The organism is Rothia sp. HMSC072B04 (assembly GCF_001813725.1).
Taxonomy (GTDB): Bacteria; Actinomycetota; Actinomycetes; order Actinomycetales; family Micrococcaceae; genus Rothia; species Rothia mucilaginosa.
This window is the reverse complement of sequence record NZ_KV813794.1, coordinates 1-41,303: the sequence shown is the minus strand read 5'-3', so window position 1 is coordinate 41,303 and position 41,303 is coordinate 1. Positions and strand designations below refer to the sequence as shown.

29 protein-coding genes are annotated in these 41,303 nt (G+C 59.7%); 16 read left to right on the top strand and 13 right to left on the bottom strand.

Translation table 11 applies throughout. The features are described from left to right. A partial coding sequence (locus HMPREF2928_RS01855) for a hypothetical protein (RefSeq protein WP_070687207.1) occupies positions 1–682 on the bottom strand: 682 nt, incomplete at its 3' end. A gap of 311 nt (positions 683–993) precedes the next feature. Between HMPREF2928_RS01855 and HMPREF2928_RS01850 the strand changes: the two genes are divergently transcribed. Both HMPREF2928_RS01850 and HMPREF2928_RS01845 read left to right on the top strand, forming a co-directional pair. After that, complete coding sequence (locus HMPREF2928_RS01850) at positions 994–1,563, top strand: hypothetical protein (protein WP_044143532.1); 570 nt, start codon at positions 994–996, stop codon at positions 1,561–1,563. 326 nt (positions 1,564–1,889) lie between these two features. Further along, positions 1,890–2,555, top strand: coding sequence for a hypothetical protein (locus HMPREF2928_RS01845; protein WP_070687205.1), 666 nt, complete (start codon positions 1,890–1,892; stop codon positions 2,553–2,555). 107 nt (positions 2,556–2,662) lie between these two features. On the opposite strand, the gene pdxT is transcribed toward HMPREF2928_RS01845, so the two are convergent. Next, positions 2,663–3,301: a pyridoxal 5'-phosphate synthase glutaminase subunit PdxT gene (pdxT, locus tag HMPREF2928_RS01840; protein WP_070687203.1), complete on the bottom strand. Its 639-nt coding sequence runs from the start codon at positions 3,299–3,301 to the stop codon at positions 2,663–2,665. A 115-nt stretch (positions 3,302–3,416) separates the two neighbouring features. Continuing rightward, positions 3,417–4,322 (bottom strand): pyridoxal 5'-phosphate synthase lyase subunit PdxS, encoded by a 906-nt coding sequence (gene pdxS / locus HMPREF2928_RS01835; RefSeq protein WP_005507298.1) that lies wholly within the window; start codon positions 4,320–4,322, stop codon positions 3,417–3,419. A gap of 435 nt (positions 4,323–4,757) precedes the next feature. Here pdxS and HMPREF2928_RS01830 point away from each other — a divergent pair, with 435 nt between their 5' ends. Together HMPREF2928_RS01830 and HMPREF2928_RS01825 are read left to right on the top strand one after the other, a co-directional pair. Further along, complete coding sequence (locus tag HMPREF2928_RS01830; RefSeq protein WP_070687201.1) at positions 4,758–6,398, top strand: Na+/H+ antiporter; 1,641 nt, start codon at positions 4,758–4,760, stop codon at positions 6,396–6,398. A 198-nt stretch (positions 6,399–6,596) separates the two neighbouring features. After that, entirely contained in the window at positions 6,597–8,075 is a 1,479-nt protein-coding gene (locus tag HMPREF2928_RS01825; protein ID WP_070687199.1) for an MATE family efflux transporter, read from the top strand. A gap of 122 nt (positions 8,076–8,197) precedes the next feature. Here the strand turns inward: HMPREF2928_RS01825 and nadE are convergent, their stop codons facing one another. The 6 genes from nadE to HMPREF2928_RS01800 all read right to left on the bottom strand — a co-directional run bounded on the left by nadE (position 8,198) and on the right by HMPREF2928_RS01800 (position 22,718). After that, positions 8,198–9,031, bottom strand: a complete 834-nt coding sequence (gene nadE / locus HMPREF2928_RS01820; RefSeq protein ID WP_049340139.1) for an ammonia-dependent NAD(+) synthetase — start codon at positions 9,029–9,031, stop codon at positions 8,198–8,200. Positions 9,032–9,247: 216 nt separating this feature from the next. Next, the gene (locus HMPREF2928_RS08920; protein WP_080974499.1) at positions 9,248–9,643 is read right to left on the bottom strand and encodes a type II toxin-antitoxin system death-on-curing family toxin; all 396 of its coding nucleotides are present in this window, start codon (positions 9,641–9,643) and stop codon (positions 9,248–9,250) included. After that, positions 9,643–9,906, bottom strand: a complete 264-nt coding sequence (locus HMPREF2928_RS01815) for a type II toxin-antitoxin system Phd/YefM family antitoxin (RefSeq protein ID WP_049340141.1) — start codon at positions 9,904–9,906, stop codon at positions 9,643–9,645. Before HMPREF2928_RS01815 ends, HMPREF2928_RS08920 begins: the two co-directional genes overlap by 1 nt. A 129-nt stretch (positions 9,907–10,035) precedes the next feature. Next, on the bottom strand, positions 10,036–14,073 hold the full coding sequence (locus HMPREF2928_RS01810) for a S8 family serine peptidase (RefSeq protein ID WP_070687197.1): 4,038 nt from the start codon (positions 14,071–14,073) through the stop codon (positions 10,036–10,038). Between the two features lie 448 nt (positions 14,074–14,521). After that, the gene (locus HMPREF2928_RS01805; protein ID WP_070687195.1) at positions 14,522–18,508 is read right to left on the bottom strand and encodes a S8 family serine peptidase; all 3,987 of its coding nucleotides are present in this window, start codon (positions 18,506–18,508) and stop codon (positions 14,522–14,524) included. A 262-nt stretch (positions 18,509–18,770) separates the two neighbouring features. Continuing rightward, positions 18,771–22,718, bottom strand: a complete 3,948-nt coding sequence (locus tag HMPREF2928_RS01800; RefSeq protein ID WP_371440515.1) for a S8 family serine peptidase — start codon at positions 22,716–22,718, stop codon at positions 18,771–18,773. Between the two features lie 364 nt (positions 22,719–23,082). Between HMPREF2928_RS01800 and HMPREF2928_RS01795 the strand changes: the two genes are divergently transcribed. The 7 genes from HMPREF2928_RS01795 (at position 23,083) to HMPREF2928_RS01765 (ending at position 30,533) form a co-directional block, all read left to right on the top strand. Further along, positions 23,083–23,721 (top strand): hypothetical protein, encoded by a 639-nt coding sequence (locus tag HMPREF2928_RS01795; RefSeq protein WP_070687191.1) that lies wholly within the window; start codon positions 23,083–23,085, stop codon positions 23,719–23,721. Beyond that, a complete protein-coding gene (locus tag HMPREF2928_RS01790; protein WP_049353468.1) occupies positions 23,718–24,533 on the top strand; it encodes a hypothetical protein in 816 nt (271 codons plus the stop codon). The genes HMPREF2928_RS01795 and HMPREF2928_RS01790 overlap by 4 nt, the downstream gene beginning before the upstream one ends. Before the next feature lie 116 nt (positions 24,534–24,649). Continuing rightward, positions 24,650–25,600, top strand: a complete 951-nt coding sequence (locus tag HMPREF2928_RS01785; protein ID WP_070687189.1) for a hypothetical protein — start codon at positions 24,650–24,652, stop codon at positions 25,598–25,600. A gap of 183 nt (positions 25,601–25,783) precedes the next feature. Beyond that, the gene (locus HMPREF2928_RS01780; protein ID WP_070687187.1) at positions 25,784–27,031 is read left to right on the top strand and encodes a pyruvate ferredoxin oxidoreductase; all 1,248 of its coding nucleotides are present in this window, start codon (positions 25,784–25,786) and stop codon (positions 27,029–27,031) included. A 294-nt stretch (positions 27,032–27,325) separates the two neighbouring features. Next, a complete protein-coding gene (locus tag HMPREF2928_RS01775; protein WP_070687186.1) occupies positions 27,326–27,796 on the top strand; it encodes a DUF4870 domain-containing protein in 471 nt (156 codons plus the stop codon). Between the two features lie 235 nt (positions 27,797–28,031). After that, positions 28,032–29,324, top strand: a complete 1,293-nt coding sequence (locus HMPREF2928_RS01770) for an adenylosuccinate synthase (RefSeq protein ID WP_049338292.1) — start codon at positions 28,032–28,034, stop codon at positions 29,322–29,324. A gap of 171 nt (positions 29,325–29,495) precedes the next feature. Continuing rightward, positions 29,496–30,533, top strand: a complete 1,038-nt coding sequence (locus HMPREF2928_RS01765) for a magnesium and cobalt transport protein CorA (protein ID WP_049354414.1) — start codon at positions 29,496–29,498, stop codon at positions 30,531–30,533. A gap of 37 nt (positions 30,534–30,570) precedes the next feature. Here HMPREF2928_RS01765 and HMPREF2928_RS01760 read toward each other — a convergent pair whose 3' ends face one another. From HMPREF2928_RS01760 to HMPREF2928_RS01750, 3 genes are all read right to left on the bottom strand, one after another. Next, positions 30,571–31,254, bottom strand: a complete 684-nt coding sequence (locus HMPREF2928_RS01760) for an integrase (protein WP_070687185.1) — start codon at positions 31,252–31,254, stop codon at positions 30,571–30,573. 296 nt (positions 31,255–31,550) lie between these two features. After that, on the bottom strand, positions 31,551–32,603 hold the full coding sequence (locus HMPREF2928_RS01755; protein WP_070687182.1) for a FecCD family ABC transporter permease: 1,053 nt from the start codon (positions 32,601–32,603) through the stop codon (positions 31,551–31,553). Positions 32,604–32,628: 25 nt separating this feature from the next. Further along, on the bottom strand, positions 32,629–33,900 hold the full coding sequence (locus tag HMPREF2928_RS01750; RefSeq protein WP_070687180.1) for a FecCD family ABC transporter permease: 1,272 nt from the start codon (positions 33,898–33,900) through the stop codon (positions 32,629–32,631). Positions 33,901–34,023: 123 nt separating this feature from the next. Between HMPREF2928_RS01750 and HMPREF2928_RS01745 the strand changes: the two genes are divergently transcribed. The 3 genes from HMPREF2928_RS01745 (at position 34,024) to HMPREF2928_RS01735 (ending at position 37,232) form a co-directional block, all read left to right on the top strand. Continuing rightward, positions 34,024–35,046: an ABC transporter substrate-binding protein gene (locus HMPREF2928_RS01745; RefSeq protein ID WP_070687209.1), complete on the top strand. Its 1,023-nt coding sequence runs from the start codon at positions 34,024–34,026 to the stop codon at positions 35,044–35,046. Between the two features lie 312 nt (positions 35,047–35,358). Continuing rightward, a complete protein-coding gene (locus HMPREF2928_RS01740; protein ID WP_070687177.1) occupies positions 35,359–36,270 on the top strand; it encodes a YwqG family protein in 912 nt (303 codons plus the stop codon). Positions 36,271–36,311: 41 nt separating this feature from the next. Next, positions 36,312–37,232: a YwqG family protein gene (locus HMPREF2928_RS01735; protein ID WP_070687175.1), complete on the top strand. Its 921-nt coding sequence runs from the start codon at positions 36,312–36,314 to the stop codon at positions 37,230–37,232. Positions 37,233–37,328: 96 nt separating this feature from the next. Here the strand turns inward: HMPREF2928_RS01735 and HMPREF2928_RS01730 are convergent, their stop codons facing one another. Next, positions 37,329–38,930 carry an ATP-binding protein gene (locus HMPREF2928_RS01730; protein ID WP_070687173.1) on the bottom strand — a complete coding sequence of 534 codons (1,602 nt, stop codon included), beginning with the start codon at positions 38,928–38,930 and terminating at the stop codon, positions 37,329–37,331. A gap of 418 nt (positions 38,931–39,348) precedes the next feature. Between HMPREF2928_RS01730 and HMPREF2928_RS01725 the strand changes: the two genes are divergently transcribed. Both HMPREF2928_RS01725 and HMPREF2928_RS01720 read left to right on the top strand, forming a co-directional pair. Next, the gene (locus HMPREF2928_RS01725; RefSeq protein WP_070687171.1) at positions 39,349–40,809 is read left to right on the top strand and encodes an O-acetylhomoserine aminocarboxypropyltransferase/cysteine synthase family protein; all 1,461 of its coding nucleotides are present in this window, start codon (positions 39,349–39,351) and stop codon (positions 40,807–40,809) included. After that, on the top strand, positions 40,809–41,303 hold a 495-nt coding region (locus tag HMPREF2928_RS01720; RefSeq protein ID WP_070687169.1), incomplete at its 3' end, for a CoA-binding protein. The genes HMPREF2928_RS01725 and HMPREF2928_RS01720, both read left to right, overlap by 1 nt.

Below are 41,303 nucleotides of genomic sequence, written 5' to 3'. Positions count from 1 at the left end.
CACGGTTCGCGTCGCTCTTCTGCTTCACATCGGCGGGTGCCTGCTGCGCCCACGCCTCAAAAGCAACAATGTAGTTCTCGGGGTAGTTTGCCGCGAGCAGCTCCTGTCGGGTCGGGAAGTACTCCTTGCCCTCTCGAATATCGACATAGTTGCTTGCCTTGTAGGGGTCGGCGCTCTGGATGTCAGTGCGCGGGCCGGAGGCTACCTTTCCGCTTGCCACGTTATTGTCATCGATAGCGCGTACCCATGCCGCAGCGTAGGTGTGATCGGCCTTGTTCTTCTCGTACAGTGCCAGGCACTCGGATCCTGCTGATTCAGCTTCGGCGCGGGTGGGGAAGTTCGCCTGGTTGCGCACAACATGCCGTGCAGATACATAGGAAGGGAGCGCAGTACCGCGGTCGGCGCTGATGGCTTCCTGCTGCTTGAGGGTTTGAGCTTTCGCGGTTTCGTCAGGTTCAAGACAGGGGGTGGAGCTCTTCTTCGCCGCGGAAGAGGAGGCGGACCCGGTGGAGCTTGCTGCTGACGGGGAGGAAGCCACGGTCGTATTCGAGGGTGCCGGAGTGCTGGATGCCGTGCTGGTGGAGCTGCCGCAGGAAGCAAGAAGCATGGGAAGAATCGCCAACGCGGCACCGCGTCGTAGACCGCTGGAACGGAGCGAAAGAAAAACAGGGGTGTGGGTCATGAGACCACCTCACAAGAGGGATGGAACGATATATTGCGTCTAAACATACCCAAATATTTGATACATGGTCAATGGAAAATACCATCTTAGTTTAAAACCAACACTCTAGACGCAAGATGTGCAACCCAGTAGTCTTAAAGTTCTGACCTGCTTAAACATGAGGTAGACGGGGTAAGAGTGCGGAGGGTTTGCAGGTCGCCTACTTGTCTTAGCATTGGCTTCGGGGCTTAGTGGATAAGAAAAACAATATTGAGGCTATGCGTTCGGTGTTCCGCTACTAGCTTTTTATGCTACTGAAAGGAAATGGCATCATGAATTCTACTTATAAAATGTTCGCCGTAAATGAGAAAATAATTTTGTATATCTTATTTCTCATTGTATTGCAATTTTTCTATATTTTCCCAACTGCCCTGTATGCAGATTTCTATAGATTTGTATCGCCATGTGATAGGTGGCAAAGTGCATATTTCGACTATATACCCTTCTTTGTGGTGGGAGTTGTATCAGCTAGCTTATGGCAGACTTTTAGTATGTGGCTGGGTGTAAAGCTTCGTATAGGAATTTTTTGGATCGCATCGCTATATTTAGTTTTTAAAATGTATGGGACTTATGAAATTTTAAAAGGCAATATCTTAAGTTCATGTAAAGTCCCTACAGAATATATGCATGGAATATTGTGGCCATATGATCTACAGGCATTCATTCTCTGGGGTCCCGATATTATCTCATGCGTTATTTTTATAGCAGTTTTTATTGCATGTTCTAAGCGTAGCTACTGGGTGCCAACCCTCGCAGCTATAGCCGCATTTGTTGTGCAGTGCGTCATCTTGGTACTGCTCTGGGAATACGTTAGGGGACTTATCTATTTCCTCCTGCAGTAGCGTTGGGCCGTTGAGGTGCAGGCTTTTACGGAGTTCGAGGTTGCATAAAGGGCGCTCCAACCGTGCTCCTCCGGGCATGTTGGCTTCTGCTGATTATCGGGCAAATAGCAATACCTGACGCTGGTGTTTTAGTGACATGTTTACTTCAAGAGCCCGGTGGCTTCCGTATTTACGCAAGTCAAGGCGCTGAATAAACTTGTTTGTCGATTTTCCTCCGAGGTGTTGGATTTTAAAAAATAAACATATTTTTCTCTTGACCATGTATCAAAACCGCCCGTATAGTGAGGGTCAAATCGATATGTTCCAGCCCACAATGAGGTGACATTATGGCCCTGAAATCCAGGACCCCCAACCCCCGCTATAACGCACTGCGATACGGTGCCGCTCTCTCAATCCTGCCCCTGTTCCTTGCCGCCTGCGGTGGTGCAAACACCGCGGCAAGCAGCACCTCCTCACCCTCCACGGCGAGCACCTCAGCAACGGCAAGCACCACGCCCACCGTCAGCTGCTCCTCATACTCCGCCGAAGCTACCGCCTCAGCAGAAGCCGCCAAGCCCGTCCCGCGCACCGATGAACAGTACCCCGCGTACATCCAGTACCGGAACATCCTCGCAGACGGCGCCCACATCATTGAGCCCAGCGAAATCGACAGCAAATGCCACGCCGCACTCAAAGCAGGGCGCAGCACCCTCCCCGAATACGTTCAAAACATCGATGCCTACAACGCTCACCCCAGCGTCGGAGTCACCGACCCCTTCGCCGGTAGCGAGTACCGAGACATCAAGAACCGCAACGAATTCATCCCCCACCGCGCAGACCTGGAAGAAGCCGCCTACCCCGAGATGATTATTCGTCTCTACGAAAAGTGGTACGAGGCAGCCCCCGCAGACATCAAGACGATCAGCGACGCGAACCGTGCACGATTCCTCGCCACGAGCGCCTACCAGCAATGGAAGGCCCAGCCCCAAATCCCCAGCAGCTCCCGCCCATAAACCCACTCACGCATAAGCCCGCGCAAAAAGAGTTGTGGCGGTGACCGAACAACGGTCACCGCCACAACTCTTTAAAGGCTCATTACCGGGCTTATTTTTTTTGGGGGCTACTTGCCCTTCACCTCGCATGCCAGAGCCAGCAGCTCCTCATGCACCGTCGTATCGCCCGTAACCTCCGGGTGGAAAGAAATACCGATTAGGTTGCCCGAACGCACACCCACAATCTTCCCCTCATGACGAGCCGTCACCTGCACACCCTCACCAGTGCCAGTCACAATCGGCGCACGAATAAATGCCGTATCAATAACCACCTCATCACCGGCAGGGGTCAGCCACGGCAGGCGCACCTCCGCAGAATCAACCTGCGAACCAAACGCGTTACGACCCACCGAAACATCCAGGACACCCAGCGACTGCTGACCCGGCGCCGGATCATCAATACGCTTCGACAGCATAATCAGGCCCGCGCACGTACCCAGGGTCGGCAGGCCCGAAGAAATCGCCTCAATCAGCGGCTCCCGCACACCAAAAATACGGGTCAGGCGGTCAATTGTTGACGACTCACCACCCGGCAAAACCAGCGCATCCAGACCCTCAAGCTGCTCCGCGGTACGCACCCAACGCACCTGCGCACCCAAAGACTCCAGCATCTCCGCATGCTCACTCACGCCGCCCTGCAACGCCAAAACACCAACCGTCAAACCCTCACCCGGCAAAATACCGGTAGGCTGAACCTTCTCAACCATCACCGCTCCCTTCACAAAACAACAAACACAACAAACACAAGGAGGGTGGGACCCGCCTCAGCGAACCCCACCCCCTCATCAAACACTCACCCCGAATGCGGGGTGCGCGCACGAATTACCAGCCGCGCTCCGCCAGGCGGTGCGGTGCCGGAATGTCAGCAACGTTAATGCCGACCATAGCCTCACCCAGGCCGCGAGAAGCCTCAGCAACCTTCTCCGGGTCATTGTAGAAAGCAGTAGCCTTCACAATAGCCTTCGCACGAGCAACCGGGTCGCCCGACTTGAAAATACCGGAACCAACGAACACGCCGTCAGCACCCAGCTGCATCATCATTGCAGCGTCAGCGGGGGTAGCCACGCCACCAGCGGTGAACATCACCACGGGCAGCTTACCGGTCTGAGCAACCTCACGAACCAGCTCGTACGGTGCAGCCAGTTCCTTAGCCTTCACGTACAGCTCGTCGGGCATGGTGTTGTACAGGCCCTGCAGCTCAGCAATCTGACGCTTAATGGTGCGGATGTGCTTAGTCGCCTCAGAGACGTCACCGGTGCCAGCCTCGCCCTTCGAACGGATCATAGCGGCACCCTCGGTGATACGGCGCAGAGCCTCACCCAGGTTGGTAGCACCGCACACGAAAGGCACCTTGAACTGGTGCTTATCAATGTGGTTCACGTAGTCAGCGGGAGAAAGAACCTCAGACTCGTCAATGTAGTCGACCTTCAGGGTCTCCAGAATCTGAGCCTCAACGAAGTGGCCGATGCGTGCCTTCGCCATGACCGGGATCGAAACAGCATCAATGATGCCCTCAATCATGTCCGGGTCAGACATACGAGCCACGCCGCCCTGCGCACGAATATCCGCGGGAACGCGCTCGAGAGCCATGACGGCAACAGCGCCAGCATCTTCAGCGATCTTAGCCTGTTCGGGGGTGACGACGTCCATGATGACGCCGCCCTTGAGCATGTCGGCCAGGCCGCGCTTAACAAGCGGGCTGCCGGTTACGGTGTTGTTATCAGTCATGACCTTATCTTCTCACGTTCTGAGTTCTCACGCGCACTCACAGGGGCGGATTTTCTGTTCTCTGACACAGTACGACCCCAAGTTCACGTCAGAACGACACAAAACGTCATGAAAAGCGGTTAGAGTAGGGCGGTTCATGGGCTGAGCAGGCCCGGCTGAGCAGACCCGCCGGATGCACGCAGGTCGCCTCCCATAAACTCACATCCCGAGCGGCCATAAGGCAAGGTTTTGCTCAGGGTAAACATCCACCCACCCGCACTGAACAACGGTAAAATACAGAAGCTACGCCCGCACTCGTCCCCACGCGGAAGCCTCACGGCCCAGGGAACGAGCAAAACATTTTGGGCACCCTGGCACCCGCACACTCGCGGACATCAGCCGTCTATCAGACGCACACCATGAACCAGCCGCCACATCCAAAAGGAACACACCAAATTGCTTGAAGTCATCATTGCCCTATCGCTGGCAATTCTTCTGGGTAATATCCTCGCCCATAAAATACGGATAACCCCCGCCATTCTGCTCATTTTCCTGGGGCTTGTGCTGGCGCTCATCCCCGTTCACGCCATGCACGAGGTGCGCGAGGTCGGGCTGCCACCGCACGTGATTCTCGAAATCTTCCTGCCCGTGATGCTGTTCTGGGAGACCCGAAACACCTCCTGGCGTGAGGCGCGCGCTCGTCTGCGCGGCATTCTGCTCTCGGGCACGGTGCTCGTAATTTTCACGGCGTTCGTTATCGCCTGGGTGCTTCACACATTTATGGGCGTCTACCTGTGGCATGTGGCGCTGATTATCGGTGTGGCGCTCGCCCCCACCGATGCTGTGGCCGTGGCAACGCTCAACGGCAAACTCCCCAAATCTTCCATTACCACCCTTAAAGCGGAAGCACTCATTAACGACGGCACCACCCTAGTTCTTTTCGCACTCGCCCTGCAGCTTGCGGGTGGTCATGAACTTACCCTGGGGACTGCATCCGGAATGTTCTTCTTCTCGTTCCTGATTGGAACTCTCGTTGGCCTGGCCGTCGGATGGGGTGTAGATAAGCTGCGTGCGCACATCGGCAACCCCATGAACTTCAGCGTGTTCATGTTTACCGTGCCGTTTATTGCTTTCTTCCTGGCTGAAGAGATCGAGCCTTTTGAGGGCATGAAAGGTTCCGGAGTGGTGGCTGTGGTGGTCGCCGCTTTCTACCTGACCTATCGCGGACCGGATACCATCAAACCCCAAAACCGTTTCTACGGTCTGCCCATCTGGTCGTTTGTCTCCTATGTCATGAACGGTGCGCTCTTCGTGCTCGTGGGTGTTCAGCTGCCCAGCGCCACAGCGCCTGTGGATGATGTTCTTCGTGAATACAACTATGCGTGGGCTTTGACGTTCGCCGTGATTGTGGTGGCATGGCTTGTTTCCATTGCGGCGCGTTTTATTTTCCTGCACGTCTCGATCGGTATTATTCGTGCCCTTGACCGTTCAGAAAAGCAGAAGCAGCTGCGCACAACTTTCCGTGGCCGTGTAGTGAGTACCTTTGCGGGACTGCGCGGCGGTGTTTCCCTCGCGGTGGCTCTCTCCGTGCCGACTGATGTTCCCGCGCGTGACTTTATTATCTTTGTTGTTGCGGGCGTGGTTCTGCTGTCGATGGTGGTTCAGGGGATGCTCCTGCCGCTCGTTATTAGGTGGGCGAAAATTCCGGTTGATACCACCGAAGAAGATGAGATTAATGAAGCAATCCGCACGATCATTGCCGAGTCCTTCGACTCTGTGGCTGAGATCGGCCAGGAAATTGGTGCACCACAGTGGATTATCGACCGCATTGCCGACGAACAGATGTACAACGCGAGTATACACCACAACCTGCACGCCGTTCGTAAAGACGGTGCGAATGCGCCGGAAGAAGCCCGCCGCATTATTGAAGCGGGCGACCTTGAGAAAGAGCTGCGCCTGCGGCATTTGGAGAAGCAACGCAGCGTGCTCAAGCGCCTGCGTAATGAGCGCATAATCGACACGAATGTGCTCCACGCGATTCAGGAAATCCTGGATATTGAGGAGGTTCGCGTGCTTGGTCCGGTTGAGCTCGAATAGCTCACACTCCTACATGCGATACGTATGAGGCGAGGCGCCCCACCCCTAAACGGGGAGGGGCGCCTCGTTGCTTTTTATGTCTAAACCTCTAGACCCACCACTACGTGGAGACGGTACAATACACTAGCCCGTTTTTTCGCGCGGACCTCGCTTCTTGCCGCGCACCGGACACAACACAGACTAGAACCACAGGAACCTATGACGTCCCACCAGACTGAAAACAACGCACCCAAAAATAGCGCACCCGCCCCAGGACACGGCGGACACGGCCCGCACGGCGCAAGCGAAGACCCGCAGAACATCTACCTGCTTAAAGACGCCCCCATCCTCAAGGCGCTCCTCTCCCTCGGCGTGCCCATGGCACTCGGCCTCGCCATCACCAGCATCTACAACGTGGTGAACTCCTACTTCGTCGGCCACTACGGCGGCACCGAAGACCTCGCCGCCACCAGCTACGGCGTGCCCGTCTTCGGCGTCATCATGGCGATCGCAGGACTGTTCGGCCTGGGCTCCTCAACCCTCGCCTCCCGCAAGCTCGGTGAAGGCCAGCCCGCCCACGAAATTCACCGCGTCACCTCCTTCGCCCTCTACTCGGCGCTCGGTGCCGGTATCGTCGCGGCGGCTATCGGCTTCATCCTCGCCGACCCGATCACCAGCATCATGGGTGCATCCGGCGGCTCCTACGAACCGACCCGCATCTACGTGCACCTCATGTTCCTCGGCGCGCCCCTGGCTATCGGCATGTTCACCCTCGAACAGCTCGTCCGATCCGAAGGCTACGCCAAGCAGTCCATGTACGGCATCATCGTCGGCACCGTCGTCACCTGCATCTTCGACGTGCTGTTCATCGCCATCATGGGCATGGGCGTCGCCGGTGCCGGTTGGGCGATGCTGCTGGCGAACGGCGCATCCATGCTGTACTACCTGCTGTTCCTGATGCGTCAGAGCGAGAACTTCTCCGCAAACATCCGCGACTTCTCCCTCGACCCCGCCATTATCAAGCCCGTGGTCGCGGTCGGTGCCGCCGAGCTCATTCAGAGCCTCAACCTGATCTTCGCCGCCCTGCTGCTGAACAACCTCGCCGCCTCCTACGGTGACGACACCGTCGCGGCGTTCGGCCTGGCAATGCGCCTGAACATGGTGCCCGAAATGCTCTGCATGGGCCTGTGCATGGGCGGTATCCCGCTGTACGCCTACGCGTACGGTGCCCGCAACGGCGCTCGCGTGAAGGAGGCGCTGCGCACCGCAACGATCCTGTCCGTGGCGACCTCCGCGATCATCACCATTCCGGTGCTGATTTTCCGCCGTGAACTGCTCGCCGTGGTTGGCGATGCAAGCCTCATCGACACCGGTGAAGAGGTCATGATCGCACTCATGCTCGCCGCCGTGTTCAACGCGGTCAGCATCGTGTTCGTCTCCTGGTTCCAGGCGTCCGGTAAGGGTCGCCCGGCAATGCTGATGACCATCGGTATTGCGCTGCTGTTCTTCCCAGCCGTGTACTTCGGCAACATGTGGTTCGGATTTAAGGGCCTGACCTGGGCGTTCCCCTTCACCCAGGTGCTCGCCTGCGCGCTGGGTCTGGTGCTGTTCCTCGCCACCGGTGGCGCGAAGGTACCGCCCGCTGAAGCTGAGGTTGAGACTGGAGGTTCTGAGGATTCGGAGGTTCAGGCTGCCTAGGTTTCTGGCGCACAGCCCGAACAGAAGGCATAGTCCTCGGTCTGCAAAAGCATAGTAAAAGCCCTGGACTCCCACCAAGGGAGTTCAGGGCTTTTACGTTAGTTCTTACGCCGGTTGAGGCGCTAGTTCTTCCACCAGGAATCAAAAATCGTCACCGGAGTAGTGCGCTTATGGCGGCTACGCAGGTAAATCTGCTCCAGCTTCGTAGCGGCCGCCTCGTCGATTTCCTTACCCTCCAGGTAGTCATCAATCTGCGGGTAGGTCAGACCCAGCTCATCCTCATCGGTACGGCCGGGTACGCCGTCCAGCAGGTCAGCCGTCGGCGGCTTAGCCCACAGACGCTCAGACGCACCCAGCACCCGCAGCAGCAGCTGGTTCTGGCGCTTATTCAGGCCGTACAGCGGTAGCAGGTCCGCGCCGCCGTCACCGAACTTCGTGAAGAAACCCGTAATGGACTCCGCCGCATGGTCGGTACCCACCACCAGGTAGCCGGGGCCGCCAGCAATCGCGTACTGGGCGATCATGCGGGCGCGCGCCTTCACATTACCCTTGTTGAAGTCGCTGATCTGCTCGCCGGTCGCGGCAGCGTAGGCGGTGTCGAAGCCGTCGACAGCCTCCGCAATGTTGAAGGTCAGGGAGCGGGTGGGCTGGATGAAACGCAGCGCCTCCTGCGCGTCCTCTTCGTCGTGCTGCACACGGTAGGGCAGGCGCACTGCCACGAACTCGGTGGTGCGGCCGCGCTCGTTGAGGCGGTCGACCGCCAGCTGGCAGAGGCGACCCGCCAGGGTGGAGTCAATGCCGCCGCTGATGCCCAGTACCAGGCCGCGACTTCCGGTGGCTTCCAGGTAGTCGCAGATGAACTGGATGCGGCGCTCCACTTCTTCGCGTGCCTGCTCTTCGGTCATGTTGGGCTTGACGCCCATTTCACGGATGATCTGTGCCTGTAATTCACGCATGACTTAAGTGTACGCTCCACCTTATAGCCCGTGCGGTGAACCGCCGAGGGAAGCAAGGTAGTGTTCCACACGGTGCGTTCAGACCCGCCCGCGCTAACTAGCCCGCCTCGGGCAGGGCGAGGCAAGCAAATACCCCCGGCAGATGCGTACAGCATCCACCGGGGGTATTTCTTTTAAAAAGGTAGTTTTTTCATGCTCCTGGAAGCGGCAATGCGCTCACTCGAGACTGGAAGTGAGATGCGAATGAACGTATTGAGTAAACTCTTCAATACTGCAGACATGAGTGACTAATCCGATGACTTTGTTATAGAGATGAGTAGAGTCATCTACTAAATAGAGACCGTGACACTCTAGAAGGCCACCAAGGAGCGCAACCGCTACACGCTTATTGCCATCAACAAAAGGATGTTGACGAATAACCTCTACACAGAGATGAACAGCCTTATCTACAATGTGCGGATATAGCTCTTCTCCACCAAAAGTTTGGTAAGGGCTCTGAAGAATTCCTTCGAGAATATCAAGGTCTCGAACGCCTGCAGACCCTCCAAAGCGGTTGATAAGCAACTGGTGGATAGCTAAAGCAGTATCAACGGAGATATGTGCAGAGGACATCACTGGCTCAGACGTTCAAAGACGCTTTCGTAACGGTCAATGAAGCTAGTCGCTGCCCCTAAAATCTTCTCCTGATCGATAGTTTCAGAAGAAGTCTTCGCTACGGCTTCTTTGTTATCAGAAGTGGAATCTACTCCCAGAGGAACAATCTTGAAAGCAGGCTGATTGCGCTTAAATACAGTGATTTCTTCACCTTCCTGAATGACCTGATTAGTCACGGAAGTGAGGTTGGCACGTAGTTCAGAAAATCCAACGGTGAGCATAGTATCTTTCCTTTGTACTATTTCTTGTACAAATTTTAGCACTATATCTACTGATGAAGTCAGCCCACAGAAAAGGCCGTGCCGGGGCAGAAAACTCCACCCCGACACGGCCCTCACATCCGCATCCGATTAGCGGTTATTCAGCACGCGCACGTTATAGCGGTGCAAGAACGCCGCCATCGCGCCACGCTCAATCGGCTGAACCGGACGGAACGAACCATCCGGCCAACCCGTCGTAATCCGCTGATCGGCCAACCACGCAATCTCGCGGTAGAACTGGCTGCCGGTCGACACGTCACTAAACGGCGAAGCCACCGGAGCAGAATACGCCGGTGAACCCGCAAAACGGTAGAAGAACGCCGCCATAGCATCACGGTTCACCGCATCATTCGGGCGGAACGTACCGTCAGACCAGCCGGTCGTAATGCCGCGGGCGCGCATCCACTCAATCTCCTTGTAGAACGGGTGGTCGCGCGGCACATCCTTGAAGCTCGGGGTGCTCGGCGCAGTGAACTGCGGCGAACCCGCCATACGGTAGAAGAACGCCGCCATCGCGCCGCGCTCCACCGAACCGTTCGGGCGGAACGTACCGTCCGGGTAGCCGGTCGTAATACGACGCTGAGCCAGCCAGTTAATGTCATTCACGAACGGGTAGTCCGCCGGCACATCCTTGAAATGCGCGTTCTCGGCAGGAGCCTCGGAAGCCATCGATACAGGCAGAACCTGTGCGCGCTCACCGGCTGCACCGTTCACACCCGAGAGGTCACCGGTCGCATTGTGCAGGTGCAAGAACAGGGCCGCCCCCTTCGCCTCCGCGCTACGGTGAGCCGTCAGAGCGGCACCCGGCGCGTCCACGAACAGGTTCGGCACGCCCGCCGAATCGCCGCTGAACCACAGCTTCGGCGCCGCATAGTTGAACACCACCGAATCAGTCGTATCAACCACGGTCGTCGCGGAGAACGCGCTAGAAGTGGTCACCGAGTACGAAAGCTCAGTCGACTCGGCTTCCGGGTCCAGACCCAGAACGCTCAGCGGAACAGTCATCACCAGGGTGTTCGAATCCATGATGTTGGTGTCCGTATCGCCCCAGGCACCGTTCAGCGGGTACAGGGCGTTCTCGATAGCCTGCCACTTGCCGTTGCTGCGCTTAGAAACCTTCACCAGCGGGTAGTCCAGGCCCTTCTCACGCACCGTCTGCAGGCGGTAGTCGCTCGTGCCGTCCTTGTTGGTGTCAACGAACACGTAGTAGGTGCCGCGCGGGGTCACCTCCTGCCAGTTACCCCAGGTGGAAATACCGAAGGACAGCTGCGCCTGCGAGGTGTCCGCACCGGCAGCCTTCAACGCCGCCACGTTCGAGGCGGCACCCACGTACTGCAGGTCCATGCGGGAATCCGAACCCACACCCAGCTTCGCGGTCGGGATGCGCGGGCTCGAAGCACCCAACTCAAAAGCACCTAGCAGGGAGCGGTAACCGCCCTGATCCACCGCGGTACCCTCCAGCGATAGGCGCTGCTCCAGGGCACCCACGCCGTTCGTGTCAAAGTGAATATCTGCACCGGCTACGCGCATTGCGGAGACCGGTTTCGGGGCCACATGCAGCGGCATGCGCAGGGTCTTCACCGCAGCCGACGAATCAGCGTCGGTCAGGATCAGGCGGCCCGAAGCGCTCGCAATGTACTGGCGGGCACCCGAAATGGTGACCGTACCGGTCGAGTAGTTCACTGAATCCTGGTTCGGGTACATGGACGGGTCGCGGGTCTTTTCCAGCTTCGACGGGTCAATGCGCACCGTCACGGTGAACGTTGTCTTCTGGCCGGCGCCCACAGACACGGACTGCGGGTAGGAGAACTCCACACCCGGGATGCTCGTGCTGCCCTCATAGTTCAGGGTGTAGGTGTGCGCCACCGAGTCGGTGTTCTCAACGCTCACGCGGTGCTGCAGGGTCTGCACACCGGCGTTCGGGGTGTACTCGAGCACGCCGAAAGTGTCCGAAACCTGTTCGGGGCGTGCCGCGTTGAACAGCATGACGCGGTCAGCCACCGCCGCACGCGTGTTGATGCGGCCGGTACCCACGCGGTCCACCGCGTAGGGGTTGCCCCAGGCGTCCTGCATGTGGTGGTCGGCGGTGTTCATGATGACGGTCTTAAGCATGCGCGGACCGTACTCCGGGTGCGCCTGCATGATCAGCGCCGCAACACCGGCAACAAAGGGCGTGGACATGGACGTACCGGTCTTCACGCTCGAACCGGTGCCGCTACCAACCTCGATGGAGGAAATGTTCGTGCCCGGTGCCGCAACGTCCGGCTTGGTGATGCCGTGCGAACCGTGCAGGCCACGCGCGGTGGAGGTGTTCGCCTGATCCAGCTTGCCGTTGGGCACGCGGATCGAGTCGCGCAGGTTTTCGCCGAGCTGCAGGGTCAGCTCACCCGAATCAATCTGCGCGGAAAGGCGCTCCACCTGGCTCTTTGACAGGCGCACGCCCGGAATGGAGGAGTTACCGCCGATAGCGGTGTCACCAACCTCAGTGTTCGAGGTGAGCACCACGCCGGTCGCGCCCACCGCCTGCAGGTTGTCGAAGCGTACCTTCGAACCGCAGGGGGCGGTGCCGTCAGCGTCCGCCCAGTCGATGAGAGCCCACTTGCCCTTCAGTGCTGCGGCTTCCTCTTCGGTGAACGCCTCGCAGGCGTAGCGGTTGCGGGAGGCGGCACGCACCACGGTGCCGCGCAGCTGCTCCTCGGTCGCCTTCGAATAGTCGAAGCTCACCGAGTAGTCGCCGTAGGTGTCCGCCTCGTTCGCGGGGGCGAGAATCTTCACGCGGTCCACCAGCTGGGTCGAGCCGATGGAGTTCGCCACGGTCAGGCCGTAGGCGCTGGTGCCGGGGCCGCCCGAGTTGGAGTAGGTGTCGCCCACGGCGTTGTAGTTGTTGGCGTTACCCGCCGCGACCACGGAGAGGATACCCTCGCGGTAGAGGGAACCGACCGCGTAGTTCACGGTCTCATCGAACACGCCGAACTCGTTGCCGAGCGACAGGTTCGCGATGTCGGCGCGGTCGGAGAAGTCGCCGTCGTCGTTGGGGTCGAGCACACGGTCCAGGCCCTTGGGGACGAACGCGGTGGTGCCCTTACAACCGAAAATGCGCAGGCCAATCAGCTGGGCGTCCGGCGCGGAGCCGGGGCCGATCTTCATGTCCTTGAGCTGCTCTTCGGTGAGCTTGGAGTAGTCGCCGTGGAAGGTGCTGCCGTCCGCGTTCACACCGTAACCTGCCGCGGTGCCCGCCACGTGGCTACCGTGGCCGCCGCAGTCGAGCGGGTTGTTATCCGGGTGGGGAGTGGAGGTTTCCTTCTTACCGGAGTTGTAATCGTCACCGACCAGGTCGTAGCCGCCAAGGAACTTCTTCGGATCGTAGGTGCCCTCGGGAATCGTGTCGGAAGCCTTCGCCTTATCGAAGGCTTCCTGCGTGCCGGGGCCACCCAAATCGGCGTGCGTGTAGTCGATACCGGTATCGAGCACGACAATCTTCACGCCCTTGCCGGTGTAGCCGGTGGAGGCGGGGTTCGCCGGGCTCTTCGCCCACACGGAGAGCGTGTCCGTATCAATGAGGGTGCCGCTGTTCTGCGGTGCCATATCCTCAATGATGCTGATGCGTTCCACATCGTCGCGGTTCGCGAGCGCACGAATCTGCTCGACGTTACCGTAGAGCGCCACGCCGCGCATCGTGTTGTGGGTGGTGTACAGGACCTGCGCGCCGGATTCCTTCGCCGCGGAGGCGCCCTGCTGCTGCACGCTGGCGCGGATTGCCTGCACCTGTGCTTGCGCGTTGACGGGTGCCTGCGCGCGGGAGCGGACCGCATCCGGCTGGGTCTGGGCGTACGCACCTTGACCCTTGAATCGGACGAACACGGCGCGTTCGCCGGTGGCGCCGTCCAGGCTGGGGGAGAGAACTTCGTTGTTGTTCTCGCCGGTGCCGGTGTTCTGGTGGGGCGCGTCCCGGTCTGCGCCGCGTACTACGCCCGGTGCCGCGTAGGCGGCGGTACCGAAAGGCAGGGCGGTCAGCCCGAGGGTGAGCCCCAGGGTGAGTGCGCCGCAGCTGCGTGCCAGCTGCTTGAGGCGACCCGGCTGTGTGTGCCGGGCGGCTCGCGCGGGGGTAGCTTCAGGGAAGGTTGCCACTGAATGCTCCTTATTTAGTGATGGTGCGTTTCTTAGCGGTTTCTGCACCGAGGTTCTGCGCGGAGAGATATACGCCGAGAGTTCTACTCGGAGAGCTGTACGGCAAGGGTTCTGCACCGAGAGTGCTACGGTGCGTCTGCACTGTGTTTCCAGTGCGCCTCCAGTGCGTCTGTGCGGCGTAAACGTCAAGGTTCATGCCGATGGTGAAGAAACCTTCACTTATTGTCTCAACGATTCTTTATATAACCTAGTCAAACTCGTATTACGGAACATTACGCGTAAATAACAAAGCACCCAACCACAGAAAAAGGGAGCCGCACCGCCGCAGATAAACTGCAACGGTACGGCTCCCTCGGTAAAACCTGCTGAGGTAGCACCTACAGCGGTAGAACCTTACGAGCCCTTAGGCTCTGAGATTTTAGCTCCCGGAACCCTAGAATTCAGGTTTTTAGATTTCAGGGCTTTCCTTCAGCACACCCGTGCTGTAGCGGTACACGAACGCCGCCATAGCGTCGCGGTGCACCGGCTCCACGGGGCGGAACGAACCATCGGGCCAGCCGGTGGTCACGCCCTGCTCAGCCAGCCACGAAATCTCGCGGTAGAACTGCTTGTCGGTCGGAACGTCCGTGAAACGAGCCTGCGCGGGGGCAGTGTACTCGGGCGAACCAGCGTAACGGTAGAAGAACGCAGCCATCGCGTCACGGTTCACCGAACCCTCCGGACGGTACGTACCATCGGGCCAGCCGGTGGTGATGCCCTGAGCCTTCATCCACTCAATCTCCTTGTAGTAGGGGTGGTTGAGCGGAACATCAGAGAAGCTCGGGGTGGACGGCGCGGTGTACTGCGGCGAGCCGCTCATACGGTAGAAGTACGCAGCCATGGTTGCGCGGTCCATGTTGTTCAGCGGACGGAAGGTGCCGTCCTGGTAGCCGCGGTCAATCTGACGGGCAGCAATCCACGTGATTTCACGGTAGAACTGGTTATCCGCCGGAACGTCGGTGAAGCGTGCATCGTGGATGGTACGAGCCACCTTCACGACCTGCGCATGGTCGCCAGCGGCAACACCGTTAGCGGTCTTACGGCCGCTCAGGTCACCGGTCGCGTTGTGCATGTGCAGGAACAGAGCCTGATGCTCCTTGTTGTTGTTCTTGCGGTGAACGGTCAGCTGACCGCCGTCACGATCCACAAACAGGCCGGGCACGCCCGACTCCTCACCGGTGAACCAAACACCGGGGTTGAAGGGGGAGTACTCGATAGCGGAGGTGGTGTCCACGTAGGAGTTACCTTCGTTGTACCAGGTGTCGGTCTGCACCGTGTACTTGATGCTCTGAGCCTTCTCAGCGGTCAGGCCCAGGTCCTTCAGCGGCACGCCCAGAATCATGGTGTTGGTGTCCATGATGTTGGTGTCGGTATCGCCCCAGGCGTTGTTCAGCGGGTAGCGTGCCACCACGGTGGATGCGTTACCGGAGATGGACCAGACCTTCACCAGCGGGTAGTCCAGACCCTTCTCGCGGGTCACTTCCAGAACGTAGTCGGCGGTGGAGTCGTTGTTGGTATCAATCTGCACCTGTACCTGACGGCCCCAGTGCATGCTATCCCAGGTGCCCCAGGTCGAAATACCGAAGAACAGAGAACCATCGTTCGGGTTCTTGCCGGCAGCCTTCAACGCCGGAGCGTCCGAAGCGGCACCCACATACTGCAGGTCAACAGACTGGTTCGACGGCAGCTTCAGCTGACCGGACGGAATACGGTCACTGATCGCACCCAGCTCAAACGCACCCAGAAGCGAACGGTAACCACCCTGGTTCAGGGTCGTACCGCGCAGAGTCACCGTGGACTCCTTATCGGAGACGCCCTTGTAATCAATACGGGACGCATCCACACGCATCTTCGAGACGGGCTTCGGAGCCACGTGAATCGACTGGCGGATCGCCTCGCGACCATTCTCAGAGAAAATCAGGCGACCAGAAGCGCTCGCAATGTACTGGCGCTTACCAGCAGCCAGAGTCTTACCGCTCGTCCAGTCCTGAGCAACCTGGTCGGCGCTCATCGCCGGGTCCATGGTCTTCTCCAGCTTGGACGGGTCAATACGCACGGTCACGGTCACGTTCTTACGCTCACCGGCACCCACGCTCACCTGCTGCGGGTAGGAGTACTCCACACCCGGGATGGTCGTGCTTGCCTCGTAGCTCAGGGTGTAGGTGTGAGCCTGCGAATCGGTGTTGTCCAGCACGATTTCACGCTGGACAGTCTGAATACCCGAATCGGGGGTGTACTCCAGCACGCCAAACGCGGTCGAAACACGCTCGGGGGTCTTCGCATCGTACGCGATAACCTTCGCGTCCACGGCGGCGCGAGCATTCACCATGCCCGTACCCACACGATCCACCGCGTACTGCGCACCCTGCTCATTCTTAATCGGGGTGGACGCACCGTTCATCAGCGCAGCCTTAATCATCTGCGGGTTGTAATCCTGATGCGCCTGCATCACCAGGGCAGCAATACCGGTCACATGCGGGGTTGCCATCGAGGTACCGGTGAAGGAAACACCCTTATTACCCGTGCCCACAGCGGCAGAGACAATCTCAGTACCCGGTGCCGCAAGGTCAGGCTTAATGAAGCCATCAGAACCGTGCTGACCGCGAGCGCTCGAGGAATTCAAATCAAAAGCGTGTGAGTGAGGACCGCGGCCCGAAGCCTTGTAGTCCAGGTTCATCTCAACGGTTACCGGACCGGCTGCCAGAGCCTTCTCCAGGTCCTTCGTCGAAGAAGCAGTCAGACGCAGACCCGGAATGGTCGCATTACCACCAATGCCGATCGTGTAGCGCTCAGCCTTACCGGCCATCACCACACCAACACCGCCGGCAGCCTGAACATTATCGAAACGCACCTTCGAACCGCACGGGAACGTCAAATCGTCCTGATCCCACTCGAAGTAAACCCACTTACCCTTCAAAGCCTTCGCCTCTTCAGCAGTGAAAGCCTCGCAAGCGTAACGGTTACGCTTCGGTGCGGCAACAACCTCGCCGCGCAACTGATCAGCGGATGCCTTCGAATAATCGAAGTTCACCGAGTAATCACCCTGCAACCACTCCAAACCAGTCTTCGTGGTCACGCGGACACGGTCAATCGGCTGAGTCGAACCGTAGGCGTTCGCCACCGACAGCGCCGCAGCCGCATTCGCGGGGCTACCCGAATCGGAGTAGGTGTCACCCACACCGTTGTAGTTATTGGCGTTACCGGCAGCAGCCACAGTGAACACACCCTGGCGCGCCATCGTATTAATCATGTACGACTCAGGGTCGTCAGCCGGAGCGAACTCGCCACCGAGCGACAGGTTCACAATATCGGCGCGGTCAGAGAAATCACCGTCACCATTCGGGTCCATCACGGTATCGAGCGCCTTCATCACAACACTCGAATTGCCGTAGCAACCGAACACACGAATCGCCAAAATCTGAGCCTCAGGAGCAGTACCGGGGCCAATAGACATGCCCTTCAGCTGCTCCTCCGTCAGGTTCTTGTAATCGCCACGGTAAGTCGTACCGTTCGCCGTCACACCATAACCGGCGGCAGTACCCGCCACGTGCGTGCCGTGACCGCCAGAACCGAAACCATCCGGGCGGCAATCCAGCGGGTTATTATCCGGCTGCGGAGTCGACTTCTCAGCCACCGACGCATTGTAGTCATCACCGACCAAGTCAATGCCGCCAATGAACTTATTACGATCAATCAGACCCGAATCAGCGGACGGAAGCTCCGTCATCGCCTTAGCCTTCAGGTACGAATCCACCGTACCGGGGCCACCAAAATCAGCGTGCGTATAGTCAACACCAGAGTCAACAACCGCAATCTTCACGCCCTTACCCGTGTACCCCGTATTCTCACGAGTCCACGTGGCAAGAGTCTTCGTATCAATCTCGCTACCGGAGTTCATACGCTCCTTCGCGATAATCGGCGAAATACGCTCCACATCCGGGCGCTCCGCCAACGCACGAATCTGCGCAGCATCACCAGTAATCGCCGCACCACGCATCGCATTATGCGTGGTGTACATCAGCTTCGCGCCAGAAGCAGCCGCCACAGACTGAGCCTGCGACTGCACCTGGGCTACAATAGCCTGCACCTGCGCCTGACGGTTCGCCGGCGCCTCCTTACGTGCCAGAACAGCCGCGGACTGGGTCTGCTCATACGCGCCCTTGCCCTTGAACTGCACATACACGGTGATTTGGCCTTCAGCCTTCTGCAGACCCGGGCTGATACGCGAGGCAGCGTCACCGGATGCGCTCGCAGTGCTTCCTTCGACCTGCTGGGGGCTCTGAGCGTGAGCTGCAGAGAAAGTGGCGGGAACGCCGAGAGTAAGGGCAAGAGCTGCACTCAAACCGGTCGCACCGACAGCCTTCATTCTGCGGCGTGGCGCATGAGGCGTTGTCATGGAATCCTCCTTCGGATTTTCTATTTTTCGATAGTGCTGTGTGCTCTGTGGTTGTGTATCGGTGATGTGCGGAGGCGGCCCCACCGGCAGACGACGAGTGAGTGCATCCGCCGGTGAAACCGCCACCAAAACTTGAGAGGTTCCGGGGTCTTCAGGCCCCGGACCCTGCCGGTTCCGGGTACCCCTCCCACCTCCATGTAGGGGTAGGAGGGGGCAGGAGGTGGGAGGGGATCCGAACCGTTTGCTACCGGTTAGCTACCGTCTAGCGGCCGGCCTGGTTAGCAACCTTCTCGGTGTAGCGGTAGATGAATGCCGCCATTGCGTCGCGGGCAATGGGGGTTACCGGGCGGTAGGTGCCGTCCGGCCAGCCGGTGCTGATGCCCTTCGAAGCCAGCCACGTGATTTCACGGTAGAACTGGTTATCGGTGGAAACATCGCTGAAGTGGCTGGTTGCGGGCAGGTCCACGTGCGGGGAACCCGCTGCACGGTAGAAGAACGCAGCCATGGCGTCACGGTTCACCGGTGCGGAGGGGCGGAACGTGCCGTCCGAGTAGCCGGTGGTGATGCCCTGAGCCTTCATCCACTCAATCTCCTTGTAGAAGGGGTGCGTGGTGGGCACGTCCTTGAAGCTCGGAGTGGAGGGGGCAGTGAACTGCGGGGAACCCTGCATGCGGTAGAAGAACGCCGCCATTGCGCCACGTTCCACGGACTCCAGCGGGCGGTAGGTGCCGTCCGGGTAGCCGGTGGTGATGCCGCGCTGAGCCAACCAAGAAATCTCGGTGTAGAACTGGTCGCCGTTCTTCACATCGGTGAAGCGGGACGGAGTGATGTACTCGGTCTGCTGCTCCTTGATGTTCAGCACCTCGGCGCGGTTGCCCTTGGCGCCGTTGGTGCCGGAGAGGTCGCCGGTGCCGTTGTGCAGGTGCAGCAACAGCGCCTTGGCGGGGGTACCGGATTCGCCGAGCGCGGGGATTGCGTCAGCGGAGCGGTGCGCCGTCAGGGTGGTGCTGGAGGCATCCGGGTGGAGGCCAGCCACGGCGGAGGAGTCGCCGCTGAACCACAGCTTGGGGCTGAAGGGGCGGTACTTGATCCATCCGGTTTCGCTGACGTTACCCCACTCGTACTGGGTGGTTGCGCTGACTCGGTACTGGATGTCCGGGTTGTTTGCGCTGGTCAGGCCCAGGTCCTTGAGGGGTGCACTCATGATGAGGGTGTTGGTGTCCATCATGTTGGTGTCCACATCACCCCAGGCGCCGTTGAGCGGGTAGTAGCCGAGCTCGACGAGGTTGCCATTCTTGTAGCCGTAGAGGCGAACCAGCGGGTAGTCCAGGCCCTTAGCGCGGTCGGTGACCAGCTTGTAGTCGGCGCGGTTGTTGCCGTCAGTGTCGATTTCTACGGTAAAGGTGTTCTCGTAGGAGACAACATCCCAGTTCGCCCAGGTGGAGATACCGAAGCGCAGGGTGCCGTCATCGGCGTTGCCGCCGGCTGCCTTCAGTGCGGGCGCATCCGAGGAAGCACCGACGTACTGCAGGTTCGCCTTAACGTTGCTGTTCAGCGACAGGGAGGTGGGAGCCACACGGTCCACGCTCGCACCGTACTCGAACGCGCCGAGCAGGGAGCGGTAGCCGCCCTGGTTGACCTCGGTGCCGCGCAGCGAAATCTGGGACTTGGTCCAGCCGGTGTCTGCCTTCTGAGCCTCGTCGCTGGAGGGCTTCTGGGTGAAGGTGACGGTGTCTTCGGCAGCGTGCATGGTGCTCACGGGCTTGGGTGCCACGTGAACGGGCAGACGCAGCGCCTTGGTGCCGTCTTCGGTGAGGACGAGTCGGCCGGATGCGCTGGCAATGTACTGACGGTACTGTTCGGGAACGGTTTCGTTGCCGGTGTAGTAGTCAGTTGCGTTCTGGGTGGTGTCCATTGCTGCGTCGCGGGTCTTCTCCAGCTTGGACGGGTCGATGCGCACGGTGACTTCGAACTTCTTAGTTTCACCGGGTGCGAGGGTGACCGCGGAGGGGAAGGAGTATTCCACACCGGGAATATTAGTGCTTTCAGCGTAGGACAGGGCGTAGGTGTGTGTCACGGAGTCGGTGTTCTCGACCGTCACCTCGCGGGTGAGGGTCTGAACGCCAGTATCCGGTGCGTACTCGAGCACGCCGAAGCTCAGGGACACGGTACCGCTCTTGTCGGTGTTGTAGACGAGGGACTTCGACTGCACGGCAGCGAGGGTGTCGACTCGTCCGGCGCCCACACGGTCCACCGCGTATGCGGCACCGGATTCGGTGCGCACATCGTGGGTTGCGGTGTTCATGAGGGCGGACTTGACCTGTGCGGGGGTGTAGCTCGGGTGGCTCTGCATGACCAGGGCGGCGGAGCCGGTCACGTAGGGTGCCGCCATGGAGGTGCCGCTGAAGGTCACGGAGTTGTTACCGGTCGCCACCGCCGCGGAGGTGATGTACGAGCCGGGTGCCGCAATGTCGGGCTTGGTGTAGCCGTAGCTACCGTGGAAGCCGCGGGCACTCATGGGGTTCAGCTGATCCAGCTTATCGGTGTCCACGCGCAGGGAGGACTTCAGCTCGTTGCCGAGGCGCACGGTCAGGGGCTTACCTGCCGCTTCTGCTGCGGTGATCTGTGCACGCAGGTCCTTAGCGGCGGATGCTGCCAGGCGGAAACCGGGCAGGGTATCGTTACCGGCAATACCCAGGCCGGGTTCTTCGTCGTTGCCTGCAAGTAGAACGCCCTTGGCGCCTGCCGCCTCTAGGTTGTCGAAGCGCACCTTGGAGCCGCAGGCGAGTTCACCGTCATCTTTAGCCCAGTCGATGAGCACCCACTTGCCCTTTACAGCTGCCGCTTCGTCGGCGCTGAGGGCGTTGCAGGCGTAGCGGTTGTTCTCGGAGATTGCGGTGAGTTCACCGGTGAATTCCTTGGTGCCCGCCTGTGCCCAGGGGTAGGAGACGCTGTAGTCGCCGCGTACCTTGCGGGTGGTGCCGGTGGCGGGGTCGGTCAGCTCTGCCGCATCGACGGCGCGGGTGGAGCCGTAGGCGTTAGCTACGGTGATTGCGCTGGCTGCGGTGGCGGGGTGACCGGAGTTGGAGTAGGTGTCGCCGCGCAGGCTGTAGTCGTTGGCGTTACCTGCGGAGATCACGGAGAGCACGCCGGCGCGGGTGAGCGCGTCAACGGCGTAGGCTTCGGGGTCGTCCTGCGGGGAGAATTCGCCGCCGAGGGACATGTTGACCACGTTCACGCGGTCGGAGAAGTCGCCGTCACCGTTGGGGTCGAGGGCACGGTCGAGCGCCTCAATAACGACGTTGGTGCTGCCGCTGCAGCCGAAGACGCGGAAGGCGTAGATTTCAGCGTCGGGGGCGACGCCGGGGCCGATCTTCATGGTCTTGAGCTGCTCTGCGGTGAGCTTGCTGTAGTCGCCGGTGAAGGTGGTGCCGTCGGCGTTCACACCGTAGCCTGCCGCGGTGCCCGCCACGTGGGTGCCGTGGCCGCCGGTGGTGCAGTCGAGCGGGTTGCCGTCGGGGGTTGCGGTGTTGGTGCCGTCGTAGGCGTCACCGACGAGGTCGTAGCCGCCAGCAACCTTGGTGCGGTTGATGAGTCCGGAGTCTGCGGAGGGCAGCTCGGTGAGCTTGGATGCCTTCTCGTAGTCTTCGAGCTTGCCGCTACCGCCGAAGTCGGTGTGGGTGTAGTCGATGCCGGAGTCGATGACGGCGATCTTCACGCCCTTGCCGGTGTATCCGCCCGCGCCGGCGGGGTTGGTGGTGCCGGTCCAGGTGGCGAGGGAGCCTGCATCAATGGCGGCGCCCGCGTTCTGGCGGTACTTGGGCAGGATGGGCGAGATTTTCTCTACGTCGGAGCGGTTGGCGAGTGCCTTGATGGACTCGGCGTCACCGCGCACTGCCACGCCGCGTACCGCGTTGTGGGTGGTGTAGAGGACCTGTGCGCCGGACTGGCTGCTGACCTGCTGTGCCTGGCTCTGCACCTGGGAGGCGATTGCCTGCACCTGCGAGCTGGTGTTGACGGGTGCCTGCACGCCGGCGCGTACGCCTGCGGGCTGGGTCTGTTCAAAGGCGCCCTTACCCTTGAAGCGGACGAAGGCGGTGACGGTGCCGCTGGCGTTCTTCATGCTTTCGCTGAGTACCTGCTTGACGGCGTCGGGGTCTTCTGCGGCGTGGGCGGTGGTGCCCAGTGCTGCGAGGGGGCTCAGCGCCATGCTGAGGGTGAGTAGCCCGCTGCCGATTCGGCGTCGGTGCGACCGGCCGCGGGGGTTTGGGGAGGCGGTGTGTGTCACGGTGCTCCTTTGCTTGGCTCCCGGGGTGTTTCTGGGAGGCTTGTGGTGTTGTTCTGGTGGGTTCCAGCTGAACTTGAACACACTAGATGTGAACTAGGATACACCCCAAAGTGGCTTGTGAAGCGTTTATTACTCCTAAATGCATCAAAATGTGGACATGTTCGACTCTTTTCTTTTTCACGTTTTTCATTTGCATTTGGGTTCAGGTTCTTTTCAGGTTCGGTTGTTACTGTAAAACCATCTATTGAACATCTATCAAAAATGATGGGATAGGGAGGGCTGAACCATGGTCAAGCGACGCGTTTCTGGTGACGATTCTGTTCTGCTGATGTCGTCCCAGGTTGTTTACGGCCGTCCCGGCTCACTGTTGGAACGCATCCATAGGGGAGAGGTGCAGGGCATCCTCACCGAGTACAGCTCATCCGCCTGGCAGATTGGCGAGGTGGTCGGCTACGCCCCCGTGGAGAAGCCACCCGAAACCTTGGATATGAAGAGCCTATTCACAGACTGGAGCGGCTTCACCTGGTATGTGTTGGGGCCGCTGCTTCGGATGGTGTTCTGGGTGGTCTTTTTTCTCGTGCTGATGAGTCCGGTACTTTTCAGCCTGGGTTTCAGGGGAGTGGACGAGGAAACGGCGATGATTTTCTTTGCCTTGTTGATTCCGCTCTTTTATTTCCCTCCGCTGATTTTGCTTGTGGGCTTTGTTGGCCTCGTCGCAGAAATCTGGTTGCTGCTCCTCTGCGTAGGAAAGTTTCTAAATGCTGTTGGGGATGCTGTCGAATCGACGCGCCTGCTCATTAGGCAGCACAAGGTTCAGCAGGATTTTCAGTTCCGGCTGGTGTACGAATGCACCCCGCTTGACGGTAGCTCAGCTGAGGCATTGCTGCACCGCATCCTTGAGTCGCACCCTGAGGAGGAATCATGACCGCCGATAAGAATCAGCCCGCTTCCCCTGGTCAGCGTGTTTTGAAGATGGCACCGCAGGTGTATTACGGCTACCCCAACCCGCAGCTGATGCACATCCACGCGGATGACGTTCAAGAGACTCTCCCCGAGGAAGAATTGCCGGAGGAGCACGGCGGTGAACTGGTCGGGTACAGCCCCGTGTCGGTTCCTTACCGTAAGCCGAGTTCAGAGAGAGCTGGGAAGGAGGCGCTGGCGTACCTGGCGTTGGCTATCGTGGCGGATCCATTCGTCTATATCCTGGGAGGTCCTATCCTGGGCGAAGAAACCCTGGTATCTCTTTTTGGGGCAGGCGTAGGATTTTCGATGCTGAGCTTCGGCATTCTTCCGTTGGTGCTGTTCCTCTTCTCCCTGTGGGCTGTTATCAACTTCTTCGCTGTGATGGTGAAATCCACCGGTAAGCGCGAGACCGAGGAAAGAATCAAGTTCCGGTTGGTGTACGAGTACACCTCCTCCTCTGAAGGAAGCCAGGAGGGCGACGATTCACTTCGTTATGGTGATATCGACCAACCGGTGATGGACCCTGGCCCCCCGCCCACTTCGTTCCAGAAGCAGAAGGCATGGCTTCTGTTCTTGGGAGTTTCCGTGCTGAACCCCTATATTGCGGCGGCGATTCTCTCTGTCACCGCTCTGTTCGGGCGGGGAGAACTCGTCGCAGGTCTCTTTATGGCGGTGAATCAGGTGAGCGCAGGGCTCATGGGGATTCCCGGCATTATCTGGTTTGTGGTGTGGATTATGAGTATTGCGCGGCTTGCCGAAGCGAATGAGGCTTAAGCAGACTAGCCACTGGCTCAAAGAACAGCTGCGGGATTGAGCCCCCACGCACCGAACACACAATGTAGACAACACAACAGACACATAACAGCAGACAAGCATTGGAGGAGGTCACCGTGGCGGAGCATAGCGAAGCACCGAAAAACCCTCAGAACCCAACCGAGAAGAGCGGTAGTGAGTATCAGCCGCTGTGGGATATGGAGCAGCCCGCCCCCGATTACTCGGCTTTGCTGCTTCACGGAACACCCGTTCCCGCACCAACCGGGGAGATTCCCGAGCCAGTGAGGGAGGTTCTGGAAATACAGAAGGCTCGTTCTGCATCCGCCCCTGCTGACTCCGCGGTTCCTGCAGCACCTGATTCTGCGGTGCCAGCTCTGGCGGTTTCTGCTCCTGCGCCGTCTGTGCCGGCGGCGAATTTTTTCCCTTCGGCGGAGGGGTACCCGGTGCTGAATCGACCGCTGTATGGCCGCCCGGGCCCCACGATGCGCCGAATGTCCCCCATGGGCACGGATACTGGCGCATCTGCAAACCAGCAGGTGCCAAGTGTGTTTCCTACCTGGCAGGAGGGGAAAGTAGTGGGTACACCGCGACCCATCGGGTATATCTCAGCGACCCCACTTGCGGGCAAGGTGCGTGTATCAGACTTATGGTGGAAAGCCTGGCCTGAGTTCATAGTGCTCTTCTTCGTGGGTGTGGTGTTTAATCCCCTGACTTATCTTCTGCTGGCTACCGTTACAGAGGACCCTCGCTTCGGCGGGTTTGTTTACTATTTCTTCCTGATATTTTCTCTGGCAACGTTTGGTCTTCCCCTGTTCTTGTGGGCTGGTGCGCTGATTTTTGCGCTGATCCGAGTGAGCCGAAAGTACCGAGCGCTGAAATGGAAGGCCATGCCTCTCGGGTCGTTCTGGTTCTACCTGGTGTATGACCGCCTGCCCAGGGATGCCGAGGAGATGCAGGGAATCCTGGGCGCGGCGTCTTCGATGTCTTCCGTGGCGCCAGCCCCTCAGCCGCTGAGTGCCCAGAGCCCTACCTCAAGCCCTGTTCCAAACTCAGCGGATGCATCGTAGTCGACTTCCCGTGAGCCCCTGGACTCCGGTAGCGCTGAACCCCCGGCAGTGTTAACACGTGCGTGTTGGCGCTTGTCGGGGGATTTTTCTCAGCTTTTATCGGGCAGGTTTCAAGGGACTGCCCAGCGCACGCTGGTACGGTGGTGCCGCTAGGAGTATGTCTGGTAAGCGAAGGAGACGACCATGGCAGACCGACTCACTGAAAAGAAGGAAGCTGCAAAGAAGGACGAGGCGTACCAGCCCCTCTGGGACACCGACCAGTCCATCCCGGAATACATGGCGCTACTCATGGGCGAGCAGACGCAGAAAAATGAAGACGCTGAGCCGCACGAAAACTCCGACGACATCGAAGACGAAGAGCTAGAGCACCCCGATCCCGATTATGAATACGTTTACCCGGGTGCCCCCAAGCGCTACGACTCCGCGCGGGAAGACTCTCATGACAACGACACCGACGACATCGAAGAGCCGGAAGAGGCATCAGAAGATACCCCGGAAGATACTCACGAATCTCGTAAGGACGACGAGGCGAACCACCCGGTAGCGCTCGCCTCCTCTGCGCTCAACTCCACTGCGCCCACCCAGTCCACTGGGCCCGCCCAGCCTGTACTCTCTGCCCGTGAGCGGGCGCAAGCAATGCAGACTCAGGCAACGAAGACTCAAACCATGCACGCCTACGGCGAGTACGTTCGGTTGGAATCCCTCGGTTTGAGCCCGGGCGTTATCCTGCCGGTCATCCCCGACCCGCTCTTCGGCACCCCCGACTCAAAACTCATCGAAATGCGCCTGCTCGACCGCTCCCAGGATGAGTCCGCACCCATGCAGGCGTGCGCCGCCCACCTGAACCCGGTCAAGGTTGAGGAGAACCCCATATCGCGGGCGGCGATGATCCAGCCGGTAGGGTACGTTCCAGTGAATAGGCCACCGACGAGGTACAGCGTTGAAGACTTGAAGAAGGAGCTCACCCTCACGAACATTTCGCTTGGTGTACTGCTGATGCTGAATCCCTTCGTATTGGCGCCTCTTGCCAGCATTGTAGAACCCGAATATGGGTTTATGGTCGCGTTCATTTTCGTAGTGATTGGCGTGGGGTCAATCTTTGTGGTGCCGATTCTGTGGATCCTGGGCATTGTTCGCCTCTTCAAACGCCGGAATCAGATAAATGACCTCATCGAGGAGGGGCAGGCCCTGCCCACCGAGTTCTGGTACTACCTCGTGTACAACCGCCTGCCGGAAGGCTACACGGGCGTCAACGGCTTCACGAAGGAAGAAGAGGACTCTTTCTCGGTGTACGAGTTTTTGAAAAAGCAGGAACGCGCAAAGCTACACGAGTCTGCAGCACCGCGCGAGGCCGCCGCACAGTGCGAGGCCGCCGCACTACATAAGCCCGCCGCGCATCCTGCGCTCGCTGATGAAGAGAAACAGGACTAACCTCGGCCAACCCACACCGTAAAACGACCTGCCCCTCCACGCACGAAACACCGCGTGGAGGGGCAGCGGCGTCTTTTTCTTGTCATATTCGGGTTTCTTTGTCTGTTGTCCGGCGAGGGTTAATATTCCATTTACCTTGCCTTGATAGGGTGAAAACATCACGAGCGTTGCGACTAAGCAGAGCAAGGCGGGCACCCGCCGAAAACGGCGAGTTAGCCTGCCGCCGCGCCTCAATGATTAGCCGCACCTCAACGATTAGCTGTATCCACTCATCGATAGATTAGGAAAAGAACGATGTCCCAGAACCCGAACCCTGAACAGTACAACCAGTACTCCCAGCAGGCACCCTCCTACTCGCAGGCGCCGGGTCAGCAGCCCAACGGTTACGTAGTCTCCTCCAAGGACGACCAGAACATGGCGATGCTCGCGCACCTGGCTTCTGCAATTCTGTCTCTGCTGTCCTTCGCATCCGCAAGTATTCTCGCGCCGCTGATCATGTGGTTCATCTACAAGGACAAGCCCGGTTACGGTTTCACTAAGGAAGCATCCCGCCGCGCGTTTAACTTCAACTTCTCCCTGTGGCTCGTCAGCATGGCTTCCTGGCTGCTGATTATTCTGACCTTCGGCATCCTGGGCATCATCCTGTGGGTTGTCCCGACAGTTGTGACCGTCCTGATGGTTATCTTCCACAGCCTGGCTGCTATGGCTGCAAATCGCGGTGAGCAGTACACCTACCCGATGACTTTCATCGAGATCATCAAGTAGTCTTCATCAGCTCATACCGGTAGCGCCCCCGTCCGAATATCGGATGGGGGCGTTGCCGCGCCCGGTGAGGCTCACCGGCACCGGATCCGGCACGCCTACCGACTTGTCACACGGGACTTAAAGGGGCGGGCACGGTATCATTAGAAGAGGTGTGCCTACCCGGTTCATGAGGCGGTAGGTCGCCGCCGCGCCGTGAAATCCGGTGCGTATCTTCAAGGCTTTCAAGGAGCACAAAATGTCAGCTGTCGTGATTGTGGGCGCCCAGTGGGGCGATGAGGGTAAGGGTAAGGCAACCGACCTGCTCGGCCCCCGCGTAGACTACGTGGTCAAGCCCAACGGCGGTAACAACGCCGGTCACACCGTGGTGGTGAACGGCCAGAAGTTTGAGCTGAAGCTGCTGCCCGCGGGTATTCTGAGTGATAACGCCGTCCCCGTGATTGGTAACGGCGTGGTTGTTAACCCCGAGGCTCTTTTCGCTGAGATTGACGGCCTTGAGGCCCGCGGCGCTGACACCTCCCGCCTGAAGATTTCCGCTAACGCACACCTGGTCGCACCCTACCACCAGACCATGGATAAGGTGACCGAGCGTTTCCTCGGCAAGCGCGCTATCGGCACCACCGGCCGCGGTATCGGCCCCGCCTACATGGATAAGGTTGGCCGCCTCGGCGTGCGTGTTCAGGACATCCTGGACGAGTCGATCCTGCGTCAGAAGGTTGAAGGCGCACTGCGCCAGAAGAACGAACTGCTGGTGAAGGTCTACAACCGCCGCCACGTTGAGGTTGACGAGATCGTCGAGTACTTCATGTCTTACGCTGAGCGTCTGAAGCCGATGATTGTGGACACCACCCAGCTGCTGAACAAGGCACTGGACGAGGGTAAGACCCTGCTGATGGAGGGTGGCCAGGCAACCTTCCTGGACGTTGACCACGGCACCTACCCGTTCGTGACCTCCTCCAACCCGACCTCCGGCGGTGCGTGCGTCGGTTCGGGTGTGGGCCCGACCCGCATCTCCCGCGTGATCGGTATTCAGAAGGCGTACACTACCCGCGTGGGTGCTGGCCCCTTCCCGACCGAGCTGTTCGATGAGATGGGCGAGTTTCTGCGCACCACCGGTGGCGAGTTCGGTGTGAACACTGGCCGCCCGCGTCGTTGCGGCTGGTACGACGCCGTGCTGGCGCGTCAGGCTGTGCGCATCAACGGTTTCACCGACCTGTTCATCACCAAGCTGGACGTTCTGACCGGCCTGGATAAGATCCCGGTCTGCGTGGCTTACGACGTTGACGGTGTGCGCCACGACGAGATGCCGATGACTCAGACTGAGTTCCACCACGCTAAGCCGATTTTCGAGTACTACGACGGCTGGACTGAGAACATTTCGGATGCGAAGAGCCTGGATGAGCTGCCCGAGAACGCCCGCAAGTACGTGCTGAAGCTGGAAGAGATTTCCGGCTGCCGTATCTCCGCGATTGGTGTGGGCCCGGATCGTGACCAGACCATCGTGGTCCGCGACCTCATCAACGAAGACTAAGCGCAATAGCTCAATACGCGAAAGCCCCCGGAGGCTACCTTACAGGTGCCTTCCGGGGGCTTTTCGTATGCCGGGTGCACGCGCGGTGCATGTGACCGGGCGGGGCGTGTGCCGTATGCTGGAAAGAGCGCCTCGCACACGTGGCGCCACAGCGTTCAGAGGAGTACAACGATGACCTACATTACCGGAGCCATCTACCCCAGCGGAGACCGCATCCGCGTAGGCACACCCGAAGAAGAAACCCTCAACGCCTACCAGCAGCCCAACACCGCCGTAGCCCTCGGATACGCCAACGCCAACATCCACGAACTACACGCCCTGCAAGAAACCTTCAACCTGCACGAACTCGCCATCGAAGACGCCGGACGAGGCCACCAGCGCGCCAAACTAGAACGATACGGCGACTCCCTCTTCACCGTCATCCGCCCCGCCATCTACCTCGACAAAGAAGAAGAAGTGCGCCTCAGCGAACTGCACCTCTTCACCGGCCCCCGCTACACCCTCGCACTCGTCCGCGACGAACAACGCAGCAACCAGCGCATCAACGACCAGTTCAACCTGCTCTACGCCACCCCCGACGCATCCCCCGCCCGACTGCTGCACCGCATCCTCGACAGCACCGTCGACGGGTACGCACCCGTGCTCGATGGCCTCGAAAACGACAACGACGAAATCGAAGACATCCTCTTCTCCACCAACGAGCGGCGAGACGCCAACTCCCTCGCACAGCGCATCTACGAACTGCTCAACCAGGTCATCGACTTCCAGCGTGCCTGCCGACCCCTCGAATCCATGATTGGCCGCATTATCGAAGGGATGCGCACCGGCGCGCTCGACCCCTCACCCTACCCGGGCGTATCCGACGAAGAAAAGAACGAAGAAGCGGTCGAGCTCGCCCGGCAATTCCGCAACGTGCTCGACCACGTAACCCAAACAAAAGAACGCCTCGAAGACCTTCGCAGCTCCCTCGAAAACGCCCTGCGCGTGCACGACACCCTGCTCGGTCAGCAGCAGAACGACGACACCAAGAAAATCTCCGCCTACGCGGCGCTGCTCATGGTGCCCACCATCGTTGGCTCCGTGTACGGCATGAACTTTGAGGTCATGCCTGAACTCAAATGGGAGTTCGGTTACCCCGCCGCGCTGCTACTCATGGTGGGCTCCTGCCTGCTCCTCTACTGGTTCTTCAAGAAGAACAAATGGCTCTGATATGCGCGTATGCCGCATAAGGCATACACGATATACCTTATGCGGCGCGGTCGTACTGGGCACGCATCGCGCGGCGGCAATCACGACGCTCACGCTTGAACTTCTTACACACAGCCTCCGAATCGGCAAACATGTAGAAGTCCTCCGGCTCAGCCGACAGACCCAAAGTCGACAGCTCAACCAGCGACAGCATCGCGTAGAACATCTCGCGGCGCAGCTCAAAATTGCAGGCACCCGGAGCGGACTCCACCGCGAACACACCCCCGGTGCACTCCAGCGCGCGCATCGCCCAGTGCTGAGTCCACAGGTCACCATTGACCGGGCTCACGCCCAGGCGGGTCAGCGCCAGGCCGGTACCCTGCACACGTTCAAAGCGCAGGCACATCTCCAGGTCCTTCTCCAGGGGGAACACGAACAGCAGCGCGTTCTGCGCCGACGCACGCAGCTCAGCCAGGTTCGCCTCGTAACCGGAAGCGCCCTGAGTCAGCTGACGCATCACACGGCCCATAGTCGAAGACACCGGCGCGGTGCGGAAGCACGAACCCTCAGCCACCAGCTGCTCCAGAACGGCGCGGAGCTCCTCCACGTTGAAGCGCTCCATACGGACGATGGTGCCGGACTGCATCAGCAGGTTGAACTCTGCATCACGGCACAGCTGCTCATCTGCGGTGCAGGAAATCTCTGCGTTTGCGTACTGGCTCTCGTGAGTGGTGTTTTCCATGACCGTTCCTTCCGTAGATGCTGAATCAACCTAGCGGCGACACCGGAGGAGGCGGTGCGCCCGGTTGGAAGGATCGTCCCTTCCAACACCTACACTCTATGAGCGACCCCTGACACGATAAGCAGTTTTTAATCTACCCCGGGGTAAAACTGGGAAAATTCTGAAAAAATCTGAAACCACCCGTGAAACCCAGTGAAACCGCCCGTTAAACCCAGCGAAACCCCGCGAAACGCAGAAAACCGGGTGCCCCCACAGTGGGGAACACCCGGTCACTTACACGGAATGAGGCGGCAAATTTAGCGCTGACGGTACAGTAGCCACAGCATGTACACGCCACCCAGCGCGCCCGTCACCAGGCCCACCGGAATCTGGAACGGCGCCAACGCACGAGCCGACACAAAATCAGCCAGCACCAAAATCACCGAACCCAGAAGCGCCGAATGCCACATCGCCGTACCCGGAGTATTCCACAGGCGACGCGCAATCTGCGGGGCAACCAGCGCCAAGAAACCAATCGGACCCGCAACAGAAATCGCCACAGCCACCAGAAGCACAGCCGCCGCCACCAGCAGGTTCACGGTCTTCTTCACCGGCAGACCCAAACCCGCCGCCAAATCGTCGCCGAGCTCCAGGGTGCGCAGGCGGCGCGTCAGCAGAAGAACCAGCGGAATTGCTACCAGCAGCAGCACCGCCTGAACCGACATCTGGTTCCATGAGAGGGCATTCAGCGAACCGTGCTGCCAGGTCTTCGCCGCCTCCGCCTTCTCCAAATCACCGCGCGTAATCAGGTAATCATTTACGGAACTGAGCATCGCACTCACCGCAATACCAATCAGCACCATCTTCTGACCCATCGTCGCGCCACCGCGCACACCCGCCAGAAGCATCACCACAGCCGCCGTCGCAAAACCGCCAATAATAGCGCCCATGCCCATACCCACGCCGGTAGAACTCAACGACCCAATCAGCACCACAGACAGGGCACCGGTCGCCGAACCCACCGTGAAACCGATAATATCCGGCGAACCCAGAGCATTACGCGAAACCGACTGAAAAATAGCGCCCGACAAGCCCAAAGCCGCACCCACCACCACGGCGGCAAGCATACGCGGCAGACGCTGATTCAACACCAGCTGACGCTCAATCTCCGTGCCCTCACCCTGAAAAATCAGGCGAAACACCTGATCAGGGCTCATCTGATAACTACCAAACACCAGGGAGGCGACCGCCGCCACCACGAGCACCGCCACCACCAGCAGGGTACGCGGAATAGGGGTGCGGTAACGCCCAGGGATACGCACAGACCCGGCAACAACAGACCCGGCTACAGAACGAGACACAACGCTCACAATAAAACCTCTCAGAAACCGGGACCTACGAACCAGATACGCCAGTCGAACCAGACGAACCACCCACAACAGGGCGGTGAGCACGATGCGCCCCGTGCTCCGACACATGAGCCGGGCCCGCCTCGTCGTGCGCCTGCGCCTTCGAACCCAAGCGGCTCTTCTTCGCACCGCGCGCACCGGCACTCAAACGCAGCACCAGAACCATCAGCACCGGGGCACCAATAAAGGCGGTCACAATACCCACCTCAAGCTCACTGGGCATGACCAGAACGCGACCCAAAATATCGGAGGCAAGTACCAGCACCGGGCCGTACACCAGCGACAGCGGCAGCACACGCGCAATATCGGAACCCACCAGCAGACGCACCACATGCGGCACGACCAGGCCCACAAAACCAATCGGGCCCGCAACCGCAGTCGCCGCACCACACAGCGCCATAATCGCAATAATCGTCGCGCCACGGACCATTGTCACCGGCACACCCAGGCCGGCTGCCGCATCCTCACCGAGTGCCAGGGCACGCAGGGGACCAATCAGTATGAATGACAGCACCAGGCCCAGCGCCACAAACGGCAGCGCCGAGAGCACCTGCTCGAAGGTGCGGTTCTCCAGCGAACCCACCACCCAGAAACGGTGCGAATCAAAAGCCTTGGAATTAAACATCGTGATAATGCCGGTGATAGTGCCCAGGCAGGCATTCACCGCCACACCCGTAAGAACCAGGCGCGCCGTCGAATCCAGGTTCGGCTTAGAATCCACCAGGCCCATGACGAACACCAGCGCCGCCGCCAGACCCGAACCGGCCAGTGCCAGCCAGAGCTGCACGAACGGGGACGACACCCCAAAAACGCCCACGCCCACCACCACGGAGGCGGCAGCACCCGAGTTCACACCCAGTAGGCCAGGCTCAGCCAGCGGGTTACGGCTCAACGCCTGCATGAGCACACCCGACACCGCCAACGCGGCACCCACCAGCAACGCAGCGGCGGTACGCGGGGCACGCTTCGCCCAAATCAGCTTCGACTCGATAGTGTTCGCCTCCGGGTGGAGGAAACCGTCAATGGAGCGGTCCAGGGTGAACAGGCGCGAACCCACCGTAAACGACAGGGCGCAAAGCAGCACTAGCAGAACGCCGCCAATAATGAGCGCAACCGCTAGACGCGAGATAGACTTGCCACCCTGACCGCCAGAGGAGGCGCCAGATACGGCGTCCGAAGAAGCGGAGAGGGCACGAATTTTCGCCAGGGAAGCAGCGCTAACGGCGGGTCCGGAAGAGGGGGAGGTCTGTGGTGTCATAGGCTTTGGAGGTGGTGGGGGAGCGGTGTGCTCCCGTGCGGACGGAGGATGCTTAACGTATCAATAGATAAGTATTAAGTATCGCATATGCATATATGAGGTTATCCTAATAATATGGCAAATATGACGAACAAGATCACCCGCCGCTCCTTCGGCGCACTCGCACTCGGTTCCTTCGGCGCCCTCGCCCTGGCGGCATGCGGCTCCTCCAACACTTCCGGCTCTTCCTCCTCCGCGTCTGCTTCTGCGACCGGTAAGAAGGTGGCACCCTCCGCCCTGCCCTCCGGCATGGGCACCACCACCGTTGACGGCGAATTCCCCCGCACCGTCAAGCACTTCCGCGGTGAAACCACCATCAAATCCGCACCCTCCAAGGTCGTGATTCTCTCCACCGGTCAGCTCGACGGCGTGCTCTCCCTGGGCGTCGTGCCGGTCGGCGCAGCAACCGCCGGTGACGCCGACCTGGTCCCCACCTACCTGAAGACTAAGTTCTCCGATAAGTCCGCAGAGCTCGACAAGATTGCTAAGGTCGGCAAGCGCACCGACCCGGACGTTGAGGCCATCGCAAATCTCAAGCCCGACCTGATCCTCATCAACAACACCAACAAGAAGGGCGAGCTGTACGAGTCCCTCGCGAAAATCGCGCCGACCGTGGTCACCGAGGGCACCGGCGTCAACTGGAAGCAGGACTTCCTGCTGATTGCAGCCGCGCTGGGCACCACCGAGAAGGCTGAGAAGCTCATGGAGGAGTACAACACCAAGGCGAAGTCGGTCGGTCAGAAGGCTGGCAGTGAGAAGACCTTTTCCTTCCTGTACACTTCCGCTGACCGCACCCGCATCTTCGCGAAGTCCTCGTTCGTGGGTTCCATCTGCGCGGATGCGTCCCTGGCGCGCCCCGCAGCTGCGCAGGTTGAGAAGACCTCCATCGATTTGAGCTCCGAGCAGCTTGACCAGGCTGACGGCGACTACCTGTTCTACGGTGTGCAGGGCGGCGACGCGTCCAAGCTGACCGGTGAGGCACTGTGGAGCACCCTCAAGGCTGTCACCGAGAAGCACGCGCACAGCGTGGATTCTGACATGTTCTTCCTGAACGCTGGCCCGGCTGCCGCGTTTGGCATTCTGGAGACCATCGAAAAGGCGCTCTAAGCCTTTCACCGTCTCGTGTAGAGATTCACTGAGAACCACTGAGTTCCACTGAGAATGACTGGGAAGCCCCGCATTCTTGCCTCTCATGCCCGCGCATGAGGGTGAGGAGGCGGGGCTTTCTGTGCGCACGCACTTGTTTTCTGCGTGCTGTGTACCTGCTTTTTTACCCACTGGATGCACTCGTGACCGGAATCGGTGCGCGCCCGCCCGAAATAGGGTCTAATGGGGGTAGAAGGCGCAGCGGTACCGTTGCCCGCGCCTGACACACCGAACCTTCCACACCGATTAATTCACCGACGAAACGAGCACGTAATGCCGAAGAATAAGCCCTCCGAAGAGACCCTGGCGCAGGTACGCCGCGTCATCGACGCACTCAACGAGCGTGGCGCCCGCAAGCAGGCAATCCGCCTGAAGGTGACCCGCCCCGATGCGCCGCTGCCGCAGACTGCCTCCAAGTTTGGTGGCCGCCCCTACCTGCCCGCCGGGGAGTCCGCGCCGACCAATGAGAAGGGCGAACCGCTGGGCATGATCGCCCAGATTAACTGCACCGACCTGCCCGAGAACGACCTGTACCCGGCGACCGGTCTGCTACAGTTCTGGATTAACCCCAACGACGAAGAGTGCTTGTGGGGTTACGACTACGAGAACCCGCTCTCGCAGAAGAATCACCGCGTGGTGTACTACGAGACTCTGGGCGAGCCGAACCCGGATGCGCCGTTCTCGACTCCCCTCCCGACCGTTGACTGGGGTGATTACGGCTGGCCTCTGGGCTCCGAGGGCGAGGGCGTTTCCGAGGCGACCACCGAGTACGCCCTCGCCTTTGAGCCCTGGGAGCAGGGCTTCCTGGATGGCGGCTTCGAAATCTACGACCAGTTCGCTGACGCCTGGGACGAAATGTACCCGAACCAGAAGCTTCCCGAGGAACCGAACGCACGCGATAACGCCTCCTACAACCTGCTGGAGCCCTTTGAATCGGAGGAGAGGGATTACTCGCATATTGGCGGATACCCTTCGTTTGTGCAGGATGACCCGCGCGACGAGTTCGAGGAGCTGCGCGGCCACACGGTGAACCTGCTGACTATCGAGTCGGAGTGGGGCGAGGACGCTGAGGAGGACGTATACGTGATGTGGGGTGATGCTGGTGCGGCGAACTGGCTGATTACCCCGGAGGCGCTTGCCGCCCGCGATTTCTCGCAGGTCGTCTTTGAGTGGGCTTGCGGCTAGGCACCGTACTACTTTCACATCATCAATGAGGAGATTCTAAGATGCTCAACAACAAGCCGTTCAAGGACATTGAGAAGCAGGCGAAGCACGTTATTGACCTGCTCAACCAGGAAGGCGCCCGTAAGAAGGCTATCGCTCTGAAGCCTTTCGTTCCGGCCGAGCCCTTGCCGCAGACCGCATCCAAGTTTGGTGGCCGTCCGTACCTGCCCGCTGGCGAGTTGCCTCCGACCAATGAGAAGGGTGAGCCGCTGGGCATGATCGCGCAGATTAACTGCGCCGACCTGCCCGAAAACGACATCTACCCGGCGACCGGTCTGCTGCAGTTCTGGATTAACCCCAACGACGAAGAATGCTTGTGGGGCTTTGACTACGAGAACCCTCTTTCGCAGAAGAATCACCGCGTCGTCTACTACGAGACGCTGGGTGAGCCGAACCCGGATGCCCCGTTCCCCAACATTGACTGGGACGAGGGCGGCTGGCCCATCGGCGGTTTCGACTGTGAGAGCGGCCCGCTCGAAATTGAGTACGGCATGACCTTTGAAGTACGCGAGCAGGGTGTGACCGCCTCCGGCTACGACTACTACGACGTTTTTGGTGCGAAGTGGGATGAAATCTACCCGGATGAGTTGCTGCCCGAGGCACACGAGAACCCGTATAAGAACCAGCCTCGCCGCGAAGCTCTCTACGAGCTGACGGAGCCTTTCGAATCGGAGGAAGAGTACTCCCACGTGGGCGGATACCCGTTCTTCGTGCAGAATGACCCGCGTGACGAGTTCAAGGAGCTGCGCGGCCACACGATGAACCTGCTGACTATCGTCTCCGAATCGGAGAATGAGGAGAACGAAGACGAGGAGATTGAGATCATGTGGGGTGATGCCGGTGCGGCGAACTGGCTGATTACTCCGGAGGCGCTTGCCGCCCGCGACTTCTCGCAGGTCGTCTTTGAGTGGGCTTGCGGCTAAACGCGGTTTTGGCTGAATAGTCGAAGGGGGAGGAAAATAGAGAATAACCGCTCTATTTCCCTCCCCCTTTTTTTGTGTACCTTTTATCGGGCACGTCTAAGCAGCGCGATACTTACGGTTCTTACTACGCGGCGGAGCCGTAGGAACAATCAGCTTCGCCTCCACAAGACGGCGCAGATCATTCGTAATGGAGGTACGTGAAGCGCCCCGACCCCAATGCTCTTGGATATACGCCGTGGAAACAGCCTCGCCCTGTGCACGCAGACCGCGCACAATACCAGCCTGGCGTTCGCTGAGGCCGTCAAGCGACGCATCGGCGCCCGCCGGTTTGACGGCATCGGCTGAATGTTTGCCCGCGGCATGGGTTGCGTGCTGAGTCTTATCCTCAGGCGCGGTCTTCTGTTCCGTAGAAGACACATCCTGCGGGGGCTGCATCAGAGTGACCTGCACATAGAGTAGACGGTCAGCAAACTGGGGAGCGGGCAGACCCGCCTCCTTCAGCGCGCGCAGAACCGTGGGAATACCGGAAGCCCTATTCTCTGCAATCAAACGCCCCGTCCCCGGGTCGGGCAGGTCAGTCAGAATGCTTGCCAAGTAGCTATTGCGGGTTGAAGAAACACCGGGCTGACCGAAATCTCGGATAGTCACAGCACCGTAAATACCACCCGGGCTACGCACCACCAGGCGGTTGGTGTAGAGCTCAACCTGCACCTGCGAGCCGCGCGCACCAGGCGAGTAGTCGCGGTGCATGAGGGCGTTGACCAAGAGCTCGCGGATAGCCTCCAGCGGATACTCGTAGCGCTCAACCCGCCCGATGCCGCTACTGTTGAGACCCTCCATCGTGGACGTTTTGCGCATATTACGAACCAAAACGCCCATAGCTTCATCCAACATGGAGGGGATAGGCCCGGTACAGCTGTGATTGTCCAGAAAACGTCGACCGTCCTCAGTGACCTCACCAAGCTCTTCACCGGGAAGAACAACAACGCTCATCATCAGCTGCGGGAAGAACGCCTGCGGGTAGGATCCCATGGCGAGAAGCGCCCCAAGAGTGGGCACTTCTCGGCCCTCAGAATCGATGCGTAGAATGCGTGCCTGCAGAAGAACCTCACGGTCAGAAAGCGCCGCAAAAACGCGAGGCTGCTCCTCGCGGAGGCGAGCGACATAGGCACTCACAAGGGTGGGGGAGAGGTCCTTGAACCTTGCCTCGCTGACCAGCTCCTCGTCGTAGCGGGGCTGACTGCGGTTCTCTAGGAGGCGATCAATCTCGTACTTGGTGAGGCGAATATCGGCCTCGCCGACGCGCTGGTAGGAGCCGTTATACATGCCGTGTGCTTCGATGTAGTAGGGCTTCTGTGTCGGGTCGCCGGGGAGCACATCGATGCGCACGATACGGTGCTGCTCGTCTGCCGCCTCAATCTGAATATCTACCGGGGGTCGAGGTGTGATCTTGGAACGGATTGCCTCAACGGATGCGTCGTGGACTGCCTGTGCGTTGAAACCTTCAACTGGCTGTAGACCTTCTGCCGGGTCGGTCAGGCCAAGAAGAATGGTGCCACCGTCTCCATTGGCGAAGGCACTAACGGTTTCAAGAACGGACTTGGGGAACCCGCCAGCTGCAGCTTTGACTTCTACTCGCCCGTTTTCCGCCTGGCTACGGCGTAGGTTTTCGATGAGTTCGGCGGTGTTTGTTTCCATGCATGCTCCCGATGGCTACTTCTTGGTGAACGTCATAGCAACGTCATAACAGCATCATAACAATTTCTGTGATGATGCTGTTATGATTCTGCGATGATGTTGTTATGATGCGGTATTCTCACCACTCTTAGGATCTTAAAAACCCCGGAATTGCAGGCTAAAACCGGGCATTCCTGTCGGTCTCATTGACCGCGCATCATAACAACCGTCATAACAACTTCTGTTATGACGGCTGATATGATGCCCCGCTAAGACCCGTACGGCAGTCCCTGCTCACCGAAAATAGCCCGTCATAATCCGCAATAAACGACATATAGGTACCCGCACTTGGTGCACCCCGCCGCCGGTGGCACAGTATAAAGTCGAGCCACTATCGACTCCCCGCACACAGGCGGGCAGATACACCAGGAGCAAACCAATGGCTGAACACACTTTCGGCTTCCGCACCCGCGCACTACACGCGGGCGGCACCCCCGACGCTGAACACGGTGCCCGCGCGGTCCCCATCTACCAGACTTCCTCCTTCGTCTTCAAAGACGCTGACGACGCCGCGAACCTCTTCTCCCTGCAGAAGTACGGCAACATCTACTCGCGCCTGTCCAACCCGACCGTCGCCGCACTGGAGGAGCGCATCGCCTCCCTCGAAGGCGGTATCGGTGCGGTAGCGACCGCCTCCGGCATGGCTGCCGAGTTCATTACCTTCGCGGCTCTGTGCCAGCAGGGCGACCACATTGTGGCTTCTTCGCAGCTGTACGGCGGCACCGTCACCCAGCTGGACGTGTCCCTGCGCCGCTTCGGCATTGAAACCACCTTCGTGCCCGGCACCGACCCCGCCGACTACAAGGCGGCACTGACCGAGAACACCAAGGCGATCTACACCGAGATCGTGGCGAACCCCTCCGGTGAGGTTGCCGACCTGGAAGGCCTCGCAGAGGTCGCACACGAGGCGGGTATCCCCCTGGTCGTGGACGCAACCCTGTCTACCCCCTACCTGATTCGCCCCATCGAGCACGGCGCGGACATCGTCATTCACTCGGTCACCAAGTTCCTGGGCGGTCACGGCACCACCCTCGGCGGTATCGTCGTCGAGTCCGGTCGTTTCAACTGGAGTAACGGCAACTTCCCGTCCATGACCGAGCCGGTTCCCTCCTACAACGGCGTGTCCTGGTGGGGTAACTTCGGTGAGTTCGGTTTCCTGACCAAGCTGCGTTCCGAGCAGCTGCGCGACTTCGGTCCGTCGCTGAGCCCGCAGTCCGCGTTCAACCTGCTGCAGGGTGTTGAGACCCTGCCGCAGCGTATGGACGCGCACCTGGCGAACGCTAAGCAGGTTGTCGCCTGGCTGGTTGAGGATCAGCGTATCGCCTACGTGAACTACGCTGGCTTGGAAGACCACCCGCACCACGAGCGTGCGAAGAAGCTGCTGCCGCTGGGTGTCGGTTCCGTGTTCTCCTTCGGCGTGAAGGCGACCGAGAAGGCTTCCGGCCGCCTGGTCGGCGGCGAGTTCATCGGCGCCCTGCAGCTGGCAAGCCACCTGGCGAACATCGGTGACGCCCGCACCCTCGTGCTGCACCCGGGCTCGACCACACACCAGCAGCTGACCGCTGAGCAGCTGGCTGCTGGCGGTGTCGGTGAGGACCTGATCCGCATTTCCGTGGGTCTGGAAGATATTGAAGACATCATTTGGGACCTGGATCAGGCGCTGACCTACGCAACCGGCCTGAACCACGCCGGTGAGCGTGTGGGCGAGTCCAGCGCAGACAAGGTTGTGGAGGCTGAGGAGGCGGTTGCCGCCGCTAAGGCCGCCGAGGACGCTGCTGCCGCTGAGGCTGCTGCTGGCGCATCCTGCTCCCTGCCTACTACCACTCAGGAGGAAAAGTAATGACTGAGAAGCGTACCTGGGTGGGTCCTTCCGCCCCTGAGCGTCTGAACATTCTGCGTAATACCCGCACGATTGCGATTGTGGGTATGAGCGATAAGATTTCGCGTGCCTCGTACTTTGTGGCAACGTACCTGCAGTCGGCGTCGCCGTACAAGCTGTATTTTGTGAACCCGATTCTGGCGGCAAAGGGCAAGCTTGTGCTGGGTCAGCCGGTGTACCCGTCGCTGCAGGACCTGCCGGAGGTCCCGGATCTGGTGGAGATTTTCCGCCGTAATGAGGACCTGCCGGGCGTGGTTCAGGAGGCTGTGGACCTGGGCGCTAAGACCGTGTGGATGCAGCTGGGCTCCTGGAGCGAGGAGGCCGCCGCGATTGGTGAGGCTGCCGGCCTGAACGTGGTGATGGATAAGTGCGTGAAGATTGAGCATGCGCGTTTCCACGGTGGCCTGCACCTGGCTGGTTTCAACACGGGCGTGATTTCTTCGAAGCGTCAGGTG

Excerpts from the sequence above, each read along its gene's own strand:
- HMPREF2928_RS01850 (WP_044143532.1), top strand. The coding sequence starts at position 994 with ATGAATTCTACTTATAAAATGTTCGCCGTAAATGAGAAAATAATTTTG.
- HMPREF2928_RS01845 (WP_070687205.1), top strand. The coding sequence starts at position 1,890 with ATGGCCCTGAAATCCAGGACCCCCAACCCCCGCTATAACGCACTGCGA.
- pdxT (WP_070687203.1), bottom strand. The coding sequence starts at position 3,301 with ATGGTTGAGAAGGTTCAGCCTACCGGTATTTTGCCGGGTGAGGGTTTG.
- pdxS (WP_005507298.1), bottom strand. The coding sequence starts at position 4,322 with ATGACTGATAACAACACCGTAACCGGCAGCCCGCTTGTTAAGCGCGGC.
- HMPREF2928_RS01825 (WP_070687199.1), top strand. The coding sequence starts at position 6,597 with ATGACGTCCCACCAGACTGAAAACAACGCACCCAAAAATAGCGCACCC.
- nadE (WP_049340139.1), bottom strand. The coding sequence starts at position 9,031 with ATGCGTGAATTACAGGCACAGATCATCCGTGAAATGGGCGTCAAGCCC.
- HMPREF2928_RS08920 (WP_080974499.1), bottom strand. The coding sequence starts at position 9,643 with ATGTCCTCTGCACATATCTCCGTTGATACTGCTTTAGCTATCCACCAG.
- HMPREF2928_RS01815 (WP_049340141.1), bottom strand. The coding sequence starts at position 9,906 with ATGCTCACCGTTGGATTTTCTGAACTACGTGCCAACCTCACTTCCGTG.
- HMPREF2928_RS01805 (WP_070687195.1), bottom strand. The coding sequence starts at position 18,508 with ATGACAACGCCTCATGCGCCACGCCGCAGAATGAAGGCTGTCGGTGCG.
- HMPREF2928_RS01800 (WP_371440515.1), bottom strand. The coding sequence starts at position 22,718 with ATGGCGCTGAGCCCCCTCGCAGCACTGGGCACCACCGCCCACGCCGCA.
- HMPREF2928_RS01795 (WP_070687191.1), top strand. The coding sequence starts at position 23,083 with ATGGTCAAGCGACGCGTTTCTGGTGACGATTCTGTTCTGCTGATGTCG.
- HMPREF2928_RS01790 (WP_049353468.1), top strand. The coding sequence starts at position 23,718 with ATGACCGCCGATAAGAATCAGCCCGCTTCCCCTGGTCAGCGTGTTTTG.
- HMPREF2928_RS01780 (WP_070687187.1), top strand. The coding sequence starts at position 25,784 with ATGGCAGACCGACTCACTGAAAAGAAGGAAGCTGCAAAGAAGGACGAG.
- HMPREF2928_RS01775 (WP_070687186.1), top strand. The coding sequence starts at position 27,326 with ATGTCCCAGAACCCGAACCCTGAACAGTACAACCAGTACTCCCAGCAG.
- HMPREF2928_RS01770 (WP_049338292.1), top strand. The coding sequence starts at position 28,032 with ATGTCAGCTGTCGTGATTGTGGGCGCCCAGTGGGGCGATGAGGGTAAG.
- HMPREF2928_RS01765 (WP_049354414.1), top strand. The coding sequence starts at position 29,496 with ATGACCTACATTACCGGAGCCATCTACCCCAGCGGAGACCGCATCCGC.
- HMPREF2928_RS01760 (WP_070687185.1), bottom strand. The coding sequence starts at position 31,254 with ATGGAAAACACCACTCACGAGAGCCAGTACGCAAACGCAGAGATTTCC.
- HMPREF2928_RS01750 (WP_070687180.1), bottom strand. The coding sequence starts at position 33,900 with ATGACACCACAGACCTCCCCCTCTTCCGGACCCGCCGTTAGCGCTGCT.
- HMPREF2928_RS01745 (WP_070687209.1), top strand. The coding sequence starts at position 34,024 with ATGACGAACAAGATCACCCGCCGCTCCTTCGGCGCACTCGCACTCGGT.
- HMPREF2928_RS01740 (WP_070687177.1), top strand. The coding sequence starts at position 35,359 with ATGCCGAAGAATAAGCCCTCCGAAGAGACCCTGGCGCAGGTACGCCGC.
- HMPREF2928_RS01735 (WP_070687175.1), top strand. The coding sequence starts at position 36,312 with ATGCTCAACAACAAGCCGTTCAAGGACATTGAGAAGCAGGCGAAGCAC.
- HMPREF2928_RS01730 (WP_070687173.1), bottom strand. The coding sequence starts at position 38,930 with ATGGAAACAAACACCGCCGAACTCATCGAAAACCTACGCCGTAGCCAG.
- HMPREF2928_RS01725 (WP_070687171.1), top strand. The coding sequence starts at position 39,349 with ATGGCTGAACACACTTTCGGCTTCCGCACCCGCGCACTACACGCGGGC.